Annotated in this window: 37 protein-coding genes (2 of these 37 running past the window's edge); 7 read left to right on the top strand and 30 right to left on the bottom strand. The window is 66.5% G+C overall.

Annotation, left to right across the window (positions count from 1 at the left end; translation table 11 throughout):
* The 3 genes from lysS to ACORQU_RS18410 form a co-directional block, all read left to right on the top strand.
* A protein-coding gene (gene lysS / locus ACORQU_RS18420; RefSeq protein ID WP_491642477.1) for a lysine--tRNA ligase crosses the window boundary here: on the top strand, window positions 1–885 show its 3' portion. 639 nt of this gene lie to the left of the window's left edge; only the last 885 of its 1,524 coding nucleotides appear in the window; its start codon lies beyond the left edge, outside the window; it ends in the stop codon at window positions 883–885.
* Between the two features lie 296 nt (window positions 886–1,181).
* Complete coding sequence (locus ACORQU_RS18415) at window positions 1,182–2,321, top strand: response regulator (protein WP_271645682.1); 1,140 nt, start codon at window positions 1,182–1,184, stop codon at window positions 2,319–2,321.
* Window positions 2,322–2,325: 4 nt separating this feature from the next.
* Entirely contained in the window at window positions 2,326–4,554 is a 2,229-nt protein-coding gene (locus tag ACORQU_RS18410) for an ATP-binding protein (protein WP_491642476.1), read from the top strand.
* A 61-nt stretch (window positions 4,555–4,615) separates the two neighbouring features.
* Here the strand turns inward: ACORQU_RS18410 and ACORQU_RS18405 are convergent, their stop codons facing one another.
* Together ACORQU_RS18405 and ACORQU_RS18400 are read right to left on the bottom strand one after the other, a co-directional pair.
* On the bottom strand, window positions 4,616–5,485 hold the full coding sequence (locus ACORQU_RS18405; RefSeq protein WP_491642475.1) for a crotonase/enoyl-CoA hydratase family protein: 870 nt from the start codon (window positions 5,483–5,485) through the stop codon (window positions 4,616–4,618).
* Window positions 5,486–5,757: 272 nt separating this feature from the next.
* Window positions 5,758–7,449 (bottom strand): long-chain fatty acid--CoA ligase, encoded by a 1,692-nt coding sequence (locus tag ACORQU_RS18400; protein WP_491642474.1) that lies wholly within the window; start codon window positions 7,447–7,449, stop codon window positions 5,758–5,760.
* Between the two features lie 146 nt (window positions 7,450–7,595).
* Here ACORQU_RS18400 and ACORQU_RS18395 point away from each other — a divergent pair, with 146 nt between their 5' ends.
* Window positions 7,596–7,997, top strand: a complete 402-nt coding sequence (locus ACORQU_RS18395) for a YybH family protein (protein WP_491642473.1) — start codon at window positions 7,596–7,598, stop codon at window positions 7,995–7,997.
* 271 nt (window positions 7,998–8,268) lie between these two features.
* Here ACORQU_RS18395 and acnA read toward each other — a convergent pair whose 3' ends face one another.
* Window positions 8,269–11,040, bottom strand: coding sequence for an aconitate hydratase AcnA (gene acnA, locus ACORQU_RS18390; protein WP_491642472.1), 2,772 nt, complete (start codon window positions 11,038–11,040; stop codon window positions 8,269–8,271).
* Between the two features lie 183 nt (window positions 11,041–11,223).
* Here acnA and ACORQU_RS18385 point away from each other — a divergent pair, with 183 nt between their 5' ends.
* Genes ACORQU_RS18385 through ACORQU_RS18375 form a run of 3 tightly spaced genes read left to right on the top strand, consistent with a single transcriptional unit; the run spans window position 11,224 to window position 14,496 of the window.
* Window positions 11,224–11,454 carry an AbrB/MazE/SpoVT family DNA-binding domain-containing protein gene (locus tag ACORQU_RS18385; RefSeq protein ID WP_271645688.1) on the top strand — a complete coding sequence of 77 codons (231 nt, stop codon included), beginning with the start codon at window positions 11,224–11,226 and terminating at the stop codon, window positions 11,452–11,454.
* Window positions 11,455–11,472: 18 nt separating this feature from the next.
* Window positions 11,473–11,871, top strand: coding sequence for a type II toxin-antitoxin system VapC family toxin (locus ACORQU_RS18380; protein WP_491642471.1), 399 nt, complete (start codon window positions 11,473–11,475; stop codon window positions 11,869–11,871).
* Between the two features lie 36 nt (window positions 11,872–11,907).
* Complete coding sequence (locus tag ACORQU_RS18375; RefSeq protein WP_491642470.1) at window positions 11,908–14,496, top strand: bifunctional aconitate hydratase 2/2-methylisocitrate dehydratase; 2,589 nt, start codon at window positions 11,908–11,910, stop codon at window positions 14,494–14,496.
* 674 nt (window positions 14,497–15,170) lie between these two features.
* Here the strand turns inward: ACORQU_RS18375 and ACORQU_RS18370 are convergent.
* From ACORQU_RS18370 to ACORQU_RS18240, 27 genes are all read right to left on the bottom strand, one after another.
* The gene (locus ACORQU_RS18370; RefSeq protein ID WP_491642469.1) at window positions 15,171–17,420 is read right to left on the bottom strand and encodes a sensor domain-containing protein; all 2,250 of its coding nucleotides are present in this window, start codon (window positions 17,418–17,420) and stop codon (window positions 15,171–15,173) included.
* Complete coding sequence (locus ACORQU_RS18365) at window positions 17,417–18,481, bottom strand: protein-glutamate methylesterase/protein-glutamine glutaminase (RefSeq protein WP_271645692.1); 1,065 nt, start codon at window positions 18,479–18,481, stop codon at window positions 17,417–17,419. Before ACORQU_RS18365 ends, ACORQU_RS18370 begins: the two co-directional genes overlap by 4 nt.
* Window positions 18,478–19,077, bottom strand: a complete 600-nt coding sequence (cheD, locus tag ACORQU_RS18360; RefSeq protein WP_271645693.1) for a chemoreceptor glutamine deamidase CheD — start codon at window positions 19,075–19,077, stop codon at window positions 18,478–18,480. The genes ACORQU_RS18365 and cheD overlap by 4 nt, the downstream gene beginning before the upstream one ends.
* Window positions 19,074–19,937, bottom strand: coding sequence for a CheR family methyltransferase (locus ACORQU_RS18355; RefSeq protein ID WP_491642468.1), 864 nt, complete (start codon window positions 19,935–19,937; stop codon window positions 19,074–19,076). Before ACORQU_RS18355 ends, cheD begins: the two co-directional genes overlap by 4 nt.
* A 137-nt stretch (window positions 19,938–20,074) precedes the next feature.
* A complete protein-coding gene (locus tag ACORQU_RS18350; protein WP_491642467.1) occupies window positions 20,075–22,459 on the bottom strand; it encodes a methyl-accepting chemotaxis protein in 2,385 nt (794 codons plus the stop codon).
* Between the two features lie 84 nt (window positions 22,460–22,543).
* Window positions 22,544–22,927: a hypothetical protein gene (locus ACORQU_RS18345; RefSeq protein ID WP_491642466.1), complete on the bottom strand. Its 384-nt coding sequence runs from the start codon at window positions 22,925–22,927 to the stop codon at window positions 22,544–22,546.
* A 196-nt stretch (window positions 22,928–23,123) separates the two neighbouring features.
* Complete coding sequence (locus ACORQU_RS18340) at window positions 23,124–23,606, bottom strand: chemotaxis protein CheW (protein WP_271645697.1); 483 nt, start codon at window positions 23,604–23,606, stop codon at window positions 23,124–23,126.
* Between the two features lie 107 nt (window positions 23,607–23,713).
* Window positions 23,714–24,499, bottom strand: coding sequence for a flagellar brake protein (locus tag ACORQU_RS18335; RefSeq protein ID WP_491642465.1), 786 nt, complete (start codon window positions 24,497–24,499; stop codon window positions 23,714–23,716).
* Window positions 24,500–24,615: 116 nt separating this feature from the next.
* A complete protein-coding gene (locus ACORQU_RS18330) occupies window positions 24,616–26,895 on the bottom strand; it encodes a methyl-accepting chemotaxis protein (protein WP_491642464.1) in 2,280 nt (759 codons plus the stop codon).
* A 47-nt stretch (window positions 26,896–26,942) separates the two neighbouring features.
* Window positions 26,943–27,497, bottom strand: a complete 555-nt coding sequence (locus ACORQU_RS18325; RefSeq protein ID WP_491642463.1) for a Tar ligand binding domain-containing protein — start codon at window positions 27,495–27,497, stop codon at window positions 26,943–26,945.
* 306 nt (window positions 27,498–27,803) lie between these two features.
* A complete protein-coding gene (locus tag ACORQU_RS18320) occupies window positions 27,804–30,587 on the bottom strand; it encodes a methyl-accepting chemotaxis protein (RefSeq protein WP_491642462.1) in 2,784 nt (927 codons plus the stop codon).
* Between the two features lie 305 nt (window positions 30,588–30,892).
* Window positions 30,893–33,142, bottom strand: coding sequence for a methyl-accepting chemotaxis protein (locus ACORQU_RS18315; RefSeq protein ID WP_491642461.1), 2,250 nt, complete (start codon window positions 33,140–33,142; stop codon window positions 30,893–30,895).
* A 1,087-nt stretch (window positions 33,143–34,229) separates the two neighbouring features.
* Complete coding sequence (locus ACORQU_RS18310; protein ID WP_491642460.1) at window positions 34,230–36,395, bottom strand: methyl-accepting chemotaxis protein; 2,166 nt, start codon at window positions 36,393–36,395, stop codon at window positions 34,230–34,232.
* Window positions 36,396–36,775: 380 nt separating this feature from the next.
* A complete protein-coding gene (locus tag ACORQU_RS18305; protein ID WP_491642459.1) occupies window positions 36,776–39,115 on the bottom strand; it encodes a methyl-accepting chemotaxis protein in 2,340 nt (779 codons plus the stop codon).
* Window positions 39,116–39,128: 13 nt separating this feature from the next.
* Window positions 39,129–39,890 carry a transporter gene (locus ACORQU_RS18300; protein ID WP_491642458.1) on the bottom strand — a complete coding sequence of 254 codons (762 nt, stop codon included), beginning with the start codon at window positions 39,888–39,890 and terminating at the stop codon, window positions 39,129–39,131.
* 256 nt (window positions 39,891–40,146) lie between these two features.
* Window positions 40,147–42,384 (bottom strand): methyl-accepting chemotaxis protein, encoded by a 2,238-nt coding sequence (locus tag ACORQU_RS18295; protein ID WP_491642457.1) that lies wholly within the window; start codon window positions 42,382–42,384, stop codon window positions 40,147–40,149.
* Window positions 42,385–42,777: 393 nt separating this feature from the next.
* The gene (locus tag ACORQU_RS18290) at window positions 42,778–45,030 is read right to left on the bottom strand and encodes a methyl-accepting chemotaxis protein (RefSeq protein ID WP_491642456.1); all 2,253 of its coding nucleotides are present in this window, start codon (window positions 45,028–45,030) and stop codon (window positions 42,778–42,780) included.
* A gap of 224 nt (window positions 45,031–45,254) precedes the next feature.
* A complete protein-coding gene (locus tag ACORQU_RS18285) occupies window positions 45,255–48,056 on the bottom strand; it encodes a methyl-accepting chemotaxis protein (protein ID WP_491642455.1) in 2,802 nt (933 codons plus the stop codon).
* Window positions 48,057–48,237: 181 nt separating this feature from the next.
* On the bottom strand, window positions 48,238–49,452 hold the full coding sequence (locus tag ACORQU_RS18280) for an ISL3 family transposase (RefSeq protein WP_491641965.1): 1,215 nt from the start codon (window positions 49,450–49,452) through the stop codon (window positions 48,238–48,240).
* 134 nt (window positions 49,453–49,586) lie between these two features.
* Window positions 49,587–51,590, bottom strand: coding sequence for a chemotaxis protein CheA (locus ACORQU_RS18275; protein WP_271645707.1), 2,004 nt, complete (start codon window positions 51,588–51,590; stop codon window positions 49,587–49,589).
* A 32-nt stretch (window positions 51,591–51,622) separates the two neighbouring features.
* Window positions 51,623–51,988 (bottom strand): response regulator, encoded by a 366-nt coding sequence (locus tag ACORQU_RS18270; protein ID WP_271645708.1) that lies wholly within the window; start codon window positions 51,986–51,988, stop codon window positions 51,623–51,625.
* Window positions 51,985–52,293, bottom strand: coding sequence for an STAS domain-containing protein (locus ACORQU_RS18265; RefSeq protein ID WP_271645709.1), 309 nt, complete (start codon window positions 52,291–52,293; stop codon window positions 51,985–51,987). The genes ACORQU_RS18270 and ACORQU_RS18265 overlap by 4 nt, the downstream gene beginning before the upstream one ends.
* Window positions 52,294–52,515: 222 nt before the next feature.
* Window positions 52,516–53,775: a chemotaxis protein CheW gene (locus tag ACORQU_RS18260; protein WP_491642454.1), complete on the bottom strand. Its 1,260-nt coding sequence runs from the start codon at window positions 53,773–53,775 to the stop codon at window positions 52,516–52,518.
* Window positions 53,772–54,554, bottom strand: a complete 783-nt coding sequence (locus tag ACORQU_RS18255; RefSeq protein ID WP_491642453.1) for a ParA family protein — start codon at window positions 54,552–54,554, stop codon at window positions 53,772–53,774. The genes ACORQU_RS18260 and ACORQU_RS18255 overlap by 4 nt, the downstream gene beginning before the upstream one ends.
* Entirely contained in the window at window positions 54,554–55,489 is a 936-nt protein-coding gene (gene motD, locus ACORQU_RS18250) for a flagellar motor protein MotD (RefSeq protein WP_491642452.1), read from the bottom strand. The genes ACORQU_RS18255 and motD overlap by 1 nt, the downstream gene beginning before the upstream one ends.
* Before the next feature lie 9 nt (window positions 55,490–55,498).
* Window positions 55,499–56,239: a flagellar motor protein gene (locus ACORQU_RS18245; protein WP_271645713.1), complete on the bottom strand. Its 741-nt coding sequence runs from the start codon at window positions 56,237–56,239 to the stop codon at window positions 55,499–55,501.
* Between the two features lie 129 nt (window positions 56,240–56,368).
* Window positions 56,369–57,671, bottom strand: partial view of a chemotaxis protein CheA gene (locus ACORQU_RS18240; RefSeq protein ID WP_491642451.1) — the 3' portion only. 311 nt of this gene lie beyond the right edge of the window; 1,303 of the gene's 1,614 nt are visible here — the last part of the coding sequence; the start codon falls outside the window, past its right edge — the gene reads right to left on this strand; the stop codon is at window positions 56,369–56,371.

Below are 57,671 nucleotides of genomic sequence, written 5' to 3'. Positions count from 1 at the left end.
ATCCCCGGCGGTGCCACGGCCAAGCCGTTCACTACGCACCACAACGCACTGGACCTGCAGCTGTACCTGCGCGTGGCGCCGGAGCTGTATCTCAAGCGCCTGGTGGTGGGCGGGCTGGAGCGTGTCTACGAGATCAACCGCAACTTCCGCAACGAAGGCGTCTCGACCCGGCACAACCCCGAGTTCACGATGCTCGAGCTGTACGAGGCCTACGCCACCTACCACGAGGTCATGGACCTGACCGAAGGCGTGATCCGCGAGACCGCGCAGACGGTGCTGGGCACCGCCCAGGTCGAGTGGGACGGCGCGCAGATCGATCTGGCCCCGGCCTTCCGCCGCTGGCGCATGGACGAGGCCGTGCGCCACCACAATCCGGAAATCACCGCCGAGGACTGCACCGACCGCGACGCGCTGGCCCGCCACTGCGAGCGGCTGAAGATCAGGATCAAGCCGTCCTACGGCTGGGGCAAGCTGCTGCTGGAGATCTTCGAGGCCACCGTCGAGCACACCCTGGTGCAGCCGACCTTCATCACCGACCACCCGGTCGAGGTCTCGCCGTTGGCCCGCGCCAGCGACACCGAGGCCGGTTATACCGACCGCTTCGAGCTGTTCATCAACGGCAAGGAGATCGCCAACGGCTTCTCCGAGCTCAACGACCCGGAAGACCAGGCCGCGCGCTTCCGCGCCCAGGTCGAGGCCAAGGACGGCGGGGACGACGAGGCCATGCATTTCGACGCCGACTACATCCGTGCGCTCGAATACGGCATGGCGCCTACGGGCGGTCTGGGCATCGGCATCGACCGGCTGGTCATGCTGCTGACCGGGACCGCTTCGATCCGGGACGTGCTGCTCTTCCCCTACATGCGCCCTGAAGCGCAGGGTTGAAAAGTGACGCGTGGGGGCAGCCAGTGGCGCCCACGCAACCCGGCCGTCATCGCGCCCAACGTCGGTCCGAGACGGCTTGCCGCGGGAGATCCTGCGATTTTTGGGCGACCGATGTGCGCAATCGGTGGCGTTTTGCTGGTTTCATGACAGGTGGGCAGCGTTCGGGATCGGTGGCATGCTTTCTGCTTATAGCTCACTATTCTGGACGTGTGGCGGCATCTGGGCCGCATTTTCGGCGCTCTGGCGTTTTCCTATCGTTCCCTGCAGCCTCGTAATCCCCCGAGAGGTGGCGTTCCATGCTCACCCCCAACCGCGTCTTCACAGCGGTTTCCTCCCCCAAGGACCAGCAGCACTGGCCCAATGGGGCGGGGAGCGAACTGAACATCGTCATCGTCGACGATCAGGCGTCGGCGCGCACGATGCTGCGCCACGTGATCGAGGACATCGCCTCGGAACTGGCCGTTCACGATTTCGGCGATCCGCAGGTGGCCCTGGATTGGTGCAGCAACAACCGCACCGACCTGCTGCTGCTGGACTACCGCATGCCGGGGATGGACGGGCTGGAGTTCGCCCGCCGCTTCCGCCGCCTGCCGATGCATCGCGACATCCCGGTCATCCTGATCACCGTGGTCGGCGACGAGCCGATCCGCCAGGCCGCGCTGGAAGCCGGGGTCATCGATTTCCTGGTCAAGCCGGTGCGTCCGCGCGAGCTGCGCGCCCGCTGCCGCAACCTGCTGCAGCTGAGGCAGCAGTCGGAAAACGTCAAACAGCGCGCCCTGTCGCTGGAGCAGCGCCTGCTGTCGAGCATGCACGAGGTGGAAGAGCGTGAGCGCGAGACGCTCTCGCGCCTGGCCCGGGCCATCGAATATCGCGATAGCGGCACCAGCGCATTCCTCGAACGCATGTCGCGCATCGCAGCGCTCATCGCCGAGCAACTGGGCATGGGCGAGGAGGATGTGCGGGCCATCGAGCTGGCCGCGCCCCTGCACGACATGGGCAAGATCGCCATCCCCGACGCGGTGCTGATGAAGGCCGGCCCCCTGGAGCCGGAAGAACAGGCGATCATGCGCCGCCATCCGAAGATCGGCCACGAGCTGCTCAGCGGTAGCCAGAATCGCCTGATCCAGGCCGGCGCGATCATCGCGCTGCGCCATCACGAGCGCTTCGATGGCAGCGGCTATCCGGATGGTCTGCGCGGCGAACAGATTCCCATCGAGGCCCGCATCGTGGCCGTGGCCGACGTGTTCGATGCGCTGATCTCGGCGCGCCCATATAAGCCCGCCTGGACCCGCGATGCCGCGCTGGCCTACCTCTATGCACAGCGCGGCAAGCTGTTCGATCCGGTCTGCGTGGATGCGCTGTTCCGTGGTCGCGAGCGGCTCGATGCCATCTGCGAACGTTATTCCACCGTGCAAGCCCGCCCAGGAATGGAGTAAGCCCATGGCCGCACTGCTGCAACAGCTCAAGGACAGGCTGGCCGTGCGCCGGGACAACGAGCACGGCCAGGCGGTTGTGCGAATCACCCTGATCAGCCTGATCCTGTTCTACGTGATGCTGCCGCCGGTCCGTGCCAGCATTCCGCAAGCCAAGTACGACGGCGTGCTCGCCATCGTCCTCACCGGCCTGGTCCTGGCCTGGTTGCTGCTGGCCTGGATGATGGCCCGGCCGACGCGATCCGATACGCGGCGGATCATCGGCATGCTGGCCGATTACGGCCTCATGGCCGCCGGCATGGTCCAGATGGGCGAGCCGCTGAGCTGGGTCTACGTGGTGGTGATGTGGGTGACGGTCGGCAACGGCCTGCGCTTCGGCCACCGCTATCTCTACCTGGCCGTGGCCATGGCGGTGGTCAGCTTCGCCACTACGGTGCTACTGAGCGAGTACTGGTTGGCCAACCTCCGATTGGGCATCGGCCTGGTCGCTGGACTGGCAGCCGTGCCGCTGTATTTCTCCGGGTTGCTGCGCAAGTTGACCCGCGCCAGCGCGGACGCCAGGCGCGCGAGCGAGGCCAAGAGTCGCTTCCTGGCCAATATGAGCCACGAGTTCCGTACACCACTCAACGGCCTGTCCGGGATGACCGAGGTGCTGGCGACCACGCGCCTGGATGCCGAGCAGCGCGAGTGCGTCAACACCATCCAGGCTTCGGCGCGCAGCCTGCTGGCGCTGGTGGAAGAGGTGCTGGACATCTCGGCGATCGAGGCCGGCAAGCTGCGCCTGGATGAGGCCGAGTTCTCGCCGCACGAGCTGGTCCAGCACGTGGGATTCATCATGCTGCCGCAGGCCAAGGCCAAGAAGCTCGACTACACGGTCAGCTTCGGGGCGGACGTGCCCAAGGTGCTGCGCGGTGACGCCCGGCACCTGCGCCAGATCCTGATCAACCTGGTCGGCAACGCGGTGAAGTTCACCGATCGGGGCGGGGTGCGCATCCAGGTCGCCTCGCAGCCTTCGACCGATGGCCGGCCGCGCCTGCGCTTCACCGTGATCGATACCGGGATCGGAATCCCGGTCCGGTTGCAGGGACGGTTGTTCGAGGCCTTCGAACAGGCCGATGTCAGCCTGAGCCGGCGCTATGGCGGCACGGGCCTGGGGGCGGCGATCGCCAAGGGTCTGGCCGAGGCGATGGGCGGTTCGATCGGGTTCGAAAGCGAGCTCGGCCTGGGCAGCACGTTCTGGGTGGAACTGCCCTTTGGCGAGATCGACATGGCCGCCGCCCGTGCCGCGGCTGCCGTTCCGGCGATCCTGGAGCAGGACGATGCCGAGGCGGAGACGCCCGAAGTGTCCGCCGTTGCGCAGGCGTCACCGGCCTCGCAGGAAAACGTGATTGCGTTTTCCGATCCGTTCCTGCGCCACCGCGCGCGGGTCCGCAGCATGCAGATCCTGGTCGCCGACGACCACGAGGCCAACCGCATGGTGCTGCAGCGCCTGCTGCAGAAGGCCGGCCACAAGGTGACCTGTGTCAACGGTGGCGAGGAGGTGCTCGACGCCCTGGCCGCGTCGGATTACGACGCGGTGATCATCGATTTGCATATGCCGGGCGTGAGTGGGCTGGACCTGCTCAAGGAACTGCGCGTGTTGCAGGCTGGCGGTGCGCCGCGAACACCCGTGATGGTGCTGAGCGCCGATGTCACGCCGCAGTCGATCAGCAGCTGCGAACAGGCCGGAGCCTACGCCTTCCTGGCCAAGCCCGTGGTCGCCTCCAAACTGCTGGACACCCTCAACGAGATCGCCGTCAACGGCAACCTGCGCCAGCAGGCAAGGCTGACGGTGGTGCGCGGCAGTTCCGAAGCCGCTGCCGGGGAGGTGCTCGACCCCCAGGTACTGGACGAGTTGTCCCAGTTGGGTATGGGCGAGGGGTTCGAGCACGAATTCATCCAGCAGTGCCTGTCCGATGCCGACACGTGCTTGGTCGGCCTGCGTCGCGCTGGCGAGCAAAGCGACTGGCCGGTGATGCGCGAACAAGCCCACGCCCTTAAGGGCGTGGCGAGCAACCTCGGCCTGACCCGGCTTGCCGATGAGGGAGGGCAGTTCATGCGCATGGCCGACTGGCAGATCCAGGCCGAATGGCGCCATCGACTGGGCCAGATCGAGCAACAGATCGCACGCGGACGCGATGCACTCCATGCGCGCGCGCAGCGACGCAAGATCAGCGACGGCAGCGGCGAGCGCTGAGCGACGACCGGGCCCGACGAGCGCGTCGGGCCGAAAGTCCTTTTCCGTAGACCGCCCCGAATCAGGCGGCGTCGAGGCTGGCGCGACGTGTCTGGGCCTTGACCAGGCGATCCATCGTGCGCAGCGACTTCTCTCCCAGTGCCAGGGCGGTTTCCACCCAGACCTTGGTGATTTCCAGCAGTTCGTCGTAGCCCACCGCCTGGGCGAGGTTGCGTGCCTGGTTCATGGCCAGGTAGGAGTGCGGGATGCGGCGCTGCTGGCGGATCAGCTCCTCGGTCGCAGCGATGCCCTGGCCCTTGGGCACCAGCACATCCACCACGCCCAGCTTGTACATTTCCTCGGCGCTGTAGACCCGGCCTTCCAGGATGATCTTTTCGGCGACCTGCGGCGCCACGCGTCGGCACAGGAAGGAGTAGGCGCCCATGCCCGGGAACAGGCCGAATAGGACTTCCGGCAGGCCCATGCCGGCGCCTTCTTCGGCCACGATGGTGTGGCAGGCCAGCGCCATTTCCAGGCCGCCGCCCAGCGCGTCGCCCTGGATGAGAGCGATGCTGCGCACGTCGCCGCCGAAGCCGACATGCAGGTGGTGGACCCCTTCGACGCAGCGTTGCGCGTAGGACAGCAGACGATCGCGGTTGCCCTCGCGGATGAGCTGGGTGAACAGATTCAGGTCGCCGCCGAGGTTGTAGGCGCTGGCATCGGACGCCAGCACGAAGTGGCGCAGTTCGCCGCTGCGGCGCTGGGAGGGCGCGCGGGTGACCTGGCTCATGAACGACCACATCTCATCGAGCATCTCCGGGCGGCAGCACGGACGGATCCCCTCGGCGGCGTCGGCGTGCATGTACAGCCAGTGAGCGCTGTCGTCGTGGGTCAGTTCGGTGCGGATGGTGGAGTAGGCGCGGGTGCGGAGGAGCTTCTCGATGTTGTTCATGGCGGCGTTCCTGGGATCGAAGGGGTAGGAGGCCACGTCGGGGGTCGCGGCGTAGCCGATCCTACACCTGAACCAGTTGTTAAATGCGATAAAAAAGTCGCTGAAGTCAATGACTTATGGCGACTCGCGCTACCTCCAGATTTTATGTGACGGAAGTCACTAAATAGCGGGCGCGCGCTGGCCGCCCGAGTCGCGCAGCGGGCACACTCGATGAGTTAGGCGTCAGAGCTTGGATGTCACCGCACCGTACCGGTGCGGCGACGCCGAAGCGTTCAGTGCGCGGCAGTGGCCGGAGCGCGCAGCTCCTTGCGCAGGATCTTGCCGACGTTGGACTTGGGCAGTTCGCTGCGGAACTCCACGTGCCGTGGCTGCTTGTAACCGGTCAGGTTCTCGCGGCAGAACGCCTTGACCTCCTCCACGCTGAGCCCGCCGGCACGCTTGGGCACGATGAACACCTTGACGGCCTCGCCGGAGCGCTCGTCCGGTACGCCGATGGCCGCGACCTCCAGGACGCCGGGCATGCCGGCGACCACGTCCTCGACCTCGTTCGGGTACACGTTGAAGCCCGACACCAGGATCATGTCCTTCTTGCGATCCACGATGTAGAAGAAGCCACGCGCGTCCATGCGGGCCATGTCGCCGGTGTGCAGCCAGCCCTCGGCGTCCATGACCTTGGCGGTTTCCTCGGGCTTGTTCCAGTAGCCCTTCATCACCTGAGGGCCCTTGATGCACAGCTCGCCCACCGCGTCTTCCCCAGCGGCGACGAGGTTGCCCTCGTCATCCTTGAGGCAGCAGTCGGTGGACGGAACCGGCAGGCCGATCGACCCGTTGTAGTCGGCCAGGTCCATCGGATTGATGCAGGCCGCGGGCGAAGTCTCGGTCAGGCCGTAGGCCTCGATCAGGGTCACGCCGGTGACCTGCTTCCAGCGATCGGCCACGCTGTGCTGCACGGCCATGCCGCCGCCCAGGGTCAGGCGCAGGGTGCTGAAATCGATCTTGTCGAACCCCGGCGTGTTGAGCAGGCCGTTGAACAGCGTGTTGACGCCGGTGATGGCGGTGAACGGGGCCTTGGACAGCTCCTTGACGAAGCCCTTCATGTCGCGCGGGTTGGTGATCAGGTGGTTGAGTCCGCCGAACTTCATGAAGACCAGGCAGTTCGCCGTCAACGCGAAGATGTGATACAGCGGCAGCGCGGTGATGATGTATTCCTCGCCGGGCTTGGTCTTGATGCCGACCCAGGTCGAGGCCTGCTGCATGTTGGCCACCAGATTGCGGTGGGTGAGCATCGCGCCCTTGGCCACGCCGGTGGTGCCGCCGGTGTACTGGAGGAACGCGATGTCATCGGGCTGGATGTCCAGTTTGGGCAGGGGCTTGGCCTTGCCCATGGCCAATGCGTCGCGGAAGCGGATCGCGCCGGCGATCTCATAGTCCGGGACCATCTTCTTGACGTAGCGCAGGACGAAGTTCACCAGCGCGCCCTTGGCCCCGCCGAGCATGTCGCCCAGCCCCGTGGTGATCACGTGCTTGACCGAGGTGCCGGCGAGGGCCTCCTGGGCGGTGTCACCGAAGTTGTCCACGACGATCAGCGCCGCCGCGCCGGCGTCTTCGAGCTGATGATGCAGTTCGCGCGCGGTGTAGAGCGGATTGACGTTGACCACGGTCAATCCAGCACGAAGGATGCCGAAGATCGAGATCGGGTACTGCAGGCAGTTGGGCATCATGACCGCCACGCGGTCGCCCCGCTTGAGCTTGAGCCCGTGCAGCAGATAGCTGGCCATCTGCTGGCTCAGGACGTCGATGTCCGCGTAGGTCAGGACCTTGCCGAAGTTGGAGAAGGCCGGCCGGTCACGGTAGTCGGCGATCGCGGTCTCCAGGATCGAGACCACCGAGCGGTACTGCTCCAGGTCGATCTCGTGGGGAACGCCGTTGGGATAACTCGCAAGCCAGGGCCGGTCCTGCATCATCGTCTGTGCCCCTCCCAGGGTGTTAAGGTCGGGCGCCGCCGGCGGATTCCGGCGTTTCCCCTGAAACGCCGATGAGCATAACGGTAGGCGCCGCAAACCGGAATCTTTCAATACCGCTGCGAATGGTGTTGGCCCTGTGTGCCGTCATGGCCGGCATCGCGGGTTGCCGCCACGCCGAGCCGGAAGCGCAGCTGCGTGGTCAGATCCAGGCGCTGCAGGAGGCCATCGAGCAGCGGGACATCGGCGAGGTGATGTCGCAGGTGGCGCAGGACTTCGCCGGCCCAGGCGGGATGGACCGCGAGGCCCTTCGCAATCTGGTACGGCTGCGTTTTCTCGGCAGTACGCGGGTCGGAACCACCTTGGGCCCGCTTGCGGTGACGCTGCAGGGCGACCACGCGACGGTCCGATGCCGCGCGGTACTGACCGGCGGCACCGGTCGCCTGCTGCCCGACCAGGCCGGCGCCTACGAGGTCACCACCGGGTGGCGTCTGGTCGAGGGCGAATGGAAGCTCTACGTCGCCCAATGGGAATCCGCTGGAGCGCTTTAGCCGCTTTTGTGCATGACCTAATTGTCATGCTCGCGCCGCCTGTCATGCCCAACGCCCCGCATTACCGGGGCACTTAACCGTTGAGGTCGTACCGCACGGTCAACCGAGAAAATCGACGTGCGCGATCAAGGAACTTTCGATCCGATGATGCGGCACCTCGCGCAGGCGACCGTGACGGAGGGTGGGCTGGCGCGTTGGCGATCCAACGCGCTTTGTGCACCTTCGAAGGCCCTCGCGCTGGCGCGAGGGCCGGATGACGCCGGGTCCGAAGTCAGGCGGCCTTTTTGGCCGCCAGCTGGCGCAGCACGTAGTGCAGCAGGCCACCGTGGCGGAAGTATTCGACTTCCTTGGGCGTGAGCAGCAGGACGCGCACCTCGAACTTGACTTCGCTGCCGTCGGCCTTCTTCGCCACGACCTGCGCAGTCTTGGAGGCGCCGTCCTTGAGGCCGGTGACGTCGATGACTTCCGAGCCATCCAGGCCCAGGGACTGGGCGTTCTGGCCGTCCTTGAACGCCAGCGGCAGCACGCCCATGCCCACCAGGTTGGAGCGGTGGATGCGCTCGAAGCTCTCGGCGATCACCGCCTTGATGCCCAGCAGGTTGGTGCCCTTGGCCGCCCAGTCACGCGAGGACCCGGTGCCGTATTCCTTGCCGGCCAGGACCACCAGCGGCACGCCGTCGGCCTTGTACTTCATGGCCGCATCGTAGATCGCCAGCTTCTCCGGCTCGCCGCCGGCCTTGGGGTAGTACAGCGCGTTGCCGCCTTCCTCGCCGCCGAACACCAGGTTCTTGATGCGAATGTTGGCGAACGTGCCGCGGACCATCACATCGTCGTTGCCGCGCCGGCTGCCGTAGCTGTTGAAGTCCGCTGGCTGCACGCCGCGCTCCTGCAGGAAGCGGCCCGCCGGCGAATCCTTCTTGATGTTACCGGCCGGGGAGATGTGGTCGGTGGTGATCGAATCACCGAACAGGCCCATCACCCGTGCGCCATGCACGTCGTCGATGCTGCCCGAGTCCTTGGACATACCCTCGAAGTAGGGCGGGTTCTTGATGTAGGTCGAGCCGTCGTCCCATTCGTACAGGCCACCATCGGGCGATTCGATGCTGTTCCAGCGGCTGTCGCCCTTGAACACGTCGGCGTAGTTCTTGGCGAACATCTCCGGCCCGATCGTCTTGGCGATGAAGTCGCCGATCTCCTTGTTGGTCGGCCAGATGTCCTTGAGGAACACGTCCTTGCCGTCCGCGCCTTGGCCCAACGGCTGGGTGGTCAGGTCGATGTCGGTGGTGCCGGCGATGGCGTAGGCCACCACCAGCGGCGGGGAGGCCAGATAGTTCATCTTGACCTCGGGATGCACGCGGCCCTCGAAGTTGCGGTTGCCCGACAACACCGAGCTGACGGCCAGGTCGCCGGCAGCGATGGCCGCGGAGACTTCTTCGGGCAGCGGGCCGGAATTGCCGATGCAGGTGGTGCAGCCGTAGCCGACCAGGTAGAAGCCCAGCTTCTCCAGGTCTTCCATCACGCCGGCCTTCTTCAGGTAGTCGGTGACCACCAGCGAGCCCGGCCCGAGCGAGGTCTTGACCCATGGCGCGGCCTTCAGGCCCTTGGCCACCGCGTTGCGTGCCAGCAGGCCGGCGCCCAGCATCACCGCCGGGTTGGAGGTGTTGGTGCAGGAGGTGATGGCGGCGATGACCACCGAGCCGTCCTTGAGCTTCCAGCCCGGGGCCGAGGCATGGCTGGATTCGCGATAGGCATCCTCGGCGCCCACCGCCGTGCCGCCGCCGCCCTCGTTGGCGTAGCGCTCGACCTGCTTGTCGTCGCTGCCGCGCTTCTTCTTCGCGCGGGCCTCGGCGAAGGGCGCGACGCTCTCGTTGAAGTTCTTCTGCATGTCGCTGAGCAGCACGCGGTCCTGCGGACGCTTGGGGCCGGCCAGGGAGGGCTTCACCTCGCCCATGTCCAGGTGCAGGGTGGCGCTGTACTCGGCGTGCGGGCTGTCGGCGTCGTGCCACAGGCCCTGGGCCTTGGCATAGGCCTCGACCAGCGCGATCTGGTCCTCGCTGCGGCCGGACAGGCGCAGGTAGTTCAGCGACTCCTGGTCCACCGGGAAGATGCCGCAGGTGGCGCCGTACTCGGGAGCCATGTTGCCGATGGTGGCGCGGTCGGCCAGCGGCAGGTGCTGCAGGCCGGGGCCGAAGAATTCGACGAACTTGCCGACCACCCCGTGCTTGCGCAGCATCTGGGTCACGGTCAGCACCAAGTCGGTGGCCGTGGCGCCTTCGGGCAGTTTGCCGGTCAGTTCGAAACCGACGACCTGCGGGATCAGCATGGAGGAAGGCTGGCCCAGCATCGCGGCCTCGGCCTCGATGCCGCCCACGCCCCAGCCCAGCACGCCGATGCCGTTGATCATGGTGGTGTGCGAGTCGGTGCCGAACACGGTGTCCGGGTAAGCGTAGGTCACGCCATCGGCCTCGCGCGTCATCACCACCCGGGCCAGGTGTTCCAGGTTGACCTGGTGGACGATGCCGGTGCTCGGCGGGACGACCTTGAAGTCGTGGAAGGCCTTCTGGCCCCAGCGCAGGAAGCTGTAGCGCTCGGCATTGCGCTTGAACTCGATCTTGCCGTTGAGGTCCAGCGCATCGGGCTTGCCGAACACGTCGACCTGCACCGAGTGGTCGATCACCAGCTCGGACGGAATCTGCGGATTGATCTGCTCGGCCTGGCCGCCCAGCTTGACCACCGCATCACGCATGGCGGCCAGGTCGACGACGCAGGGCACGCCGGTGAAATCCTGCAGCACCACGCGTGCCGGCATGAAGGCGATTTCGGTGTCCGGCTCGGCCTTCGGGTCCCACTTGGCCACCGCCTCGATGTGCTCGGGCGTGACGCTGACGCCATCCTCGCCGCGCAGCAAGTTCTCCAGGAGGATCTTCATGGAGTAGGGCAGGCGGGTGATGTCGAACTGCTTGCCCAGGGTGGGCAGGCTGAAATAGGTGTAGGACGTCCCGCCCACGTCCAGCGTGGTCTGGGTCTTGAAGGAATCGCTCATGGGTTGGCTCCTTGGTGCTCGATGTGACGTGTGCCGGCGCGGTGCCGGCTCTGGCTGACCGATGCTGCAATCGCGTCAGTGTGACGCCCGCGACGTGACAGGATAGTGGTTGCGTGCTCGGACCTCGTTGGCGGTACGGCAATGGAAGTATGTATAATTCATGCATACTTCAAGGGGTCCGCCATGGAAGCCACCGTCGCCGAACGCGGCCAGATCACCCTGCCCAAGGCCGTGCGCGATGCGCTGGGGCTGACCAAGGGGACGCTGCTGAAAGTCGAACTGGACGGCAGCCGCATCGTGCTGCGCAAGAGCGTGGATGACGCCATCTCCAAGGCACGCGGGCGTTTCGCCCTGGATGGGTTCGAATCGCCCGAGGCCGCCGTGCGCGCCAGTCGCGCCTCGTCCAAGTCTTGATCCGGGCCACCGCGCGCCGTGATCGCCATCGATTCCCCCGTCCTGGTCGACCTGCTGACCAATGGGCCGCAGGCCGATGCCGCCGAGGCCTGCCTGCGCCAGTGCCTGGCCAACGGGCGGGTCGTGCTCTGCGATGTCGCCCTGGCCGAGGTCTGCGGCGCGCTGCGCAACGGGGCCGAAGCGTTGGGCGTGCTGGAGGAGATGGGCATCCATTTCAATGCGCTGGAGTCCAAGTCGGCCCTGCGCGCGGGCGAAATGCAACGCCGCTACCGCCAGCGCGGCGGCGGCCCGCAGACCCTGCCGGATTTCCTGGTCGGGGCGCATGCGCTGTTGCAGTGCGACGCCCTGATCACCTACAGCCAGCCGTTCTATCGCGACTACTTCAAGGGCCTGCGCCTGATCGTGCCGCAGGCCTGACTCATCCATTTCAAACCGTACTCCCGGGAGTTGACCATGTTGGAAGCCTATCGCCACCACGTTGCCGAGCGCGCCGCGCTGGGCATCCCGCCGCTGCCGCTGACCGCGCAGCAGACCGCCGAGGTCATCGAATTGCTCAAGGCCCCGCCGGCCGGCGAGGCCGAGTTCCTGGTGGACCTGCTGACCCATCGCGTGCCGGCCGGCGTGGACGATGCCGCCAAGGTCAAGGCCAGCTACCTGGCCGCCATCGCCTTCGGTACCGAAAAGAGCGAGTTGATCAGTCGCGCACGCGCGACCGAACTGCTGGGCACCATGCTCGGCGGTTACAACGTGCATCCGCTGGTCGAGCTGCTGGATGACGCGGAGGTCGGCGCCATCGCCGCCGACGGCCTCAAGCAGACCCTGCTGGTGTTCGATGCCTTCCACGACGTCAAGGAAAAGGCCGACGCCGGCAACGTCAACGCCCAGGCCGTGCTGCGCAGCTGGGCCGATGCCGAATGGTTCACCAGCAAGCCGGAAGTGCCCCAGTCCATGACCCTGACGGTGTTCAAGGTGCCGGGCGAAACCAACACCGACGACCTGTCGCCGGCCCCGGATGCCACCACGCGGCCGGACATCCCGATGCACGCCCTGGCGATGCTGAAGAACAAGCGCGACGGCGCCCCGTTCGTGCCGGAAGAAGACGGCAAGCGCGGCCCGATCCAGGCCATCGCCGACCTGAAGAACAAGGGCCACCTGGTCGCCTACGTCGGCGACGTGGTCGGCACCGGCTCCTCGCGCAAGTCGGCCACCAACTCGGTGCTGTGGTGGACCGGGCAGGACATCCCCTACATCCCGAACAAGCGCTTCGGCGGCGTGTGCCTGGGCTCCAAGATCGCCCCGATTTTCTACAACACCATGGAAGACGCCGGTGCGCTGCCGATCGAGCTGGATGTGTCGCAGATGGAGCAGGGCGATGTGATCGAACTGCGTCCGTACGAGGGCAAGGCGCTGAAGAATGGCCAGGTCATTGCCGAGTTCAAGGTCAAGTCCGAGGTGCTGTTCGACGAGGTGCGCGCCGGTGGGCGCATCCCGCTGATCGTCGGCCGTGGCCTGACCGCCAAGGCGCGCGAGGCCCTGGGCCTGCCGGCGACCGACCTGTTCCGCCTGCCGCAGCAGCCGGCCGACAGCGGCAAGGGCTTCTCGCTGGCGCAGAAGATGGTGGGCCGCGCGATCGGCCTGCCCGAAGGCCAGGGCGTGCGCCCGGGCACCTACTGCGAGCCGAAGATGACCTCGGTCGGTTCGCAGGACACCACCGGCCCGATGACCCGCGACGAGCTGAAGGACCTGGCCTGCCTGGGCTTCTCGGCCGACCTGGTGATGCAGTCGTTCTGCCACACCGCCGCCTATCCCAAGCCGGTGGACGTCAAGACCCATCACACCCTGCCGGAGTTCATCTCCACCCGCGGCGGCATCTCGCTGCGTCCGGGCGACGGCGTGATCCACAGCTGGCTCAACCGCATGCTGCTGCCCGACACCGTCGGCACCGGTGGCGACTCGCACACCCGTTTCCCGGTGGGCATCTCGTTCCCGGCTGGCTCGGGCCTGGTGGCCTTCGCCGCCGCGACTGGCGTGATGCCGCTGGACATGCCCGAGAGCGTGCTGGTGCGCTTCAAGGGCAAGATGCAGCCGGGCGTGACCCTGCGTGACCTGGTCAATGCGATTCCGTTGTACGCGATCAAGGCCGGTCTGCTGACCGTGGCCAAGCAGGGCAAGAAGAACATCTTCTCCGGTCGCATCCTGGAGATCGAGGGCCTGCCGGACCTGAAGGTCGAGCAGGCGTTCGAGCTGTCCGATGCCTCGGCCGAGCGCTCGGCCGCCGGTTGCACCGTGCACCTCAACAAGGAGCCGATCATCGAATACCTCAACAGCAACATCACGCTGCTGAGCTGGATGATCGAGCAGGGCTACAAGGACCCGCGCAGCCTGCAGCGCCGCATCGACAAGATGAAGGAATGGCTGGCCGATCCGCAGTTGCTCAAGGGCGACGAAGACGCCGAGTACGCGGCGGTCATCGAGATCGACCTGGCCGACGTGCACGAGCCGATCCTGGCCTGCCCGAACGACCCGGACGACGTGAAGACCCTGTCCGAGGTGGCCGGCGCCAAGATCGATGAGGTGTTCATCGGTTCTTGCATGACCAACATCGGCCACTTCCGCGCCGCCTCCAAGCTGCTGGAAGGCAAGCGCGACATCCCGACCAAGCTGTGGGTCGCCCCGCCGACCAAGATGGATGCCGCCGAGCTGACCAAGGAAGGCCACTACGGCACCTTCGGCACCGCCGGTGCGCGCATGGAGATGCCGGGCTGCTCGCTGTGCATGGGCAACCAGGCGCAGGTAAAGGAGGGCGCGACGGTGTTCTCCACCTCGACGCGCAACTTCCCCAACCGCCTGGGCCGCAATTCCAACGTGTACCTGGGCTCGGCCGAACTGGCCGCGATCTGTTCGCGTCTAGGCCGCATTCCGACCAAGGCCGAGTACATGGCCGACATCGGTGTGCTGGATGCCAGCAGCGCCGATATCTACCGCTACATGAACTTCGACCAGATCGAGGACTACAAGGCCGGCGAGAAGACCGCCGCCTGATCCAGGTTGAGGTGCTAAACGAAGAGCCCGGCGCAAGCCGGGCTTTTTCATGGGGCTTCTGCCGTCCGGTTGATGCTTGCCCCTTGGCCTGTTGCCTTGATCGGGCTTCTGGCTCGCGGCACGGCCCCAGCGAGCGTATGTAGAGCGGAGCTCGCTCCGCTAGGGCTTTCCTCCGGGTGCTTGCTCGGCCAGGTGCATTCTCCGCGCTCCGATCGTGGAGCAGCGGAGCAAGCTCCGCTCTACCACTCGCGGCGCGGCCCCAGCGGGCATGTGTAGCGCGGAGCTAGCTCCGCTAGGGCTTTCCTCGGGGCGCTTGCTCGGCCAGGCGCCTTCCCTGCGCCCGATCGTGGAGCAGCGGAGCAAGCTCGGCTCTACCACTCGCGGCACGGCCCCAGCGGGCATGTGTAGCGCGAAGCTCGCTCCGCTAGGGCTTTCCTCCGGGCGTTTGCTCGGCCAGGCGCCTTCCCTGCGCCCCGAGCATGGAGCAGCGGAGCGGGCTCCGCTCTACAACACAGGAGGTCGTCCGGAGAGGCGATGGTTCGGTCGTGAGAAGCGCTGCGTACCGGTCGCCTGGGGCTCCCCGACTTGGCGGTGAAGCCGGTCTGGCTGCTCATCTTCAGCTTCCCGAAGTCGGGGCAGGCCGGCTTTTCCTCGCCGCGACCGGTGATGGTCGATCAGGCAGTGCGGTCGCTGATCCAGCTCTCCAGCGCAGCGGCCGGCAGCGGTTTGGAGAACAGGAAGCCCTGCAGCACTTTGCAGCCCAGCTTGGCCAGCAGGTCGGACTGGGCCTGGGTTTCCACGCCTTCGGCCACCACGCGCTTGCCCAGGCTCTCGCCGATGCGCAGGATCGACTGGGTCAGGTTGAGCGCCGACTGGCTGCGCTCCAGATCATGGACGAAGCTCATGTCCAGCTTAAGCTCGTCGATGGGCAGGCGATGCAGGTGACTCAGGCTGGAATAGCCGGTGCCGAAGTCGTCCAGCGACAGCGAGATCCCGGCGGCCTTGATGGATTCCAGATTGCTGAGCACCACCGGCAGCGGAGAGAGCATCACGCTCTCGGTCATTTCCAGAACCAGGTCGCTCGGCGCCAGGGCGTGCTGGCGCAGCAGCGCCTGCACGCGGTCGATCAGGCACGGATCCTCGAAGCTGACGGCCGACAGATTGACGGCCACTTGCGGCACCGGCACGCCACGCGCGCGCCATTGGCCCATCTGGCGGCAGGCGTTGGTCAGGACCCAGCGTCCGACCTCGCAGATCAGTCCGCATTCCTCGGCCATGGGGATGAAGCGGCCCGGCGGGATCGGCCCAAGGTCAGGATGGGTCCAGCGCAGCAACACCTCCGCGCCAAGCAGCGCATGCGGTGCGGCACTGCTCAACTGCGGCTGGTAATACAGTTCGAGCTGGTCGCGACGCAGGGCATCGCGCAAGGCGGCTTCGAGCGCCACGCGCTCCTGGGCCAGGCGGTTCATGTCGGCACTGAAGAAGCGCACGTTGCCGCCGCCCTCGGCCTTGCTCCGGTGCATGGCCAGATCGGCATGACGCATGAGCGTGTCGATGTCCTGCCCGTCGCCGGGATAGACCGCCACGCCGATGCTGGCGCTGGGGGAAAAGGTCATGTGGCCGACCGCGCAGGGTTCGGACACGCAGGCCAGGAGTCGTTCGGCGACGCCGGCTGCATGTTCGGCCGGGCAGCCGGGCAGGGCGATGACGAATTCATCGGCTGCCTGGCGTCCAACCAGGTCCGCCTGGCCCAGCGAGGCGCCGATGCGACTGGCCAGGTCGCGCAGTAGGCCGTCGCCGGCAGCGTGGCCTTGGGTCTCGTTGACGCGCTTGAAACGGTCGATGTCGAGAAACAGCAGCGCCAGCGCCTGTTGCTCCTGTTCGGCGCTGACCAGCATCTGCTCGGCCCTGGCGCAGAACATCATCCGATTGGGCAGTCCGGTCAGTGCGTCGTAGAAGGCCAGCTTGTGCATGCGCGTGCGGTCCTGCTCGCGCTCCAGCGCCAGCGAACACAGATGCATGCAGATCTCGGCCAGCTTCACATGCCATGGGTCGGGTTTGCGCGGTTGCCGGTAGTAGAAGGCGAAGGTGCCCAGCACGCGACCGGAGGCGGACTTGATCGGGCTGGACCAGCAGGCCCGCAGTCCGAAATCCTCGGCCACGAAACGATAGTCGCCAAACAGGGGGCTGGTGAGGGTGTCCTCGACGACGACCGTTCGCCCGCGCCAGGCCGCGGTCCCGCAAGCGCCTACGTTTGGTCCGGCCTTGGCACCGTCCACGCGCACGGCGTACTCGGGAGGCAGCCCGTTGGCCGCGAGGGTCCGCAGGCGGCCGTCCGGGTCCACGGCGATCACCGAGGTCATCAGCGACGGCGCGACCCGCTCGAGCTCCCGGCAGATGATCGCCATGACCTCGGTCATGGGCTTGTCGTGCATGAGCGCGGCCAGCACGCTGCGATGCAGGACTTCATGCAGCTTGGCCTCGGTGATCTCGGTCAGCACCGCGATGTAGTGGGTGGCCCTGCCGTCGGCATCGGTAAACGGGTTGAACACCACCGAAGCCCACAGTGAGCGGCCATCCTTGTCGTGCAGCAGCACGTCGGACTGGGTGGCCAGCAGCCGGTCCGCCCGATCCCGCAGTTGTTGGATCTCCGGATCGCTGTGCGTCCGGGCCAGGAAGTCCGAAGGCCGGCGGCCGATGACCTCGTCCAGGCCATAGCCAAACATGCGGGTAAAGCCGTCGTTGACGTGGACGATCCGAGACTGAGGATCGGTGATGATCATGGCGCTGTCGGCGCGCTGTAGCGCGTCGGCGAGCAGAGTCGTGGTCGCTGCCGGAATTGATCCCGCCGCCTGGCCCGGTGCGGTCGACGGCGCTGCTTGGGCAGCGCGGTCCGCTGGGCCAGGCGGCGGGTCTGCGTTCATTTGCCCTGGCCGGACAACGCCAGTAAGCGTTCTGCGACGCGTTCCAGGGGGACGACTTCCTGCGCGGCGCCCAGTTTGAAGGCGGCGCCCGGCATGCCCCACACCACGCTGGTGGCCTCGTCCTGGACCAGGGTGGGGGCACCGGCTTCGCGCATCTCCAGCAGACCACGCGCGCCATCGTCGCCCATGCCGGTCAGGATCGCGCCAACCGCGTTGCCGGCGGCGTTTTGCGCGACAGAGCGAAACAGGACGTCGACCGCCGGCTTGTGCCGGTTCACCGGGTCGCCATCATCGATGCGGCAGCGCCAGCGGGCACCGTCGCGGATGATGCGCAGATGCTTTCCGCCAGGCGGCAGATAGGCATGGCCGGGCAGGATGGCTTCGCCATCGGTGGCCTCACGCACGGACATGGCCGAATGACGGTCCAGGCGCTCGGCAAAGGCCGTGCTGAAGCTGGCCGGCAGGTGCTGGGTCAGGACCACGGCGGGCGCATCGGCGGGCATCATCTCTAGCACCACACGCAAAGCCTCGGTGCCACCGGCCGAGGCGCCAATGGCAATCAGACGATCGGTCGTGCGGAAGGCGGGGCGCGTCACCGGGGCGGCCGGCCCCAGGGTCTGCTTGGGCGCGGATCGGGTCAGGGCCTGGACCCGGGCCTTGGCCGCGATCTTGACCTTGGCGACGATTTCCTCGGCGTAGCCTTCCAGGCCGCGGGCCACGTCGAGCTTGGGCTTGGAGACGAAGTCCACCGCGCCCAGGGCCAGGGCCTGCAGCGTGGTGTCCGCGCCGCGCTCGGTCAGCGAGGAGATCATCACCACCGGCGTGGGCCGCAGGCGCATGAGGTTCTCCAGGAACGCCAGTCCGTCCATGCGCGGCATTTCGACGTCGAGGGTGATGACGTCCGGGTTGAGCTGCTTGATCTTGTCGCGGGCGATCAGCGGGTCGGAGGCCGCGCCGACCACCTCGATGCCGATGTCGCGGGACAGGATTTCGGTGAGGATCTGGCGCACCACGGCCGAGTCGTCGACCACCAGCACGCGGATGGGAGCTTGCAGGGTCATTGGAACAACTCCACGCCGCCGGTGACCGGCGCCTTGGACAGGCTGGCACGCACGGCCGATTCGGTGGCGGCAACCTCGGCTTCGTGGGCGTGTGGCAGCTTCTGCACCACGACCCGTCCGGTGGCCGGGAAGAACCAGATCTTGCGCGGATGGATGCCGCACAGGTCCTCGGCGACGACCGGGATGCGTTCGGCCTGCAGGTACTGGCGTACGAACTCGGCGTTGCGCGTGCCCACCGGGTTGCTGGTGAAGCCCTTGAGCACGTTGGCGCCCCCGAAGACCTTGGCCTCCAGCCGGCTGCGGTTGGCGCCGCGCTTGAGCAGGTCGTTGATCAACAGCTCCATGGCGTAGCTGCCGTAGCGCGCCGGTGCGCCGTCGCCGACCTGGCCCTCGGGCAGCAGGAAGTGGTTCATGCCGCCGATCTTGAGCAGCGGATCGCGCAGGCATGCCGCCACGCAGGACCCCAGGATGGTGGTCAGGGCCGTATCGTCGTCGACCACCAGGTACTGGGTGGGCAACAGCTTGGCGGCCATGGTCTGGAAGCGCGTGTCGTGATACCGCATGACCGCGTCCAGCGAGTGGGCGACGCTGCTCATGAGGCACTCGCGCGCTTGGCGCGGCGATACAGCGTGCGGCCGCACGGCTGGATGAGGTCGGCCGCGTGCAGGTAGTTCTCAGAATGTCCGGTATAGAGCAGGCCGTCGTCGGCCATGTGCGTGATCAGGCGCGAGAGAATCCCGTGCTGGGTCGGCTTGTCGAAGTAGATCATCACGTTGCGGCAGAACAGCGAGACGAACGGGCCGCCCACGTCATAGCGCGGGGCCAGCAGGTTGAGCGGGCGGAAATCGATCAGCTGGCGCAGCTCGGGGATGACCCGGCACTTGCCTTCGTTCGGGCCGCTGCCGCGCTGGAAATAGCGACGCTTGGTCGCATCGTCCAGGGAGGAGATGCGCTCCATGGCATAGACCCCACGCGAGGCGGTGTCCAGCACCTGGGTGTCCACGTCGGTCGCCAGGATGCGTACCGGGGGGGTGAGGGTGCCGAAGGCCTCGCAGGCAGTGATGGCGATCGAGTAGGGCTCCTCGCCGGTGGAGGCCGCGCACGACCACAGCTTGAGCTGACCGGCGGCGGTGCCACGGGCTTCCAGATCCTGACGCAGCTTCTCGAAATGGTGCGGCTCGCGGAAGAACGAGGTCAGGTTGGTGGTCAGGGCGTTGGTGAAGGATTCCCACTCCTGCTCGTCGCCACCGGACTCCAGCTGATCCAGGTAATCCTTGAACGAGCGCAGCCCCAGCGCGCGCAGGCGCCGCGACAGCCGGCCGTAGACCATGTCGCGCTTGGCCGGGGCCAGGGCGATGCCCACGCGTTTGTAGATCAGCTCGCTGACCCGTCGGAAGTCCTTGTCCGAAAAGTCGAATTCACGCGATTCCGGTGAAGCGGGGGAGGCTGCAGCCATGGTGATGCTCGGCGATCGGGTTGTACTTGGTATCGGCGGCCACCCGGTGCTTCTTGAGGACAATCGCCTGGCCGTCAACGCAACACGCCCCGGCTCGAGAGCCGGGGCATGTTGGAGGTGGGACGCGCCGCCAGGGCTTAGAACTCTTCCCAGTTCCCCTCGGCCAGCGCTGGCTGGCTGGTCACCTCACGCGTCCTGGCCTTGCTCGCCGCCTGCTTGCCCTTCGGCGCGGCCGCCTTGGGCTTGCGCACGGCGGTGTGCGGGACCACGTTGGTGGGGGCCGGTTCGGGCTGGGTATCGGTGGCGTCGAGGCGGAAGACCGAGACTGCTTCGGCCAGGTGCCCGGCCTGCTCTTCCATCGAGCGCGCCGCGGCGGTGGCTTCCTCGACCAGGGCGGCGTTCTGCTGGGTGGTCTCGTCCATCTGGGTGATGGTCAGGTTGACCTGCTCGATGCCCGAGGACTGCTCCTGCGAGGCCGCCGCGATCTCGGCCATGATGTCGGTCACGCGCTGCACGCTGTTCACGATTTCGCCCATGGTCTTGCCAGCCTGGTCGACCAGGGCCGAACCATTGGCGACCTTGCTCACCGAATCGTCGATCAGGCCCTTGATCTCCTTGGCTGCGTTGGCCGAACGCTGGGCCAGGGTGCGTACCTCGGAGGCGACCACGGCAAAGCCGCGGCCCTGTTCGCCGGCACGGGCGGCTTCCACCGCGGCATTGAGCGCCAGGATGTTGGTCTGGAAGGCGATGCCGTCGATGACCGAGATGATCTCGGCGATCTTCTTGGAGGAGGTCTCGATGTCGGACATGGTGGTGACCACTTGACCGACCACCGCGCCGCCCTTGGAGGCCACGTCGGCGGCGCCGACGGCCAGCTGGTTGGCCTGGCGGGCGCTCTCGGCGTTCTGCCTGACCGTGGAGGTCAGTTCCTCCATCGAAGCGGCGGTTTCCTCCAGGTTGGCCGCCTGCTGTTCTGTACGGACCGACAGGTCACTGTTGCCGGCGGCGATCTCACCGGCGGCGGTGTTGATCGCCGTGGAGGAGTGCTTGATCCGGCCCACGATGTCGGCCAGCTGGTCGGCGGTGGCATTGGCATCGTCACGCATGCGCGCGAAGACCCCCTGGAAGTCGCCTTCCATGCGCACGGTCAGGTCACCGCTGGACAGGGCGGACAGCAGGGTGGAGATCTGATCGATGCTGGCGGCGTTGGCATCCAGCAGGCCATTGAGCTGCTGGGCCAGCTGCAGAAAGAAGCCCTGCTTGCCGTTGGCATTCACGCGGCCGCTCAGGTCGCCGGCCGCGGCCGCACGCACGATGCGGGCCACTTCGTCCTCGACCTGGGCTTCGATGGTGCGGTCGCGCCACTCGCAGACATCGCCGGTCCACTGGCCCTGTTCGTTGTGGATGGCGGTCACCACAAGGTTGAACACGCCGTCGCCCAGACGCTCTTCGGTCTGCGCCACACCATTGCGTTCGAGTTCGGCCACGGTCTGCTCGACCGTGCGCTGGGACAGGCCGAAATAAGACAGCTGCTTGCCGATCACGGCCTGAGCATCGAACTCGGGCGCGGCCTGGCGCAGGTTGTCCTGGTGCTCGCTGACATTCTTCAGGAAGGCGGCGTTGGCGTAGATGATGGCGCGCTGATCGTCGGTGATGAAGGTCGGGTTGGAGGAGCTGTCCAGCGCAGTGCGGATGCGCAGGTTCTCGCCGGCGATCGCCTGGTCGCGTTCGATGCGGTCGCGCAGGTCCTTCTGCATGCGCTGCAGCGCGCTCAGCAACTCGCCGATCTCGTCGCGACGGTCGGTGACGATCCTGCTGTCCAGGTCGCCGGACGCCACCTGGTTGGCGATCTTCACCGCGCCGCCCATGGAGTTCGCCAGGGAGCGGGCGATCAGCCAGGCCAGGGTCAGTCCGCCCAGGACACTGGCGCCCAAGAGCACGAAGACCAGGGCGCTGGCGGTGTGATAGGACGACTGCGCCTCGTCCCTCGCTTCGTTGGCCTGACGGTCGTTCTCCGCGATCAGGGTGTCGATGTCCGAGACCAGTTGGGCATGGGCCTTCTGGTTGTCTCCGATGAAGCTGTCGATCGCATCATCGAGCAGGTCCAGTTCGACCATCTCGCTGACCGAGGCGTAGGACGCGCGCGTTTTCTTCCAGTCGGCCACGATCTTGTTGTACATCGCACGTTCGCCGTCGTTGCCGATGTTCTTCGGATAGGCCTTGAGCAGCTTGTCCAAGGTGGCTTCGATGACAAGCTTGCGGGCCTTGGCTTCCTGCTTGACCGTCTCGCTGCTGCGGATCAGTGCCTGGTAGCTGACATTCCGGTACTCGCCGATCAGGCTGCGCATCTCGCCCGCGGCGCGCACGCTGGGGACGGTCGTGTTGCTCAGCTCACCGGCGACGCTGTTGATGGAGCGCATGCCGACGTACGAGGCGATGCCCTGTACCAGCATGAGCGCGAGCACCAGGCCGAAAGCGATCATCAGCTTGGGTTTCAGTTTGAGGTCTTTGATCCACTGCATCGATCCGTTCCTTGTAGGTCGCCAGGCCATTCACCGAAATCCCACGGTGCCTGGAGCCGCCGTGGGATCGTGCCGGGGCCTGGATTACTTGATCGTGGCCAGCTTCAGATCGGAGGGCGAGCTGACTTCGATCTCGGCGCGTGCGCTGTCGCGCTGGATCTTGCCGATGACGCAGATGTCCTTGCCTTCCAGCGTCTCGGGCGCGAAGCCGAACTTGGCGCGATCGGCGCCGGCGATGCGGGCGGAGAACTTGTGGCGCGGGAAGGCGCCGCCCATGTACAGGAAGGTCGGCTCACCCTCGGAGTTCTGGGCGTACTTGGCCTTCTCGACGTGTCCGCAGACCATGCCGTCCTTGCCGATGTAGCGGGTTGCGACCTCGGCCGGGATCATTTCCTGGGCCTGGGCGAAGGTCTGGGCGGGAAGGGCGGCCAGCAGGGCCAGAGGGGCCAGGCAGAGCAGGGACTTCATCGTGGTGTTCTCCGTAGTAGTCAGTCAGGGCGAGTGGCGGGACGTGTTGTCCGACCGGCGACTGAATGGCTATCGGCAAAACCGTGAGCTTCTTAATAGGACAAAAGGTGATCCACTTGGCGTTTGCGTGATCCGGAATGAAAAAGGCCGCCGGGGGTGCCGGCGGCCGTTCGTGTCGAGGCGGGTCGGTGCAGGATCAGGCGGCTTCGTCGACCGGCGCATGCACCAGGTCGGCGCTGTCCAGCAGGGTCTCGATATCCAGCAGGATCAGCATGCGGTCGTCCTGGGTGCCGATTCCGCTGATGAAGCGGGTATCGACGGCGGCGCCGAACTCGGGGGTGGGGCGGATCTGCTCTTCCTTCAGCGGGATCACGTCCGAGACGCTGTCCACGACGATGCCGACCACGCGGTCCTCGACGTTGAGCACGATCATCACGGTGAAGGCGTCGTAGCGGGCTTCCTTAAGGCGCAGCTTCAGGCGCAGGTCGATCACCGGGACGATGGTGCCGCGCAGGTTGATCACGCCCTTGATGTAGTCCGGCGCGTCCGGTACGCGGGTGACCTGGTCGTAGCCACGGATTTCCTGGACCTTGAGGATGTCCACGCCGTAGTGCTCCTCGCCCAGGGCGAAGCTGAGAAATTCGCCGCCACTCGCGGCGTCGGAAAGCTTGTCGTTCATGGGTCGCTCCACAGGCGATTGAAAGGGATGTGGTCGGTCTTGGCTGGATTGCTCACAAGCAACATCGGCCGGGTCGGGCGTGACTTTAGCGCCGCGCCTGGCATGGGTCAGGCGACCCCGTTTCTGCGGGCCGTGCGCTCGCGGTCCACGCGGAAAATGTAGCGCTGGATCAACTCGTCGGCCCCGCGCGGCAGTTGGCCGAACTGCAGGCCGATGCGCAGGAATTCCACCCCGCTCGGCAGGACCTGGCGTTGCTGGCTGCACACCATCAGCGGTACCGAGAACGGCTGATGGTCGGGCAGGGCCAGCTGGCATTCGGGGTAGGTGGCATGCGTGGCGAGCCTGGGGATGTCGACGGGGAGCGCGACGGCCAGCCCACCACCGCTAATGTCCACCACCCGGGCTTCCAGCTCGATTGGGTCCGCCGCGCTGGCATCGGGAATGCGCAGGATGCAGGTCGGGGACTCGGTGATCGGGGTCTCCAGCCGGTAGAACTCCCGACGCTGCAGGTAATACAGCGAGTCGGGCAGTGGGAAGCGGAAGGCGGTCCGGCCGTTCTGCTCGATCCGAGCCAGTGACTCGATCCGGAAGCGGACCCGGACTCGGTCCAACTGGGCAAAGCAGAGCAGGGTGCCGGCACGCTCGGCGGCCTGGTTGGAGGCTTCGTTGACGCTGCCGTCCAGCAGGACCTGATCCTCGTCCTCGTCCACTTCCAGGATGGCGCTGGCGAAGGATTGATCGCGTCCCATCAGATGCACGGTGAGCGTGGCGCGCTGGTCGATCAGGGCCCTGAGCAGTCGCCTGATCTGCCGGGGATTGCGCAGCAGGTACTTGTCGTCGACCTCCTCGGTGGAGGCGTCGGGATGCGAATCGGTGGCGAGGCCTTCGGACATGGGATGGGTGAGGTGTTCCTGTGGACGGCGGCAGTCCTGCTGCTGCGCTCAGGATCGTTAACGGCAGGCGGCCGTGTGAATTGAGCCGCCTGTCCGTCGGCCAGCGCTGGCCGCCCTCAGAATTCCTGCCAGTGGGCTGTGGCGGCCACGCTGCTGGATTCCTGCCGCTTGCGTGCTGCGCCCGTCCGCGCCGCCGGCGCCTTTGGCTTGGTGGCGGATTTGACGGGCCCGGAAGTGGTGTTGGGGCGCACGCGGTTGGCGTCGAGCAGGCGGCTGACTTCGGCCTGGGCGCCGGCCTGGGCGCGATGGGTGCGGAACACCGCCACGGTGTCGTTGAGTTGGCTCGCCTGCTCCTCCATCGCGCGCGCCGCGGCGGTGGCTTCCTCGACCAGGGCGGCGTTCTGCTGAGTGGTCTCGTCCATCTGGGTGATGGTCAGGTTGACCTGTTCGATACCCGAGGACTGCTCCTGCGAGGCCGCGGCGATCTCACTCATGATGTCGGTGACCCGCTGCACGCTGGTCACGATCTCGCCCATGGTCTTGCCGGCTTGGTCGACTAGGGCCGAGCCATTGGCGACCTTGCTCACCGAATCATCGATCAGGCCCTTGATCTCCTTGGCCGCGTTGGCCGAGCGCTGGGCCAGGGTGCGCACCTCGGAGGCGACCACGGCAAAGCCGCGGCCCTGTTCGCCGGCACGCGCGGCTTCCACCGCGGCGTTGAGCGCCAGGATGTTGGTCTGGAAGGCGATGCCGTCGATGACCGAGATGATCTCGGCGATCTTCTTGGAGGAGGCTTCGATGTCGGACATGGTGGTGACCACCTGACCCACGACCGCGCCGCCCTTGGAAGCCACGTCGGCGGCGCCGACGGCCAGCTGGTTGGCCTGGCGTGCGTGCTCGGCGTTCTGCTTGACCGTGGAGGTCAGCTCCTCCATCGAAGCGGCGGTCTCCTCCAGGTTGGCGGCCTGCTGCTCGGTCCGCACTGACAGGTCGCTGTTGCCGGCGGCGATCTCACTGGAAGCGGTATTGATGTTGCCCGCCGCATCCTGGATGCGGCTGACGATCTCGGTCAGCCGCTCGATGGTGGCATTGCCGTCGTCGCGCATCGCGGCGAACACCCCATGGAACTCGCCCTGCATGCGATGGGTCAGGTCGCCGTCGGCGATGGCGCGCAGCAGACCGGACAGCTCGCCCAGGCTCTGCTCGCTGACTGCCATCATGTTGTTGAGGTTGCCGATCATCTCGGCGAAGTCGTAGTCGAAGCGATCCACCTCGCCGCGCGCGGTGAAGTCGCCCGCCGCCGCCGCCGCGGACAGCCGCTTGATCTCGGTATTGATGCCCAACATGCTCGTGCGCACGTCGTTGACCGCCTGGCTGACCACGGCCTTTTCGTTGGGCAGGTCGTCCATGCGCTGGGACAGGTCGCCCATTGCATAGCGCTTGGCCATCTCCACCACGCTCATCTTGACGGCGATGTGGGTGGCGACCAGTACGTTGGTGCCACGGACCATTTCGCCGTACTGACCGGGGAAGGCGTCCTCGTCGATGCGGTAGCTGATCCAGCCTTCGCCGTGCTGGCGGCCCATTTCCTGCTGCGCATCCAGCACATTGTGGATGACCTTGCGCATGCTCAGCAGGTCGCGCATCAGCGCGCCGATTTCATCGCGCGAGGGCGGCGCGACCTGGGTCTCCAGGTTGCCCTGGGCGACGGCGCGCGAGAGGGTCACGGCCGCCTCTAGCTGGCGGGTGATGCCGCGCGAGATGAACCAGCCGATCGCAGCTGCCAGTGCCACAACCAGCGCGAGCGTGATCAGGATCAACGCCTTGGTCTGGCGCAGGTCCGACCGGGTCGCGTCCATTTCGCTCTGGAGCTTGGCCAGGGCGTGATCGGTCAGGGCAACCAATTGCTTGAACAAGTCCCGGCGCAGCGGCCGTGACTGGTCATCGGAGATGGTCTGGGCCGCGGCCACATCGTGCTGACGAATCGCTTCATCCAGCTGGCCGCTGGCGGCCAGGTAGCGCCCTAGCGTGTCCTTGGCCTGGGCGTACATCTCTTTTTCTTTCGGGTCGATCAGCGATTTCTCGATGACGCCCTGGGTTGCGGCCACCTCGTCGCGCACCTTTTGTTTGCGCTTGAAGTAATCCTCCACCGCCTTGGGATCCTCGGCGCGGGCGATCTGGGCCAACTCATAGGTGCGGAACTCGCCGAGCTGGGCGCGGATTTCCGCCATGGCCTGGGTGCCCGGCACCCAGTCGTTCTGGATGCGGTCGAATTCAGTGATCGAGGTCGCCGTGCGGCTGAAGGTGAAGGCCCCCAGCGCCATGGACAGTAGGGTGATTCCGGCAAAGCCGATCGCCAGCTTGACGCCGATCCTGAGGTCGTTGAACCAGTTCATTGTGACGTCTCCTCGGCGCGGTTGGCCGGTTGCAGTGGTGTGGTGGTTTACCGCGCGGCCAACGGCTGGGCGGCCGGCAGGCGGTAGGTGTCTTCGGTCAGGGCGACGATCGCCTTGAACAAGGCGCGGCGAAGCGGCTGGGCCTCGGCGATGGCGAGCTGGTCGGCCTTGGCGTGGTTGCCGTCGTGCACCGCGGCCTCGATGCGCGCATGGGCGTCCAGATAGGCGCGCAGGCGTTGCTTGACCTCCTGCACCCGTGGCGCGTGCTGCGCCGGCGGATTGGTGGCTTCGTAGTCGGCCAGTGCCTGGGTGGCGCGCTCCAGGGAGGCAGCGATGCGCTTGTCGTAGTCGGCCACGGCTGCCGCATCGTCCCCGTGGGAGACCTGGGCCAGTTCATAGGCGCGCATCTCGGCCAGTTCGGCGCGCAGTTCGTGCAGGGCCAGGGTCGCAGGCGCCCATTGGGTCTGCAGGACGACCAGGCGGTCCTGGGTACGGTTCAAGGGGGCGGTGCCGAGTTCCTCCACCGTCACCAACAGGGCCAGAACGGCCAGGCAGATTCCGACCATTCCCAGGCGGATCTTGAGACGAACGCGACGGTTCATGTGACGCTCCTGAGCGTGAGCTCTTCCAGTGAGTGCAGGGGTCGACGGAGAGTGTTAAGGCGGTGTGACAACAGCAATATCGGCGTGCTGACGCGCTTTCTTGAAGAACGCGTGAGACGTGGCAATCCGCGCTGATGTGCGTTGAATCACAAATTCGCCACGTCTTCGACCAAGGTCTTGCAGGCAGGCGGGGCATCCACGAAGCGGCTTGTGCTGGCGCCCAGCGACGCATCGGCGCAACAAAAAGGCCGCCCCCGGGAGGGGGCGGCCGATCTCGGTCCGGCGACGGCAGCAATCGCTGCCGCCTCAGAACTCCTGCCAATGCGCGCCGTCGGCGGCCTGGGTGGCGGTCGCCTTGGGCATCGCGCGTGGAGCCGGACGCGCCGCCGGAGGCGGGGCCTTGCGCGGCGGCGCGCTCCGGGTCGCGGCCACTAGCGTCGGTCGCGACGGCGTGGCCGGTGCCGAGGCGCTCAGCTTGAACAGCGACACGGTCTCGCTCAGGCGCGTGGCCTGTTCTTCCATGGCGCGCGCCGCGGCGGTGGCTTCCTCGACCAGGGCGGCGTTCTGCTGGGTGGTCTCGTCCATCTGGGTGATGGTCAGGTTGACCTGCTCGATACCCGAGGACTGCTCCTGCGAGGCGGCCGCGATCTCGCCCATGATGTCCGTCACCCGCTGCACGCTGGAGACGATCTCGCCCATGGTTTTGCCGGCCTGGTCCACCAGGGCCGAGCCATTGGCGACCTTGCTCACCGAGTCGTCGATCAGGCCCTTGATCTCCTTGGCGGCATTGGCCGAACGCTGGGCCAGGGTGCGCACCTCGGAGGCGACCACGGCAAAGCCGCGGCCCTGTTCACCAGCGCGGGCGGCTTCCACCGCCGCGTTGAGCGCCAGGATATTGGTCTGGAAGGCGATGCCGTCGATGACCGAGATGATCTCGGCGATCTTCTTGGAGGAGGTCTCGATGTCGGACATGGTGTTGACCACCTGACCGACGACCGCGCCACCCTTGGAAGCCACGTCGGCGGCGCCTGCTGCCAGCTGGTTGGCCTGGCGGGCATGCTCGGCGTTCTGCTTGACGGTGGAGGTCAGTTCCTCCATCGAAGCGGCGGTTTCCTCCAGGTTGGCGGCCTGCTGTTCGGTACGTTGAGACAGGTCGTTGTTGCCCGAGGCGATTTCGGTGGAAGCGGTATTGATGCTGCCGGCTGCCTCCTGGATGCCGCCCACGATCTGCGCCAGCTTGTCGCAGGTGCCGTTGGCGTCGTCGCGGATCTGGGCGAAGACCCCATGGAAATCTCCCTCCATGCGTACGGTCAGGTCGCCGTCGGCCAAGCCCGAGAGCAGCTTGGAGATTTCATCCAGGCTGGAGGCATTGGATTCCAGCAGTTCGTTGAGCTGACGCGCCAGTTCCAGAAAGAAGCCGTCCTTGTTGTCGGTGCGCACGCGCCGGTCCATCTGGCCGGCCGCGGCGGCCTTGACGATAGAGGCCACTTCTTCTTCGACCATCACCTCGATGGTGCGATCGGCCCACTCGACCACATACCCCTGGGTCTGGCCGGCCTCGTCGGTGATGGCGTTGATGATCAGGCGCATGGTCCGGCCGCCGACGCGGATCTGGGCACGGTGGGTGCCCTTGAGCTGGGCCAGCATCCGGGCCTGATGTTCGGGATGCTTGTGGAACACGTCGATGTTGCTGCCCACCAGCGCGTCTGCGTTGAACTGGGGCAGGTCGCGGCGCAAGTCCTCCTGGGCCTCGCGCAGCATGGCCTGCAGCGGACTGTTGACGTAGACGATGGTGCGGTCGCGGTCGGCAATCATCACGTTGGTGGTGACGCTTTCCAGGGCCGAACGGATGCGCAGGCTCTCGCTGGCGATCACCGCATCGCGATCGATGCGCGATTTCAGGTTGGATTGCATGCGCTGCATGGACTTCATCAACTCGCCGACCTCGTCCTGCGCGGAGGTGTCGATGCGGCCGTCGAGCCTGCCTTCGGCCACGTCGTGGGCGATGGCGCCGGCGCGCGCCAGCGGGCGGCTGACCAGGCGCCGGGCGACGATGAAGACCAGGGTCGCCAGGGCCACGATCGCCAGCAGCGACAGGCCCAGCATGCGCAGCATCAGACCATGCAGGGTCGCGGTCAGGGCGGTGCGCGGCTCGACGCCGATCAGGGTCCATTTCCAGGGGCCGAACGGCTCGGCACTGGCCATGACCGGAACCGGGTTGGCGTTGGTCGAGGGTGCGAGCGCCAGGGTCGCGCTGCCGCCCTTGCCGTCGATCAGCGCGGCAAGGGCGGCCTTGTCCTCGGGGGCGACCAGGCTGTCCACGCGGGCGCCTTCCTGCCCGGAATGAACCACCAGGGTGCCCTGTTTCTCGCCAGCCGCGGTGTCGACGATCATGAAATAGCCGTCGTCACCGACCTTCATGCCACGCACCTGCTCCTTCAGCGCGGCCAGGCCGGCGCCGTAGTCGACGCCCACGAACAGGATGCCGATGACCTTGCCGTCGGCGTCGGCCACCGGGCGGTAATGGGTCATGTAGTCGCGTCCGAACAGTCGCGCGCGCCCGGTGTAGGGCTTGCCAGCCAGCATCAGTGCGTAGGCGGGGTGGGTGTGGTCCAGCGCGGTGCCGATCACGCGCTCGTTCTTGTCGTTGGTCAGCGAGGTGGACAGGCGCACGAAGTCATCGCCGGTGCGGCTGAAGATCGTGGCCACCGCACCGGTGCTGGCGGTGAAGCGGTCCACCAGGCGGTAGTCGCCGCTCAACGGCTTGCCGCCAAAGGTGAGCTGGGGCACGGCGAACTTGCCCAACTCGACCACCGACGCCGCGTCGCTGGCGATCGGCCCCGCCGGCAGCATCGCGGCGAAGCCGCCGGTGAGCCGTTCGGTGTCCTCGGTCAACGAGCGGTCGTAGAGGGCGATGGTGTCGTGCAGGACATGGGTGGCCGTCTCCAGACCATGCTGGGTCTGAGTCTCGTAGGCCGAGGCGGACTGGCGGTAGGCCAGCCAGGTCAGCAACAGCAGGGCCGTGGCGGTTGCCGCGGTCACCATCAGCGCCAGGCGTAGGCCGATGGGAAGCTTGGAGAGTCTGTTCATGGAGGGCGATCCATTGGCGGTCTGGCGCGGCGCGTGATCCATGTCGCGCGATCCCAGATATCGTTGTGGTGCGGGACGCCCACCACGGGCGTGTCTGTATCGACAGGGTTATCGGCAGCAGAACCTTGGAATTGAATGTCGGTGGACGGCGTGTGGGTCATCATGTCCAGTGATACTTGCCGGCACTCGCCCCGGTCGTATGGGACGGGCCGGTGGCCGCAGATTGGTTGCGTGCCCAGTCAAAGAAAAAGCCTGGCCGGAGCCGGGCTGTCTCGTCTGGTGTCGGGGTGAGCCGGATGGCGGGATTAGAGTTCTTCCCAGTGCGCTTCGTTGCCCGCGGCGGCCGTGGAGGCCTTGGCCATGCTACGGGGCGGGGGCGCCAGCTTTCTTGGCTTGACCTGGGGGCGCGATGCGGTGGACAGCTTGGTCGCGCGTGCGGGCTGCGTCGCTATCGTCTCGGGATGGCCGAGTTTGAACAGCGACACGGCCTGACTCAACTGGCCGGCCTGCTCTTCCATCGAGCGCGCCGCGGCGGTGGCCTCCTCGACCAGGGCAGCGTTCTGCTGGGTGGTCTCGTCCATCTGGGTGATGGTCAGATTGACCTGCTCGATGCCCGAGGACTGCTCCTGCGAGGCCGCCGCGATCTCGGCCATGATGTCGGTCACGCGCTGCACGCTGCTCACGATCTCGCCCATGGTCTTGCCGGCCTGGTCGACCAGGGCCGTGCCGTTGGCGACCTTGCTCACCGAATCATCGATCAGGCTCTTGATCTCCTTGGCGGCATTGGCCGAACGCTGGGCCAGGGTGCGCACCTCGGAGGCGACCACGGCGAAGCCGCGGCCCTGATCACCGGCACGGGCGGCTTCCACCGCGGCGTTGAGCGCCAGGATGTTGGTCTGGAAGGCGATGCCGTCGATGACCGAGATGATCTCGGCGATCTTCTTGGAGGAGGCTTCGATGTCGGACATGGTGGCGACCACCTGACCGACCACCTCGCCGCCCTTGGAGGCCACGTCGGCGGCGCCGACGGCCAGCTGGTTGGCCTGACGGGCGCTCTCCGCATTCTGCTTGACCGTCGAAGTCAATTCCTCCATCGAGGCGGCGGTCTCCTCCAGGCTGGCGGCCTGCTGTTCGGTACGTTGAGACAGGTCGTTGTTGCCCGATGCAATCTCGCTGGAAGCGGTGTTGATGCTGCCTGCCGCGTCCTGGATGCGGCCGACGATCTCGGTGAGACGTTCGACGGTCGCATTGCCGTCATCGCGCATCGCGGCGAACACCCCATGAAACTCGCCCTCCATGCGATGGGTCAGGTCGCCGTCGGCGATGGACTTCAGCAGGACCGACAGCGCCGCCAAATTCCCGTCAGCGGTGGCCATCAGCTGGTTGAGGCTTTCGATCATGGCGCGGAAGTCGTACTGGAATGCCTCGGCATCGCCGCGCTTGCCGAAATCACCGGCGGCCGCTGCGTCCGCCAAATGCTTGATCTCTTGGTTCATCGCGGTCAGGTTCTGCTTGACCGTCTCCATGGTTTGGGTCAGCGCGGCCTTTTCGCCGGGCAGGTGCTCCATGTCTTCGGACAGGTCGCCGATGGCGTAGCGGCCCATGATCTGCGCCAGGCGTAGATTCAGTTCCACCTGAGAGGAGATCAGTGCATTGCTATCGCGGACCATGCGTCCGTAGTCGCCGGGGAAGGCGCCTTCGTCCATGCGGTAGCTGATCTGGCCGGCGTCGTGGCGTGCGGCCATCTGGGTCTGCGCAGCCAGTACGGCCCGCAACTGCTGCTGCATACGCCCCATGGCATTCAGCAGTTGGCCTGGCTCGTCGCGTGCGCTGGTCCGAACATCGCTGTCCAGCTCACCCTGGGCAATGGCTTCGGCCACACGCGTGGCGCGGATCAGGGGCTGGGTCAGGCTGCGCATGATCAACCAGGCCAGCAGACTGCTGACCAGCAGGACGAAGACGCTGCCGATGACCAGGACGCTCTTGGAGCGCTGCATCAGCGTGGTTGCAGTCGTGTAGGCTTCGCGGCTTTGAATGCGTTGACGCTCGATGAAGGCGCGGATGCCCTCTTGCCACTCCATGACGGCCGGACGTGCCTTCTGGTTCAGCAAGGTCTGAGCTTGGAGATTCTCGTTGGTCGAACACAGCTTGATGACCTGATCATTGATCTTGCCGGCGACACTCCGCTTTTCATCCATCGCGGCGCGGAGCTTGCGTCCGGCCTCGCTACTGGAAAAATTTTCGAACTTGCCACGCAGGTCTTGGTAGCGCTTTCGTTGCTCAGTGATGCCGGAAAGCGCGGTCTGGATCGTGCTTTGATCATCGGTTGTCGAGCACACGCCCAGCGCGTTGAGGATGGCGAAGTTGGCGTCCAGCATCTGGTTGCCGAGGTCGACCTTTTCCATGCGGTCCAGGACGATGATATCCAACTGCTCACGGGCACTGCTCATGCCGACAAAGCCGGTGACGGCAAGACCTGCCGAAAGCAGGATCAACAACGCGAAGGCTGCGGTGAGGCGATAGCCGACGTTGTAGCGTTGCAAGAGAGCGTTCATTAACTTGATCTCCATGTCCCGTCAGGACGATATTTAACTGTGATGGACCGCCGAGCAGGTGAACTGGGGCCGATGTCAACGCCGCGAGGAATTCGCTCAGGCGGGAATATGTATCGACGATAGGCCGGGCATACTTTAGTAATGCCTTCAAGGAAATTTCCTGCATCACTGCAGGTTGAAGTTTTCAAGCCGGCGCAATACTGCGGTCGATTCATCAGTCTTTCGATGAATACGCGATGGACGTTGGCCGGGTTCACCAAAGATCGGAGAGCGGTTAATCGATAATCAAGTGATAGGGTTAATGTTTATCCCGGTTGAGATTGCCGCGGTCCGGGGCATTTGACCTATCGAGCATCTATCGTGAATCGGACTTGCTCCGACGCACAGGTGTGACGGAATTATCGTTAGTGCACGCAGGAGGCATGGCGGCGGTGACGCCGGGCACAAGGCGGCCAACGCAACGATCGGTGACATGCGCAGGGCACGAGTGGAAAGTCCGCTAACGCTGGGCGCGGACAAGACGACGAGGCATCGAACCTCGCCAGGCCTGCACGGGATCAGGGTTACCTCGCGGTTGGTGCCAGCGCAGAGAGCACGTGTTACCCACGCTCGCAGACCAAATGCGAGTTGATCGAACATGGCTTGGCCGGATCGAGCCGGTGAGCGGTATTGGACAAGGAACGGTGCGTGATTTGCACAGGGCCGATTAGGCCTCCCGATCGAGCACCACTATCTACACCCTGACGCGCACGCGTATTCCGGGGCCGTGGCGCTCCCCCGAAGGGAGCGGCGGTCCGAAGCGGGCGGGGTCGTGTCCTTAGCGTTGAGGGGCATGAGTCGGCGCCCCCTGGCCAATCGTCCATCCCGGTGGTCAGGAAGCAGGATATGACGGCGTTGCCGCGTTGCTGGGCGAATGCTTGTTCGTCAGCCTGAGCGCCACTAGACGCGACAGACGCAGCGCGGGAGGGCGGCGGTGAGGCCGTCCGCAGGTCATCGGACGGCGTGCTCCAGGCTCAGCGAGCCTGCCAGGACTCATGGTCCACCGCGATCCCCCGCGCGTTACGCCTGCCTTCGACGGCTGTGTTGCCTAGCACGGTAGTGGTGCTGGTCGTGCCACCGTTGCGCGACGGTGCGGCTTTGGCTGGGCGATGGAGGTGGACTGATTGGCCAGCTTGAATAGCGAGACCGTCTCGGTCAGGCGTGTGGCCTGTTCTTCCATCGAGCGCGCCGCGGCGGTGGCTTCCTCGACCAGGGCGGCGTTCTGCTGGGTGGCCTCGTCCATCTGGGTCACGGTCAGGTTGACCTGCTCGATACCCGAGGACTGCTCCTGCGAGGCCGCCGAGATCTCGCCCATGATGTCGGTCACCCGCTGCACGCTGGACACGATCTCGCCCATGGTCCTGCCAGCCTGGTCGACCAGGGCCGAACCATTGGCGACCTTGCTCACCGAATCGTCGATCAGGCCCTTGATCTCCTTGGCCGCGTTGGCCGAACGCTGGGCCAGGGTGCGCACCTCGGAGGCGACCACGGCAAAGCCGCGGCCCTGTTCGCCGGCACGCGCGGCTTCCACCGCGGCGTTGAGCGCCAGGATGTTGGTCTGGAAAGCGATGCCGTCGATGACCGAGATGATCTCGGCGATCTTCTTGGAGGAGGTCTCGATATCGGACATGGTGGTGACCACTTGACCGACCACCGCACCACCCTTTGAGGCCACGTCGGCGGCGCCGACGGCCAGTTGGTTGGCCTGGCGGGCATGCTCGGCGTTCTGCTTGACCGTGGAGGTCAGCTCCTCCATGGAGGCGGCGGTCTCTTCCAGGTTGGCGGCCTGCTGCTCGGTACGTTGAGACAGGTCGTTGTTGCCCGAGGCGATCTCGCTGGAAGCGGTATTGATGCTGCCTGCCGCGTCCTGGATGCTGCCCACGATCTGCGCCAGCTTGTCGCAGGTGCCGTTGGCGTCGTCGCGCATGGCGGCAAAGACACCGTGGAACTCGCCCCTCATGCGCTGCGTCAGATCCCCTTCGGCGATCGCCCTGAGCAGCACCGACAGCGACTGGAGGCTTGTGTCGGCGGTGGACATCAGGCGGTTCAGGTCACCGACCATGACCCGGAAATCGTGGTCGAAGGCCCGCTCGTCGCCGCGTGCGGTGAAATCGCCCGAAGCCGCCGCGCCGGCCAGGCGCTTGATCTCGGTATTGATCGCCAGCAGGCTGGCCTTGGCGGCATCCATCGATTCATGCAGAACCGCACGGCTGCCGGGCAGGCGGCGTGCGTCGCGGCGCAGGTCGCCATTGGCGTATTCGTTGAGGACGCCAATGGCATCGACGATGGCATCCAGGTGCTCGAACATCATCGTGTTGATGCCCTTGCTCAGTTCGCCATACACGCCGGGAAAGTCCACCGGCATGCGATGGGAGATGTCCTTGTCGGCGTGCAGTTCGATCATGCGCGCGGTCTCGCTGGAGAAGCGTTGCAGCTGCAGCTGCATGCCGCCCATGGCCTTGAGCAGCCGGCCGCTTTCATCGTTGGCCTCGGTGCGCACATCATTGTCCAGGTTGCCGGCGGCGATGGCCTCGGCGGCGCGGGTTGCACGTGCCAGTGGCACCGTCAGGCTGCGCGTGATGGCCAGGGCAAGCAGGCCGCTGATGAGCAGTACGGCCACGCCGCCGCTCATCAACATCCATTTCCCGCGCTGCATGGACGCCACGGCCTGGGCATAGCTGGCCGAACTCTGCTTTTCCTGCATGGCGAGGTTTTGGGCGATGCTGGCCTGCCAGGCCAGCATCGCAGGCCGCGCCTGCTCGCTCATCAAGGTTTGAGCCTCGATGTTCTTGTTCTGCAGGCCCAGCGCGATGACTTGATCGTTCAAGGCCCTGGCGATGTCGCGGTTACGGTCGATCTCGTCGCGATTCTTACGGGCCTCCGCCGAGGCAGGAAACGCCTCCATTGCGTCACGTGCAGCCTGGTACGCGTCGCGTTCGCGCTTGATGGTGGCGATGGCCTGCTTGTTCAACTCCTCGGTGGTGGTCATGAGCAGGGTGCCCATGGCAATGAAGATGTTGGAATTTGCATCGCGCATCGCGCTCCCCAGGCGCGTTTTCTCGATATTGACCTTGACGATGTTGTCCAGCTCACTGCGTGCGCTGGAGAGGGTGACCATGCCGACTGCGACCAACAGCCCCGACAGCAAAATGAGCACGCCAAAGGCGGCTCCCAGGCGGCGACCTACGTTGTAGCGTTGCAGGAATTTGTTCATGTTCAAGTCTCTGGAAGAGCCACGAATGGAAGGTGTCGGCGGCGCGGAGAACTGCTTTTGGGTGAAGAAATATTCACGTCGCTGCTCTGATAGCGACTCACCTAAATCGAACTGAAGTTTGCTTCTACGTAGAATCACAACTACACAAGTTGTTCGTGGTTGAGGGCGTTCCAACGGCGCCCGACGGTGTGCGGTGTTGCTCAGCGTTGCAAGGAGCGTTCCGATTCGAGGCAGTCGAGCTCTGTCATGAGGCGGAGAAGCCGTTGGGTCTGCGACTGCACGGTGCGGCCCAAGGCTGGCAAAGCGTAGAGGCCATAAAGAAGGCCGCGCTCCCGGAGGAGCGCGGCCTTCTGTGTCGCATCGGGACGGCGGCGCTGACCTTAGCGTTCAGCTCCACTGGCTTCGGCGGCGGCCACCAGCTTGGGCTTAGCGACCAAGTGGGGCTTGGTCTTGGGCGTGGGGGCCGCCGTGCCTTCGAGCCTGCTACTGCGCGGGGCTGAGTTCGGGGTGGCCGTCAACCGGAACAGGGAGACTGTTCCGATCAATTCCTGAGCCTGCTCCTCCATCGAGCGCGCGGCTGCGGTGGCTTCCTCGACCAGGGCGGCGTTCTGCTGGGTGGCCTCGTCCATCTGGGTGACGGTCAGGTTGACCTGCTCGATGCCCGAGGACTGCTCCTGCGAGGCCGCCGAGATCTCGCCCATGATGTCGGTGACCCGCTGCACGCTGGTCACGATCTCGCCCATGGTCTTGCCGGCCTGGTCCACCAGGGCCGACCCATTGGCCACCTTGCTCACCGAGTCGTCGATCAGGCTCTTGATCTCCTTGGCGGCATTGGCCGAACGCTGGGCCAGGGTGCGCACCTCGGAGGCGACCACGGCAAAACCGCGGCCCTGCTCGCCGGCACGCGCGGCTTCCACCGCGGCGTTGAGCGCCAGGATGTTGGTCTGGAAGGCGATGCCGTCGATGACCGAGATGATCTCGGCGATCTTCTTGGAGGAGGTCTCGATGTCGGACATGGTGGTGACCACCTGACCGACCACCGCGCCACCCTTGGAGGCCACGTCTGCAGCGCCGACGGCCAGCTGGTTGGCCTGGCGGGCGTGCTCGGCGTTCTGCTTGACCGTGGAGGTTAGCTCCTCCATGGACGCGGCGGTCTCTTCCAGATTGGCGGCCTGCTGCTCGGTGCGCACCGACAGGTCGTCGTTGCCTGCGGCGATCTCGCCGGCTGCGGTATTGATCGCCATCGAGGCGTGTGTGATCCGGCCCACGATGTCGGCCAACTGGTCGGCGGTGGCGTTGGCATCGTCGCGCATGGTGGCGAACACGCCCTGGAAGTCACCTTCCATGCGCACGGTGAGGTCACCGGCGGCCAGCGCACTGAGCAGTCGCGAGACCTCGGCGATGCTGGCCGCGTTGGCGTCCAGCAGACCGTTGAGTTGCTGTGCCAGCATCAGGAAGAAGCCCTGCTTGCCCTGTTGGTCGATGCGCTGAGAGAGGTCGCCGACGGCGGCGCTGCGCACCGCGGCTGCGATTTCCGCTTCCACCTGGGCCTCGTCGGTGCGGTCGCGCCATTCGCAGACAAAGCCCAGGTGCGCGCCGCCGGCACCGCGGATGGCGGTGATCTCCTGCGCGATGCACACGTCGCCATAGCGGACCTCGCGTTGTGCCGAGCCCTGGCGATCGAGCTGCTGGTAGATCTCCGCATCCTGCGAGTTGCCGACTTCCAGCAATGCCACCGGCTGGCCAAGCAGGGGCAGGGACCGGTTGAAGGCCGGCGCGCAGGCCTGGATGTCCTCGGCGTGGGTCTGCAGCAGGGTCTGCAGCGCGGTGTTGGCATAGATGATGGTGAGGTCGGGATCGGCGATGTACATGCCGGTCGAGGCGTTGTCCAGGGCCGTGCGGATGCGCAAGTTCTCGGCGGCGACGCTGCGTTCCTGCTCGATCTGTTCGCGCAGCTGCTTCTGCATCCGCGCCAGCGCCGCCATCAAGCTGCGTCCATGCTTGGCTGCGACCGGGATCGGCTGATCCAGGCGGCCTTCGGCGATGTGCTGCGCCGCGGCCATCGCCACCCGCGGTTCGCCGCCAAGCAGTTGCGCGACCGATCGGATGATCCAGCCGGCGGCGCCAGCCAGGCATAGCACCGCCACGATCACCGCGCCGGCCTGCTGCCAGGTCGCGCGCCGGCTTTGCTGTTCGGCGGCTTCTCGGCTTTGTTCGTTCAGCGCCACGATGCGGTCGCTGATCTCACTCATGCTGGTTTCCAGGCGAGTGAATTGGTCGGTGAAGTCGCTGTAGGCAGCGCGGTTGTCAGCTTGGCTTTCGGTCAGCGAAAGCACCTTGTCGGCGGCGGTGATGTACCGCTGCAGGGTTGGGGTCACCGCATCGAGCTGGGCGCGCAGGGTGGGATCCAATGGCAGCTTGCGGTTTTCGGCCAGTGCCTGGTGGAATTCGGCGGCGTGTTCGCCCAGCGAGTCACGTGCGGCCTTGAGGCCGTCCGCATCCTGCTGCGTTGCGGCCAGCATAGCGGCGGTCACGTCGCTGCGAAGTGCGTCGTGCATCATGTCGGCCTGCATGTGGTTGCGCAGCGCATCGGAAGACACGACCTGCGCGGAAACCGAACTCAGCAGGCCCTGCCGTGCGAAGTAGCCGACGCCGCTCAGTGACAGCAAGGCGAGAACCGCCACCAGCACCAGGATGGCGAGCATATGCATGATCTTCATGGGTCCGGTTCACTCAGAAGCGGAAGGACAGGCCCGCGCCGACCGCGTGGTCGGGCGAGCGGTCGTTGAGGCCGTGGCTGTAGACCACGTCCACCTGTACATCCTGGTTGAGCAGCCAGGCCGAACCGACATTCAGCTGGGCGAGGGTGCCGCCGTCGTCGTGATGCGCGATCTGCGGGAGTGCCACTTCCACGAACGAGCGGCTGCGTTCGCTCCATGCCTTGCCGATCACCGCGCCGAAGATTCCGGCGGTGTAGCGGTGCCCATCCTCGTCCGCGTCGTGGATCAGGCCAGGCATGACGCCGGCCGAAACGCTGTCGCTGAGTTCCCACTCGGCCACCAGGCGCAACGACGTGCGTGCACCGCGGCCGCGCACACTGTGTGCGCCGCTGGGCAGATCGACATGCAGCAGCCAGGCCAGTGTCGCGCCGCCGACCTCGCTGGTCAGATGACGCTTGACGCCCAATGAGACGTCGGAGAATCCGGAGTCTCGCCCGCCGGCTGGGGCGTCCACGGTCTGCCAGCCGTCGGTTTCCAGGCGGAGTTCCCAGTCCGGGCCGATGCCGTAGCGGAACAGGGTCGGCGTGCTGTACCCGTCGAGACCGTCATCGCGTTCCCAGGCCACGCTGGTTTCCACCTGCAGGCGGCGGTCGCCGACCGTCAGGCTGGATTCGACGAAATCGGGGCGGTCGGTGGCGATCGGTTCCGACTGGGCCTGGGCCAGGTTGGCGATACTGCACAAAGTCAGACAGCTGGCGAGTGCGAAGGGCTTCATGGCGACTCCAGACGTGTTCGTGATGGAATGCGATGGGCCCCGGGCGCGCGAAAGGCGCGTGCGGTCGTCGTCCTTGCGCTTGCCCACTGGTGGTGCAGTGCTGGTTTCTATATCGGCGCAGGATTGGCCTTCTTGAGCGTGTGACCCTGTCCGAAGGGGGCTGGCGCAACGCGTCAGCCCGTCGTGGTGGGTGAGGTGGCCATATCGCGAGGCGCTGATAGCGCCTCGCGATGGCCGCCGTGCGACCTTACGGTTTTTAGAACTCCTGCCACTGCCGATCTTCCGCGGTCGCGACTGCGCGCGATGCCGTGCGTTGCAGGCGCGCGACCGGCCCGGAAGATTTGGGGGTGGCGTGGGTCTGGACGCGAGCGGGACGCTGCGCGGGCGGTGCTGCGGCGATGGTCGTGGCGGCATCGAGTTTGAACAGGGCCACGGCCTGGCTCAGTTGTCCGGCCTGTTGCTCCATCGAGCGCGCGGCGGCGGTGGCTTCCTCGACAAGGGCGGCGTTCTGCTGGGTGGCCTCGTCCATCTGGGTGACGGTCAGGTTGACCTGCTCGATACCCGAGGACTGCTCCTGCGAGGCGGCCGCGATCTCACTCATGATGTCGGTCACCCGCTGCACGCTGGTCACGATCTCGCCCATGGTCTTGCCGGCCTGGTCGACCAGGGCCGAGCCGTTGGCCACCTTGCTCACCGAGTCGTCGATCAGGCCCTTGATCTCCTTGGCCGCACTGGCCGAACGCTGGGCCAGGGTGCGCACCTCGGAGGCGACCACGGCAAAGCCACGGCCCTGTTCGCCGGCACGGGCGGCTTCCACCGCGGCATTGAGCGCCAGGATATTGGTCTGGAAGGCGATGCCGTCGATGACCGAGATGATCTCGGCGATCTTCTTGGAGGAGGTCTCGATGTCGGACATGGTGGTGACCACCTGACCGACGACCGCGCCGCCCTTGGAGGCCACGTCGGCGGCGCCGACGGCCAGCTGGTTGGCCTGGCGGGCGCTTTCCGCGTTCTGCCTGACCGTGGAGGTCAGCTCCTCCATGGAGGCGGCGGTCTCCTCCAGGCTGGCGGCCTGCTGTTCGGTACGCACCGACAGGTCGCTGTTGCCGGCGGCGATCTCGCTGGCGGCGCTGTTGATGCTGAGCGCAGCGGTCTGGATGCGGCCCACGATGTCGGCCAACTGCTGGGCGGTGGCGTTGGCATCGTCGCGCATGGTGGCGAAAACGCCCTGGAAGTCGCCTTCCATGCGGGAGGTGAGGTCGCCGCCGGCAATGGCCTGCAACAGGATGGACAGGGCCTGCAGGTTGCTGTCGGCGGTGGCCATCAACTGGTTGAGGCTGTCGACCATCAGTCGGAAGTCGTATTGGAAGCGCTCGGCGTCGCCACGGACGCTGAAGTCGCCGGCCGCAGCGGCACCGGCCAGATCCTTGATCTCGCGGTTCATCGCGGTCAGGTTGTACTTGACCGTGTCCATGGTCTCGGTGAGCACGGCCTTCTCGCCGGGCAGGCGATCCATGTCCTCGGACAGGTCGCCAACGGCGTAGCGGCCCATGAGCTGTACCAGGCGCATCTTGACCGCGATATGCGAAGCGGCCAGCGCATTGCTGTCGCGGACCATGCGCCCGTAGTCGCCGGGGAAGGCGGTCTCGTCCATGCGGAAGCTGATCTGGCCGGCGTCGTGGCGCTGGGCCATCTCCACCTGCGCGGCGAGCACCGCCTGCAACTGGCTCTGCATCTTGTCCATGCTCAGCAGCAGCGCGCCCGCCTCGTCCTTGCTGCGCAAGTCGATTGAATTGTCGAGCTTGCCGCGGGAAATGGAATCAGCCACGCCAATGGCGGCGCCGAGCCGCTTGAGCAACTGCCGGCGGATCAGCACCGCCATGCCGATGGCGGCCGTGATGACCAGCAGGTTGCCCACCAGGACCGCCCACTTGTTCTGCGCGCGAACCTTGGCCAGCGTTGCGCTGCGCTCGGCCAGCAGGGTGCGCTCTTCGTTGTCGAACGCGCTGAGGATCTCGCGAATCGACTTCATGACGGCGCGGTCGGGCGCCTGATTGAACTGGGAGGCGATCTGCGCCATGTCGCTGGAGTGTTCGCGCACGGCGATGATCTGCTGTTCCACGCGGACCAGCTCATCGAACGCGGTATGCAGCTTCTGCAGCCGCGTCTGCTGATTCGGGTTGTCCTGGGTCAGGCGCTTGGCTTCGGCGAAGTTTTTCTCAAAGCTGGCCTGGCCGTCGGTGAAGGGCTGAAGACTCTCCTTTTCGCCTGACAGCAAGTAGCCGCGCGCGCCGGTTTCGACGTTGAGGGCGTCGGCTTTCATCAGCTCGCCGGTGGCCAGCACGTTGTAGGTATGGTCGTTCATGTCTGCCGCCGCGTTCAGCGAGGACAGGCTGGTCAGACTGATGGTGCCGATGATCAGGGTGATCAGCACGATGGTGGCGAAACTGAGTGCCATCCTGGCGGAAAGACTGAGGTTCTTGAATGTCGTCATCGCAGTGGTCCAGATGGTGAGAGTCGGGGTGTCAGGAAGCGCGTCGTGTTCTTGGAAGATGTCTTGTCTGTGATGGATCTGAACCGACAACTCCCGGTGAATTCATCTTGTTGTTTTTGATGAGGCGTTCCGGCTTGGCTTTTGGCCGGCTTGGTGCGCGCGTTCCCTGTCATCGCATTTCGAAAATTTCGGTCGCTTTAGTGTCACGTCTGCGGAGATGTGCGAGATGGCGCTAGGGACACGGCGGTTTGACATGCTCGATGGATCCAGGCGTTGCGTCCTTGCACGGCCATGCGCGTGTCGCGGTGCTTGATACCGGGCCGTCAAGCAACGGCCCGGTTTGCCATGTCCCGTGACTCACTGCCTGCATGGCAGGAGTTGGTCATCGAGTTGTCAGAACGTCTGCCACTCGTTGCCGCTGGGCGCGGCAGCTGCGACGCGGTGGGCGGTCCTGGCGGGGGCGCCGTGCTTGGCCTGTCGTCGCCCACGGACGGCCGCGACTTCTGCCGTCGGAGCGCTCGGCTGGCGTGAGGCGTTGGTCATCGGTGATTTGATCTTGAACACGGCCACCGCCGATGCCAGTTGCCCGGCCTGTTCTTCCATCGAGCGCGCGGCGGCGGTGGCTTCCTCGACAAGGGCGGCGTTCTGCTGGGTGGCCTCGTCCATCTGGGTGACGGTCAGGTTGACCTGCTCGATACCCGAGGACTGCTCCTGCGAGGCGGCCGCGATCTCACTCATGATGTCGGTCACCCGCTGCACGCTGGTCACGATCTCGCCCATGGTCTTGCCGGCCTGGTCGACCAGGGCCGAGCCGTTGGCCACCTTGCTCACCGAGTCGTCGATCAGGCCCTTGATCTCCTTGGCCGCACTGGCCGAACGCTGGGCCAGGGTGCGCACCTCGGAGGCGACCACGGCAAAGCCACGGCCCTGTTCGCCGGCACGGGCGGCTTCCACCGCGGCATTGAGCGCCAGGATATTGGTCTGGAAGGCGATGCCGTCGATGACCGAGATGATCTCGGCGATCTTCTTGGAGGAGGTCTCGATGTCGGACATGGTGGTGACCACCTGACCGACCACCGCGCCACCCTTGGAAGCCACGTCAGCGGCGCCTGCGGCCAGCTGATTGGCCTGGCGGGCATGCTCGGCGTTCTGCTTGACCGTGGAGGTCAGCTCCTCCATCGAAGCCGCGGTTTCTTCCAGGTTGGCGGCCTGCTGCTCGGTGCGCACCGACAGGTCGCTGTTGCCGGCGGCGATCTCGCTGGAAGCGGTGTTGATGCTGCCTGCCGCATCCTGGATGCCGCTGACGATGTCGGTCAGGCGCTCGATGGTGGCATTGCCATCATCGCGCATGGTGGCGAACACGCCATGGAACTCGCCTTCCATGCGATGGGTCAGGTCGCCGTCGGCGATGGCGCGCAGCAGCCGCGACAGCGCATGCAGGTTGTCATCGGCCGTGGCCATCAGCGTGTTCAACGCCTCGACCATGGCGCGGAAGTCGTACTGGAAGCCTTCCGCGTCGCCGCGCACGCTGAAATCGCCGCGGGCTGCCGCGCCAGACAGGCGCGAGATCTCCTGGTTGATCGCGGTCAGGTTGTGCTTGACCTCGTCCATGGTCCGGGTGATGACCGCCTTCTCGCCGGGCAGCCGCGTCATGTCCTGGCTCAGGTCGCCGATGGCATAGCGCTGGGCCAGCTCGATGATGCTCATCTTCACCGCGATATGGTCAGCCACCAACTGATTGGTGTCGTCGACCATGCGGCCGTAGGCGCCAGGGAAGCGCGATGCGTCCATCCGGTGGCTGATGGTGCCGGCTGCGTGCTGTTCGGACATTTCGCGCTGGGCTGCGATCACCGACCTCAGCTGTTCCTGCATGGTGTCCATGCTGCGGGTCAACAGCCCGAGTTCGTCATTGGCACGCCAGCTGTTGATGGCCTGCAGATCGCCCTGGGCCATGCGCTGGGCGCTGTTGGACAGCGCCATGATCGGCGCGACGATGGCGCGCTTGAGCCACACTCCCAACCCCACCAGCAGCGCCAGGGCGGTTGCGATGGTGAGCAGCGCGGAGACCATCAGCTTGCTGCGCGCGCGCGCGACGTTGGCCACGACCGCGATCTTGGCATCCTCACTCAGCGTCTGGTTCAGGGCATCAAGGGTCTGGGTGGGCGGCCGATCCATGCCGCGGACCAGCAGGTCGGTGGCGCGGGTGTCATAGCCATTGGACTGGAACTGCACCAGGGCGGCATCGTATTGCGCCTGCAGGGTTGCATGCTGTGCACCGAAGCGTGCGGCCAGGTCGGCGGCCTTGGCCTTGTCCGCCTGCCTTGCCTCGTTGGCGATCTGGGAGGCCGCATCCTGGACACGCTTGCCGCTTTCTTGGAAAGCCTTCAGGTATTTGTCGCGCAGGGACGCATCGCCCCCGCGGATCAGGACGTTCTTCCATTCCTGCACCTGGATCCTGAACTCCAGCGCGAGGGCTTCGCCCTTTTGCGCACGGTTGACCGCCGGGGGCACGGCATCGGACAGGCTGAACCATGCCGAGGCCAGCCCTCCCAGGGCGCAGATCAGGATCAACCCGAGCCCCAGGCCAAGCGCGGCGTGGATTTTGCCGCTGATGCTGGTCAGGCCAGTGGGGCGGTCGGTGGACATGGAAGCTCCAGAAGAGGATGGCGTGAAAAGGGGCAGCGGCATCCGTTCTCGCTGGGGTGCTGTAGTGCGACACGTCCGACGTCTTCCTTATCGGCGGGGTTGGTGTGGTCCTTGAGTCACATTCGGCATGTGCGGTTGTTTGCTGTTGTGTCGGCGAAGACGGGTTGGCGGCGACGCGTCGCCTTCCCGCGCGACGCCCCGGTGGATCGGGGCGCCGCGCCAGCTCAGAACTCCTGCCAGTGGGTGTCGGCCGTCGCCACCTGTGCCTGCTGGGAGCGCGCCTGCGTGGAAGCGGCCGCGCGGGCCGGTCGCAGCGCGGTCACCGGCAGGGAGGGCACCGGGGGAGCCGACTTGGCCGTCTCGGGCTTGGTGCCGCTGGCACGTTGCTCGATGCGGAAGATCGACACGGCGGTCCCCAACTGGGTGGCCTGATGCTCCATCGCCCGCGCCGCGGCCGTGGCTTCTTCCACCAGCGCCGCGTTCTGCTGGGTGGTTTCGTCCATCTGGGTCACGGCCAGGTTGATCTGCTCGATGCCCGAGGACTGCTCCTGCGAGGCCGCGGAGATCTCGGCCATGATGTCGGTCACTCGCTGCACCGAAGCCACGATCTCGCCCATGGTCTGGCCGGCCTTGTTGACCAGCTCCGAGCCAACGGCGACCTCGGAAACCGAGGCGTCGATGAGCAGCTTGATCTCCTTAGCCGCGTTGGCCGAACGCTGGGCCAGGGTACGCACCTCGGAGGCGACCACCGCAAAGCCACGGCCCTGTTCGCCGGCACGCGCGGCTTCCACTGCGGCGTTGAGCGCCAGGATGTTGGTCTGGAAGGCGATGCCGTCGATCACCGTGATGATGTCGGCGATCTTGCGGGACTGCCGCTCGATGCCGGACATGGTGCTGACCACCTTGCCAACCACTTCTCCACCGCGCGAGGCGACATCGGCCGCGCCCACCGCCAGTTGGTTGGCCTGGCGCGCGTTGTCCGCGTTCTGCTTGACCGTGGAGGTCAGTTCCTCCATCGAGGCGGCGGTTTCCTCCAGGTTGGCGGCCTGCTGCTCGGTGCGTGTGGACAGGTCGGCATTGCCCGCGGCGATCTCGGTGGCGGCGGTATTGATGTCGCCGGCGGCCTGCTGGATGCGGCTGACAATCTCGGTCAGGCGCTCGACCGTGGTGTTGGCATCGTCGCGCATGGTGGCGAAAACGCCCTGGAACTGGCCTTCCATGCGCACGCTCAGGTCGCCCTGGGCCACCGCGCGCAGCAGGTGCGAGAGCGAGGCCAGGTTGCCGTCGGCGGTGGCCATGAGCTGGTTGAGGCTTTCGACCATGGCGCGGAATTCGAACTGGAAGCGCTCGGCGTCGCCCCGGGTGCTGAAGTCGCCGCCGGCCGCGGCCCCGGACAGGCGCGCGATCTCCTGGTTGATCGCCGTCAGGTTGTGCTTGACCTCGTCCATGGTCTGGGTGATGACCGCCTTCTCGCCGGGCAGGCGCGCCATGTCCTGGCTCAGGTCGCCGATCGCATAGCGCTGGGCCAGCTTGATGATCTGCATCTTGACCGAGATGTGGTCGGCCACCAGCTGGTTGGTGTCGGCGACCATGCGGCCGTACTCGCCGGGGAAGCGCTCGGCGTCCATGCGGTAGCTGATGGTGCCGGCGGCATGCTGGCTGGACATCTCGCGCAGCGCGGTCAACACGGCGGACAGCTGATTGACCGTGGCCTCGACATCGTTGCGCATGGCATCGAACACGCCATGGAACTGGCCGTCCATGCGCACGTCCAGCCTGCCGTCGGCCACGCCGCGCAGCACGCCGGAGATGGCCGCCAGGTTGACGTCGGCGGTGGTCATCAGCGCGTTGAGGTTGTCGACCATCGCGCGGAAGTCGTACTGGAAGCGCTGGGCATCGCCGCGCTGGCTGAAGTCGCCCTGGGCCGCTGCGGCGCTCAGGCGGGAGATCTCCTGGCTGAGGTCGCTCAAGCTGCGCTTGACCTCGTCCATCGTGCGGGTGATGACCGCCTTTTCGCCGGGCAGGCGCGGCATGTCCTGGCTCAGATCGCCGATGGCGTAGCGCTGGGCCAGCTCGATGACCTGCATCTTGACCGCGATGTGTTCGGCGACCAGCTGGTTGGTGTCGGCCACCATGCGGCCGAACTCGCCCGGGAAGCTGGCCGCGTCCATGCGGTGGCTGATGGCGCCGGCCGCGTGCTGCTCGGACATCTCACGCTGGGCGGCAGTGACCGCCTTGAGCTGGTGCTGCATGCGCTGCATGCTCTCCAACAGGAGGCCTGGCTCGTCACGGGACGTGCTGACGATGGCGTTGTCCAGGTTGCCCTGCGCGATGGCGTGCGCAACGCGCGCGGCCTGGCCCAAGGGCCGTGCAACGGTCCGGCTGAGGGCCCAGCCCAACACCGCCGCCAGCGTCGCGATCAGCGCCATCGCGCAGGCGAGGGCGGTCACGGTGGCGGTGTGATCGGTCTCGGAGGCCAGCACTTCCTCGCCCAGCTCACGCATGTTGAGCTCGGACAGCGCCTTGAGCGCGGCGAACAGTTCACGACGGGCCGGACGCGACTGGTCGGCGGAAATCTCGCGCGCACTGGCGAAATCGCCCTTGGCCACCGCCGCGGCGATCCGCTCATGCGCGGCGAAGTAGGCTCCGCGTGCGTTCTCGACCTTGGCGAACACGGCTGACTCGGCGGCCGAGGCGTCGGCGGACAGGGTGCGGTAGCCGGCCTCTTCCTCCAGGATCTTGCGCTGGGTTTGCTCCAGCAATTGGTCGTACTCGCGGATCTTGGCCGCATCGCCATCCTGCGCGAGCTGGGAGATCTCGTAGGTGCGGTATTCGCCCAGCAGCGCGCGCATCTCGGACAGGTGTCCGACCGAGGGCATCAACTGGTGGCTGATCGCGCCAAGCTGGACGTTGGCAGTATGTAGACGCAGCAGCGAAAAGCCGCCCAGCGCCAGGGTCATCACCGTGGTCACGACGAAGGCGAGCGCGAGCTTCTTCGCGATGGGTAGGTTGCGGAACCAGTTCATGGGCACCTCGTCTGCGCTCGATGTTGGCGTGACGGGATGACGCGCAGCGCACGTGTGCAGTGGCGTTTTCACGTCGTGTCCCGTGCCATAAGTAACGGCCTGGGGCCGGCGCGCTTGAGCGAATTTGGTGCCCGTGCTCATTCGACTTTGGTCGATCCGGACACGAAAAAAAGGTTCTTCGCTAAATACCGGGGAAGGCTGAGCGGATCTTGAGGAAGAAGTACTCCTGGTCGCGGTAGCCGTAGGCCCTGCGCTTGATGACCTTGATGGTGTTGTTGATGCCTTCGACGATGCTGGTATTGAGCGGGTGCCGGCATCGGGACAGGATCCCGTTCAGGTAGGCCCTGAGCCGTTGTGCAAAGAGGGATAGCGAGGCGATGCCGCTGCCCAGGGCCTGCTCCAGCCAGTGATCCCAGGCCTTTCTGGCATAGCCGGGATGGCGGTAGAACCACAGGCGCTTGAGCTCGTCTCGCATCAGATAAGCGGTGAGTAGCGGCTGGTTGGCTTCCAGCAACTCGTCCAACTGCACCGTCTGGCGTCGGTCCAGGTTCTCCCGGTTGCGCAACAGCAGCCAGCGGCTGGACTTGATTACCCGGCGGGCCGGCTTGTCGCTCCGCAGCTGGTTGGCCTGGTCTACCCGCACCCGATCGATTACCTCGCGTCCGTACTTGGCCACGACATGGAACAGGTCATAGACGATCTCCGCGTTGGGACAGTTGGCCTGGATCTCCAGCTCGTAGGCGGTGGTCATGTCGATGGCCACCGCCCGGATCTGCCTGGCAACCCCCTCGGGAAGCTGCTCGAAGAAGGCCCTGGCAGTCTCGCGCGATCGGCCGTTGCCGACCCACAGGACCTGGCGACGGATCGGATCGACCACCACCGTGGCATAGCGGTGGCCTTTGTGCAGGGCGAACTCGTCCATCGCTAGATAGTGGATCTGGCTCCAGTCCGGCTCCTGGATCATCTGGCGCAGCCTAGCCTTGTCCAGCGACTTGACCGTGTGCCAGCCCAGCTGGAAGAAGCGCGCCACAGCGATGATGTTGCTGGATACAAGCAATTGGCTGACCGCCTCGGCCAACCGGTCGGTGACCCGCTGGTAACGCCCCAGCCAGGCCAGCTTCTCCAGCCGCGGCCCGCCACACTGCTCGCACCAGACCCGCCGGCGCGGCACCACCAGCCTCACCTGAAGCGCCATCAGTGGCAGGTCCCGAACCCGGCGAACGGTCGTCTCATGGACCTGGCGGCACCGGCTGCCGCACTGCTCGCAGTACATCGTGCGTCCCGATGGCTTGAGGTAGATGGTGACGGTTCGGCTCTCGCCTTCCGGCCAGACGATCCGCTCCACCCGGTAGCCTTCCCAGCCGCCCAGCCTCTCTATCGTCTTCCGGTCCAACATGACCCACCCTCGAGCCCTGAAAGTCAGTCGTCGAGGGTACCGATAGGCAGGAAAAGCTCCACGCTAATCAGCGAAGAACCGAAAAAAAGCCCCGCGCGAGGCGGGGCTTTTCAGTGACTGCAGCGTTGGCTGGGTCAGGCGGCCTGCTGGACCTTGAGCGAGCGCACCAGGCCACCGATGTCCACGATCAGGGCGACGCGACCGTCACCCAGGATGGTGGCACCGGAGATGCCGGCGATGCGGCGGTAGTTGTTCTCGATGTTCTTGACCACCACCTGTTGCTGGCCGACCAGTTCGTCCACTTCCAGCGCGATCTTCTGGCCGTCGGCCTCGACCACCACCACCAGCGGGTCGGCCTGGACGGTGCGTCCGTAGCCGTAGGCATCGCTCAGGGACATGATCGGCAGGTACTCGCCGCGGACCCGCAGCACACGGCCTTCGCCGCCCATGGTGCGGATGTCCTCGGGCAACGGCTGCAGGGCTTCGAGCACATAGGCCAGCGGCAGGATCACCGTTTCGCCAGCGACCGAGACCGTCATGCCGTCCAGGATCGCCAGGGTCAGCGGCAGGCGGATCAACACCCGGGTGCCGTGGCCGGTGCTGCTTTCCAGCTGCACCTCGCCGCCCAGCGCCTGGATGTTGCGGCGGACCACGTCCATGCCCACGCCACGTCCGGACAGGTCGGTGACCGCGTCGGCGGTGGAGAAGCCCGGGGCGAAGATCAGGTCCCAGACCTGGCTGTCGGTGGGGTTGTCCGGCACCACGATGCCGCGCTCGGCCGCCTTGGACAGGATCTTCTCGCGGTTCAGGCCACGGCCGTCGTCGCTGACTTCGATGACGATGTGCCCGCCTTGGTGCGAGGCGGCCAGGGTGATGGTGCCGGTCTCGTCCTTGCCCGCGCTGCGGCGTGCATCGGGCAATTCCAGGCCATGGTCGATGGAGTTGCGGACCAGGTGCACCAGCGGATCGGCGATCTTCTCGATCAGGCCCTTGTCCAGCTCGGTGCTCTCGCCGATGGTGCGCAGGCGCACCTGCTTGCCCAGGCGGCTGGACAGGTCGCGTACCAGGCGCGGGAAGCGGCGGAATACCGCGTCCACGGGCAGCATGCGCACGCCGATCACCGCTTCCTGCAGGTCGCGCGTGTTGCGCTCCAGCAGGTCCAGGCCGGCGAACAGCTGTTCGGCATGGGCCGGGTCGATGGCGCCGGAGACCTGCTTGAGCATGGCCTGGGTGATGACCAGTTCGCCGACCAGGTTGATCAGGGCATCGACCTTGTCGACGCTGACGCGGATGGAGCTTTCGGCTTCCTGCGCGGCGGCGTTGCCTGCCGGCGCATTGGCGGCCACGGTCGCGGCCGGTGCAGCGGTGCTGGCGGTGGGCGCGGCGGTCAGCACCGGCGGCGGCTCGACGGCCAGGCTCGGCGGCGGCACGTCGCGGATCTCCAGCTCGCAGTCGTCCTCGACCCAGGCGAAGGTGTCGGCGATCGCGCTGCGGGGAATCTTGCCGATCAGGCCCAGATCCCAGGCCAGGTAGGCCTCCAGCGGATCCAGGTCCTTGAAGGCCGGCAGGCGCTCGCTGCGGCAGGCCACTTCCAGCGGGCCGAGGTTTTCCAGCTCACGGATGATGCGCAGCGGGTCGTTGCCGCTCATGAACATGCCCGGCGCCGGCGTGAAGGCGATCTTCCAGGCTTCCGGCTCGGCCGGTGGCGGCGCGGCTTGCGCCTTGGCCGGCCCAGCGGCGGCGGCCGGGGTGCCATCCAGCGCCTGCTGCAGGCGATCACGCACGGCCTGGACGACCTGGGGATCGGCCGGGGTGCCGTGCTCGGCTTCACGCAGCAGGGCACGCAGGACGTCGACCGAGGCCAGGATCGCATCGATGGCGTTGCCTTCGACCTCGCGCTTGCCGGCACGCAGCTCGTCGAGCAGCGTCTCCAGCACGTGGGTCAGGCCGGCCATCGACTCGAAGCCGAAGGTGGCCGCGCCGCCCTTGATCGAGTGCGCCGCGCGGAAGATCGAGTTGATGACCTCCGCATCGCGGTTGCCCTGTTCAAGCGACAGCAGGCCGGCTTCCATTGCGTCCAGGCCTTCGCGGCTTTCCTCGAAGAAGGTGGCGTGGAAACGCTGAAGGTCCATGCTCATGGCGCGAGATCCGGTTCGGAAGAAGGGAGGTGTCAGCCCAGGACTTTCTGGACGGTGGCGACCAGCTGTTCGGGGTTGAACGGCTTGACCAGCCAGCCGGTGGCGCCAGCGGCCTTGCCTTCGGACTTCTTGTCGGCCGCCGATTCGGTGGTGAGCATCAGCATCGGCGTGAACTTGTAGTCGGCCAGCTGGCGCAGCTCACGGATCAGCGAGATGCCGTCCATGTTGGGCATGTTGACGTCGGTGACCACCGCGTTGAAGCGCGAGCCCTTGGCCCGGCCCAGCGCCACCGCGCCGTCTTCGGCCTCTTCGACGGCAAAGCCGGCCGAGGTCAGTGCAAAGCTGACCATCTGGCGCATCGACGCCGAATCGTCCACTACCAAGATGCGTGCGCTCATGCCGCGTTCTCCACAGATTCCAGTTTGTCGGGGGTGGCCGGCAGGCCGAGCGTGTCGCTGACCCCCAGCAGTCGCGCCGCGTCGCGGAGCGTGTCGTTACAGGTTTCGAAAGCCGTGGGCCGGCCTTCCTTGCGGCGGGCATCGAAGAAGGCGCACAGCACCTGGACCGAAGCGGTGTGGATGCGACGGACATCGCCGGCGCCCAGGTTCACCGCCGCATCCTGGGACAGGAGCGGTGCCAGCATCTGTTTGAGGTCGGCACTGGTCTCGATGCCGAGATCCTCACCGAGTTGGACTGTGCTCATCGTTGCTCCGCACGAAATGGTTCTCACGCTGTAGCGGCCGGATTGGAAGAACCTTTAGCGTCGGATTCGTCCGCCGGCCGGGCCGGTTCAAAGATCGACGCTCGCTGAATGGGGGGGCGCAGGCGTCGGGGTTGCTTATTGGCACGCACGCGGCTTGCTCGGTGGCGCGCAGTGACGCCGCCGTGGGGTCGGCGCGGGTCGCGCGGGCGCGCCGGGAGGCGCTCAGTGCAGCAGGCGTTCGGCGTCGAGCAGGATCATGGGGCGCTGAGCCAGGCGCGCGACGCCGCGGAACAGGTGGTTGGAAATTCGGCAGATGCGCGCGTTGTCCGGCGGCTCGATCTGGTTCTCGGTGAGGCTGGTGACATCTTCCACGGCCGACACACGCAGGCCCAGGGTCTCGCCGTTTTCCTCCAGCACCACGATGCGCGTCTGCGCGTCGCTTTCGATCGGGCTGGCGCCCAGGTGCAGCCCCAGGTCGATGACCGGGACCACCTGGCCGCGCAGGTTCATGATGCCCAGCACCGAGGGACCCGTGCCGCGTAGGGCCAGCAGCGGCGCGGGCAGGACGACCTCCTGCACCTTCAGCAGTTCCAGCGCATAGGCCTGGCTGCCGCAGCGCAGGCGCAGCCAGCGCGAGCTGCGGTCGCGGGCGCGGCGGTGCTGGGTGTTGGCGCTTTCCAGCGGCTGGGAGGGCGGCAGGAAGGATTGCAGGTTGGACGGCACGTTGGCATGCGCCGCCTGGGGCTGGGGAGGCGTCGCACGGGCGGCCGGTGCGGCCATGATCGCGGCCAGCGCCGGATCGGATTCGGCTTCGGCCAGGATCGAGGCGGCAATGTCGTCCGCCGAGGGGCCGGCCGGCGCCGATGCGGCGGGCGCAGCCATGATCGCGGCCAGCGCCGGATCGGACTCGGCTTCGGCCAGGATCGAGGCGGCGATGTCGTCCGCCGAGGGGCCGGCCGGTGCCCGCGCGGCGGGCGCGGCCATGATCGCGGCCAGGGCTGGATCGGATTCGGCTTCGGCCAGGATCGAGGCGGCGATGTCTTCGGGCGAAGGACCGGTCGGCGCCCGCGCGGCGGGCGCGGCCATCATCGCGGCCAGGGCCGGATCGGATTCGGCCTCGGCCAGGATGGAGGCGGCGATGTCTTCGGGCGAAGGACCGGTCGGCACCCGTGCGGCGGGCGCGGCCATGATCGCGGCCAGCGCCGGATCGGTTTCGGCCTCGGCCAGGACCGAGGCGGCGATGTCCTCGGACGAGGGGCCGGTCGGCATCGTTGTGGCGGGCGTGGCCATGATCGCGGCCAGGGCCGGATCGGCTTCGGCCTCGGCCTCGGCCAGGACCGAGGCGGCCACGTCTTTGGGCAACGGATCGACCGGTGCGGGTGCGGGTGAGGGGACCGCCGCGACAGGCGCCGGCGTCTGCGGCGCGGCCAGGTCGTGCAGCAGGCCTTCCAGATAGTCGTCGATGACGCCTGGCGTGCTCATGCCGCTTCCTCCATGGCCACCGCGCTGCTGGCCAGCAGCCAGGCAAGGGCGCGTTCGTAGGCGGCCTGGCCACGGCTGGGCTGGGCGTTGGAGACCACCGGCACGGTCAGGGACCTGACGTTGCAGATACGGGTATCGACCGGGACGGCCTCGGTCCAGACCCGCTCGCCGTAGGTGTCCTGCATCTGGCGCAGGGTGTCGTGGCCGGCACGGGTGCGGCGGTCGAACAATGTCGGCAGGATCGACTGGGGCAGGGGCCGGCGGCGCGAGCGCTCCACCATGTCCACGGTGCGCACCATGCTGGTCAGGCCGTGCAGGGCCAGGGGCTCGGCCTGGGTGGGGATGATCACCCGGTCGGCGGCGGCCAGCGCATTGATCATCAGCAGCCCCAGGGTGGGGGGGCAGTCCAGCAGCACGTAGTCGTGCTGGCCGGCGTGACGGGTCAGCGCCTGCTGCAGGGCCAGGCCCAGGCCAGGCTGGTTGGCGCTGCGGCGCTCCAGCGTGGCCAGGGCAGTCTGCCCGCATACGTAGTCCAGGTGCTCGATCTCGCTGTGATGCGCGAGCGTGGCCAGGTCCGCCGGCGGGGTGCCGAACAGTTCCACCACGCCGGCCGGCGGTGGGTCGAGCGGAATGTCGAAGGCCCGCGTCAGTGAGGCGTGCGGATCCAGGTCGATCAGCAGCACGCGCTGGCCCTGAAGGGCCAAACCGCGCCCGAGCGCGAGGGTGGTCGTGGTCTTGCCGACGCCGCCCTTCTGGTTGGCAATGGCCCAGATGCGCATCAGTTCACTCCTTCAATTGCAGCAGGGACGACGGCCGGCGCCCGGGATGCGGGTGCGGCGTCGACGGGGGTAGGGGTGGCCGGCGCGCCGGTCGCCAGGACCGGCTGGGGCGCCGGATCCTGCACCGAGGCACCGCCATCGGCCAGGATCACCAGCAACACGCGGCGGTTGGCGTTGCGGCCGGCGGGGGTGGCGTTGTCCGCGCGCGGGCGGAACTGGCCATAGCCGATCATCGACAGGCGCGCCGGGTCCACGCCCTGGTCGGCGAATAGGTGCACCACCGTGGCCGCGCGGGCGGCCGACAATTCCCAGTTGGAGGGGAACTGAGCCGTGGCGATGGGGGTGTTGTCGGTATAGCCCTCCACGCGCACGCCGTTGGGCGCGTCGCTGAGGACCGCGGCCAATGCGTCAAGGGTCTGGCGCGCGTCGTGGCCCAGCGTGGCCGAGCCGGCGCCGAACAGGATGTCGCTGTTGATCTCCACTTCGATCCACAGCTCCGAGCGGCGCACGGTGATGAGCTTCTTATTGATCAGTGGCGACAGGGCGTGGCTGAGCTGGCTGGCCACCGCATCGAGCTGGCGCTGGGCGCGATCCATCTGGCTGCTGTCGCGCAGGGACACCGGCGTGGTACGGCTGCTGGACAGGCGATTGGGATCAGGCACGGAGAGTGGCGGGCTGGACTTGATCGGCGTGGGGCGCTCGCCGCCGGATCCCTGTAGCGCCTGGTCGCCCACCTGCACCGGGGCCATGGTGTGCGGCTGGCCGCCGAACGCGGTGCGCATGGCATCGGCCATGACCCGGTACTTGGCCTCGTTGACCGTGGACAGGGCATACATGACCACGAAGAAGGCCAGCAGCAACGTCATCAGGTCGGCATAGGGGATGGCCCATGCCTCGTGGTTGGCGTGTTCTTCATGGGAGCGCTTGCGGGCCATATGCAGGACCTAATGCAAGAACCCGGCCAATTTGGCCTCGATGTTGCGCGGGTTCTCGCCCTGGGCGATGGCGATCAGCCCCTCGATGAGCATTTCCCGCTCGCCGCTGCTGTGCTGGATCACGCTCTTGAGCTTGTTGGCCATCGGCAGGAACAGCAGGTTGGCCGAGGCGATGCCGTAGATCGTCGCGGTGAAGGCGGCGGCGATGCCGTGGCCGAGCATGCTGGGGTCGGCCAGGTTCTTCATGACCGCGATCAGGCCCAGCACCGCGCCGATGATGCCCAGCGTGGGCGCATAGATGCCCATGCCCTCGAAGACCTTGGCGGCGGCCAGATCGCAATGCTCCTGTCCCTCCAGGTCGATCTCCAGCATGTGCCGGATGGCCTCGGGCTCGACCCCGTCCACCAGCATCTGCAGGCCCTTGCGCACGAACGGATCGGCCTGGCCGCCGACCTGGTCTTCCAGGCCCAGCAGGCCGCTGCGGCGCGCGGTGTTGCTCCACTCCACGATCTGGCCGAGCAGTGCGTCGCGGTTGTTGGCCGGCGGCTGGATCACCCAGCGGGCGATCTTGAAGGCCCGCCGGAACACCGCCGGCGGGGTATGCACCAGGATGGCCGCCACGGTCCCGACGATCACGATGACAAAGGCCGCCGGCGACCAGAGCGCGGCGATTCCCGCACCCTTGAGAATGCTTCCCCCCACCAGCGACGCGATCGCCAGCAGCAGGCCGGTGAGACTGAGCTTATCCATGCAGACGGTATCGGCACCATGCGCGCTGACTTGATACGGCGCGCGGCCGGTGTGGACGTGGCGATGCCGGAAAAATGACGCGCGCCCGCCTGCGGCATGCGCCGCTGGCAGGGTCATGCACGCCTTGGATCAGCCCCGCAGGCCGTCCACGTCCAGGATCAGGGCCAGGCGGCCGTCGCCGATGAGGGTGGCACCGGCGTAGCCGGGCAGGCCTCGCAGGGAACGCGGCAGCGGCTTGATGACCACTTCCTCGCGGCCGCGGACCTGGTCGACGACCAGGCCGACGCGGGATTCGCCAGCCTGCAGTACCACCACGGTCAGCAGCGGGCAGCTTGGGGCATCCAGGCCCAGCCACTGGCGCAGGTCCACCAGCGGCAGGGTGTGCGAGCGGCGGTCAAGCACCGCGCGGCCGTCGAACCAGCCCAGCGAGGACTGCGGCGCGTGCAGCACCTCGACCACGCGGGCCAGCGGCAGGGCATAGACGTCCGCGCCAGCCTGGACCAGCAGGGTGGGCAGGATCGCCAGGGTCAGCGGCACGCGGATCAGGAAGCGGCTGCCGCGGCCCAGTTCGGACTGGATGGTGATCTGGCCGCTGAGCTCGCGGATGCGGGACTGGACCACGTCCATGCCAACGCCGCGTCCGGAAATGTCGGTGATCTCGGTCTTGGTCGAGAAGCCCGGCAGGAAGATCAGGTGCAGGCATTCCTCGGTGCTCAGGCGCGCGGCGGCTTCCGGGTCGATCAGGCCCTTTTCGCGGGCCTTGGCGCGCAGGCGCTCAGGGTCGATGCCGGCGCCGTCGTCCTGCACCTCGATGCTGACGTAGTCGCCTTCCTGCTGGGCCGACAGGCGCACGTGGCCGCTGCGCGGCTTGCCCGAGGCCTCGCGCAGGGCGGGCGCCTCGACGCCATGGTCGATGGAGTTGCGCACCAGATGGACCAGTGGATCGGCCAGGGCCTCGACCAGGTTGCGATCCAGCTCGGTGTCGGCGCCGACCAGTTCCAGTTCGACTTCCTTCTCCAGGGTGCGGGCGACATCGCGCGCCACCTTGGGGAAGCGCGAGAACACCTTGCCGACCGGCTGCATGCGGGTGCGCATCACCGCGGTCTGCAGACGCGCGGTGGCCACGTCCAGGCCGCTGACGGCGCGATCCAGTTCTTCGTCCTTGAGCCGGATGCGCAGGGTCTTGAGGCGATTGCGCGCCAGGACCAGTTCGCCGATCAAGTTGACGATGGCATCCAGGCGCTTGGTGTCCACGCGGACGGTGTGCTCGGCTTCGGCCGGTTTGGCCGCCGCGGCCTGGGCCTTGGGCGCGGCAGGCGCCGGCGCCGCCACGGGCGTGGGTTTGCTGGGCGTGGTGGCCGGGACGTCGCCGGCCGCGAACTGCGCGATCAGCGCCGGCGGGGCCGGCGTGAGCGGCTGTCCGCCGGAAAAG

Source organism: Pseudoxanthomonas sp. JC1303 (genome assembly GCF_058448525.1).
The sequence above is the reverse complement of the archived record's forward strand: the minus strand, read 5'-3'. Positions and strand labels throughout refer to the sequence as shown.

Coding starts and splice junctions, on each gene's coding strand:
- ACORQU_RS18415 (WP_271645682.1), top strand. CDS start 1,182: ATGCTCACCCCCAACCGCGTCTTCACAGCGGTTTCCTCCCCCAAGGAC.
- ACORQU_RS18410 (WP_491642476.1), top strand. CDS start 2,326: ATGGCCGCACTGCTGCAACAGCTCAAGGACAGGCTGGCCGTGCGCCGG.
- ACORQU_RS18405 (WP_491642475.1), bottom strand. CDS start 5,485: ATGAACAACATCGAGAAGCTCCTCCGCACCCGCGCCTACTCCACCATC.
- ACORQU_RS18400 (WP_491642474.1), bottom strand. CDS start 7,449: ATGATGCAGGACCGGCCCTGGCTTGCGAGTTATCCCAACGGCGTTCCC.
- ACORQU_RS18395 (WP_491642473.1), top strand. CDS start 7,596: ATGGCCGGCATCGCGGGTTGCCGCCACGCCGAGCCGGAAGCGCAGCTG.
- acnA (WP_491642472.1), bottom strand. CDS start 11,040: ATGAGCGATTCCTTCAAGACCCAGACCACGCTGGACGTGGGCGGGACG.
- ACORQU_RS18385 (WP_271645688.1), top strand. CDS start 11,224: ATGGAAGCCACCGTCGCCGAACGCGGCCAGATCACCCTGCCCAAGGCC.
- ACORQU_RS18375 (WP_491642470.1), top strand. CDS start 11,908: ATGTTGGAAGCCTATCGCCACCACGTTGCCGAGCGCGCCGCGCTGGGC.
- ACORQU_RS18370 (WP_491642469.1), bottom strand. CDS start 17,420: ATGAACGCAGACCCGCCGCCTGGCCCAGCGGACCGCGCTGCCCAAGCA.
- ACORQU_RS18365 (WP_271645692.1), bottom strand. CDS start 18,481: ATGACCCTGCAAGCTCCCATCCGCGTGCTGGTGGTCGACGACTCGGCC.
- cheD (WP_271645693.1), bottom strand. CDS start 19,077: ATGAGCAGCGTCGCCCACTCGCTGGACGCGGTCATGCGGTATCACGAC.
- ACORQU_RS18355 (WP_491642468.1), bottom strand. CDS start 19,937: ATGGCTGCAGCCTCCCCCGCTTCACCGGAATCGCGTGAATTCGACTTT.
- ACORQU_RS18350 (WP_491642467.1), bottom strand. CDS start 22,459: ATGCAGTGGATCAAAGACCTCAAACTGAAACCCAAGCTGATGATCGCT.
- ACORQU_RS18345 (WP_491642466.1), bottom strand. CDS start 22,927: ATGAAGTCCCTGCTCTGCCTGGCCCCTCTGGCCCTGCTGGCCGCCCTT.
- ACORQU_RS18340 (WP_271645697.1), bottom strand. CDS start 23,606: ATGAACGACAAGCTTTCCGACGCCGCGAGTGGCGGCGAATTTCTCAGC.
- ACORQU_RS18335 (WP_491642465.1), bottom strand. CDS start 24,499: ATGTCCGAAGGCCTCGCCACCGATTCGCATCCCGACGCCTCCACCGAG.
- ACORQU_RS18330 (WP_491642464.1), bottom strand. CDS start 26,895: ATGAACTGGTTCAACGACCTCAGGATCGGCGTCAAGCTGGCGATCGGC.
- ACORQU_RS18325 (WP_491642463.1), bottom strand. CDS start 27,497: ATGAACCGTCGCGTTCGTCTCAAGATCCGCCTGGGAATGGTCGGAATC.
- ACORQU_RS18320 (WP_491642462.1), bottom strand. CDS start 30,587: ATGAACAGACTCTCCAAGCTTCCCATCGGCCTACGCCTGGCGCTGATG.
- ACORQU_RS18315 (WP_491642461.1), bottom strand. CDS start 33,142: ATGAACGCTCTCTTGCAACGCTACAACGTCGGCTATCGCCTCACCGCA.
- ACORQU_RS18310 (WP_491642460.1), bottom strand. CDS start 36,395: ATGAACAAATTCCTGCAACGCTACAACGTAGGTCGCCGCCTGGGAGCC.
- ACORQU_RS18305 (WP_491642459.1), bottom strand. CDS start 39,115: ATGAAGATCATGCATATGCTCGCCATCCTGGTGCTGGTGGCGGTTCTC.
- ACORQU_RS18300 (WP_491642458.1), bottom strand. CDS start 39,890: ATGAAGCCCTTCGCACTCGCCAGCTGTCTGACTTTGTGCAGTATCGCC.
- ACORQU_RS18295 (WP_491642457.1), bottom strand. CDS start 42,384: ATGACGACATTCAAGAACCTCAGTCTTTCCGCCAGGATGGCACTCAGT.
- ACORQU_RS18290 (WP_491642456.1), bottom strand. CDS start 45,030: ATGTCCACCGACCGCCCCACTGGCCTGACCAGCATCAGCGGCAAAATC.
- ACORQU_RS18285 (WP_491642455.1), bottom strand. CDS start 48,056: ATGAACTGGTTCCGCAACCTACCCATCGCGAAGAAGCTCGCGCTCGCC.
- ACORQU_RS18280 (WP_491641965.1), bottom strand. CDS start 49,452: ATGTTGGACCGGAAGACGATAGAGAGGCTGGGCGGCTGGGAAGGCTAC.
- ACORQU_RS18275 (WP_271645707.1), bottom strand. CDS start 51,590: ATGAGCATGGACCTTCAGCGTTTCCACGCCACCTTCTTCGAGGAAAGC.
- ACORQU_RS18270 (WP_271645708.1), bottom strand. CDS start 51,988: ATGAGCGCACGCATCTTGGTAGTGGACGATTCGGCGTCGATGCGCCAG.
- ACORQU_RS18265 (WP_271645709.1), bottom strand. CDS start 52,293: ATGAGCACAGTCCAACTCGGTGAGGATCTCGGCATCGAGACCAGTGCC.
- ACORQU_RS18260 (WP_491642454.1), bottom strand. CDS start 53,775: ATGAGCACGCCAGGCGTCATCGACGACTATCTGGAAGGCCTGCTGCAC.
- ACORQU_RS18255 (WP_491642453.1), bottom strand. CDS start 54,554: ATGCGCATCTGGGCCATTGCCAACCAGAAGGGCGGCGTCGGCAAGACC.
- motD (WP_491642452.1), bottom strand. CDS start 55,489: ATGGCCCGCAAGCGCTCCCATGAAGAACACGCCAACCACGAGGCATGG.
- ACORQU_RS18245 (WP_271645713.1), bottom strand. CDS start 56,239: ATGGATAAGCTCAGTCTCACCGGCCTGCTGCTGGCGATCGCGTCGCTG.